Origin of the sequence: Curtobacterium sp. MCLR17_059, from assembly GCF_003234665.1 — a bacterium.
GTDB classification, from domain to species: Bacteria; Actinomycetota; Actinomycetes; order Actinomycetales; family Microbacteriaceae; genus Curtobacterium; species Curtobacterium flaccumfaciens.
Window position 1 is genome coordinate 171,018 of sequence record NZ_QKSU01000006.1, and the last position, 56,949, is coordinate 227,966.

Consider the following 56,949-nt stretch of genomic DNA (forward strand, 5'->3'; position numbering starts at 1 on the left):
AACCGGCCCGGAGCATGTGCTCGCGGAGGGTGCGCTTCTGTGCCGCTTCGTCGTGGTGGTCGAAGGGGATCTCCTGCTCGGAGCGGAAGCCGAGGACGAGGTCGGTGGTGGTGTCGTACGAGTTGACCAGCATCGTGACGCCCGGTGCGTTGGTGATCTGGGTCGTCTGCGGTTCGATGACGAGGTCGTCGAGGGTGGCGACGGAGAAGTACGTCCGCAGGAAGTGGCTGTACAGCGCTTCCTGCCCGAAGTGCAGTCGACGCACTGTGGAGTGGTTGCCGTCGCAGCCGAACACCATGGAGAAGTCCCGTTCGGTTCCGTCGCGGAAGGTGACGTGCACGCGCTCTTCGTCGGTCTCGTGCAGGGACGTGACCGAGTTGTTCCACAGCATCTCCACTTCGCCCTCGGTCGCGGCGGCGAGGATGTCGAGCAGGTCGTCGCGGTGGATCTCGTAGCCGTCGCCCGTCGATCCGGCCGAGGGAGGCACCGGATCCATTCGCGCGATGCGGTCTCCCTCCGGCGTCGTGAACTCCGTCACCCGCGGCGCGAGCGCCTTCGCCGAGATCTGCTCGAGCAGGCCCATCCGATCGACGATCGCGATGGTGTCGTCGCGGATGTCGACCGGGGTGCCGCCTCGCTTCAACCCGGGAGCGACCTCGACGATCGAGACGTCGTACCCGAGCCGACGCATCCACAGCGCGGTCGTGAGCCCAGCGAAACTCGCTCCTGCGATGAGGACCTGTTCCTGTGTCTGCGTGGTCATCGATCGTCCTCGTTCCTCGGTATCCACCGAACTTGTAGTGACTCTAAGTTCGGCCAACGTACCAGAACTTTGGGTCACTCAACGTTTCGTGTCAGACTCGGGGGATGGTGGAGTCGAGCGAGGGTGTTCCGTCGGGGCTGCGAGAGCGCAAGAAACGGGAGACCCGCGAGCGCCTGGGTGACGTTGCTGCACGGCTGTTCGCTGAGCACGGGTACGACGAGGTGTCGATGTCAGACGTGGCCCGAGCTGCAGGCGTCTCGGATCAGACCGTCTACAACTACTTCCCGACCAAACCCGATCTGGTGTTCGACCGAGCCGACGAGGTGCTCGAGAAGATCCGAGCTGCGGTTGCGGACCGAGGTGCGCAGCAGTCGCCCGCGGAAGCGATGCGCACCATCGTCCTCGAGGATGTTGATCGGTACGTCGCAGAGGACCCGGCCTTGGCGCGAGGGGAGTTCCCAGCGCAGTGCCGGCTCAGCGCGGTGCTCCGGCGACGGGCGCTGGAGTTCTACGACGAAGTCACGTCCGCGGTGGCAGCAGAACTGGCGGACACGGGTTTCGACTCGATGACCCGGCGTGCTCAGGCTGCCGCGCTCGTGGCCGTCGTGCAGCAGACCACCGAGGCCATCGGCGACGCGGTCCTCGCGGACGCCGACCGGGAATCGACCCGCAAGCGCTTGGTGGCCACGGCCGGAGCGGCGCTGGACCACCTGTCCACCTGGTGCACGTCGGCCTGATCCACGTCGAAGGACAGGGCGGGTGCGCGGAATGCATCCGATGCACCTGGTGGCCCTCTCATGGCGCGGGGCGTCGTACCGACCTACCGTCTACTTGTCAGACGATCGTCTGTCGAATAGGCCCTCTGGAAGGAACCTGCTCCATGCGTCACGCTCCTCGCCTCCGCCGGACCAACGCGCTGCTGATCACCGGCGGCGTCCTCACGGCGGCAGCGCTCGCTGTCGGGGCGGCCGGGCCCGTCTCCGCGGCCAACGCCGATGGCGCGGCGCCCGCCCAGTCCGTGGCCGCTGTGTCCTCGCCGTCCCGCGGTGACAGCTACGTGGCCCTCGGCGACTCGTACGCGGGCGGCTTCGGCGTCGCCCCCTACAGCTCGGGTCCGGCGGCCGGCTGCTTCCAGTCCACCACCGACTACCCGCACCAGGTCGCAGCATCCCTGGGACTCCAGCTCGACGATCGTGCCTGCGCCGGTGCCACCACCGGCAACATCTCCCGGGTCGCGCAGAAGACCGGAGCCGGAAGTGCCACCGCGCCCGTCCAGGCCGACGCGCTCTCCAAGGACACGGACGTCGTCACGGTGTCGATCGGCGGGAACGACCTGGGGTTCTCCGGCGTCATCGCGAACTGCGTCGCGCTGGACAAGGCCGGCCCGGTGTTCTCGGAGATCCACGGGAAGACCTACGACCACTGCAAGGACTACTACGCACCGGTCGTGCACGGCGTCACGCGGGATCGTCTCGCATCGCGCATCCGCACCGTCGTGGCACCGCGGCTCGCGTCGACGTTCCGCGTGATCGCGCAACGTGCTCCGCAGGCGAAGGTGTTCGTCGTCGGCTACCCGATGATCGCGCCGGGCTCGGCACAGTCCCCGAAGGGGTGCTTCTCGAGCCTCCTCGGTGACTCCGGACTCGAACCGCCGTTCCCGCAGAACGCGTTCCCCTTCACCGCGACCGACACCGCCTACTTCCACCGCACCCAGAACGCGCTCGACGGAGCGGTGAAGGCTGCGGCGAAGGCTCGTGGCTTCACCTACGTCTCGACGCTCCAGGGCTCTGCCGCGCACACGCCCTGTGCCGCGTCGGGCTCGGCATGGATGTCGGGACTCACCCTGACCGATCGCGGCACCGCCGCGAACAGCACGCCGCTGGCCGGGACGAAGTACAGCATCCTGTTCGGCGCACTCCACCCGAACGCCGCCGGCATCGCGTACCTGCGTGACCAGACCAAGGCCGCGATCGTCCGATCGCGCTGACGCACCAGCGCCTGTTCGTCGCGTCGTCGACGCGACCAGCAGGCGGACGGGAGGCCCGTTGCCAGCTGGCAACGGGCCTCCTGTCCGTCTCGTGTGGACCACCGGGCGTCAGTTCGCCAGCGCTCGACATGTTGTCGGACCGTGACCCGGCAGGGCGTCTCGTTGAGCCATGCTCGTCCTGTGCAGAAGCCACTGGTCCTCGCCGCCGCCGGACTCGCGCTGGTCGCGCTGCCGCTCCTGTCGGCGTGCAGCGAGCAGCCAGCTGACCCCATCGCGTCCGCCCGCACACTCGCCGATGCGCCCGAGTGGGTCAGCAACCCGAGCGGTACCGACTGCGGTGACGTGGAGCTCGAGGCCGACGGTGCGCTCCCTGCCGAGAGCCTGCGGTGTCTGCGGGACGCGAGCGAAGCGGGCGAGGTGGCCTCGCTCCAGTGGGTCCGGTGGACGACCGAGGGTGATCCGACCCCGTCCTTCGTCCGGACGGCTGGTGCAGGGGCCACGGTGGCGTCGACTGCGGCGTACGACACCTACGGCCAGGGTGGGTGGAGCGAGTACGGGTGCACGGACATCGCGGCGTTGCCGGGCTGCTCGGACGTGGGGGAGTAGGGGCGGTTCCGGTTGCGGATGGTCTTCGGAGACTGCTTTTCCTGAGTGAAGGCGTTCGCCGTGGGATGCTGATGCGGTGATCCTGCTGACCGAAGCCCTGCGAGGCGATTGGCTCGTGAAGCGAGCCGGTCGATGGGCGACCGTCGGCGGTGTCGCTGGCACGGGCTTCGAGGCGTACGCGCGGCTGCTGCACCCGGTGGATGCGCACCGTACTGACCCGAACACGGTCGACGAGTGGGGCAATCCCGTCGATGTTGAGCACACGCGTTGGCGGTGGGCTGAGGTTGCGCGCCGTAACGGCCGGGTGATGCATCCCCTGGTGCAGTGGTTCCGCATCAGCGATGACGAGCACACGAGGGACTGGTCGGATGGGTGGAGTGTCGGTCAGTCCGACGATGGGTGGTTCAACCCGGAGGACCTCGCGGTCCTGACCACGCACCTGCGGGCCGCGACGCGGAACCCGGACGACCTGGTCATCGGAGCATGGGAAGGCACCGGCAACCCGCCATGGGCCGAAGGAGGCCGGAACGCGCGCGCGCGGGCTCGCATGCAGATGCCGTGGCCCGGTCGGGACATGTGGTTGTTCAGCTCGAGCCTGCGCGAGCTTGCTGACCCATCGTGGGCGCAGCGCTCCGTCCCCGGATGGGGATGCAGTCGCCCCCAGCAGGAAGGGCCCTACACGTCGCTGATCTGGCCCGGGGATCACACCTGGGTCGTCGCTTCCGAGGAAGACTGGGACTCGACGATCGTCGCCGGCTCACGCGCACTCGTCGACAGCATCCTCGCGGACGATCACTTCGAGGCCTTCGAGGTGCACGAAGACGACGACCTGAGCTGGGACGGCGATCTCCTCAACCCCCGCCAACAGCCGACGTCAGAGCTCTGAGGCGACCAGACCCCGGTGGTGACGAGTCACCACACAACACGGTGCTCGGTGTCTTCGCGACTGAGTCCGAAGCGTCGAAGTTCAGCGACGAGGTAGAAGCACGATTCCCGCTGGGAGTCATCTACTCGCGCTTCGGGGCTGCGCCGGCGCGAACTCCGAATCGGCCTTGCTGGTTACCGCAAGATCGGTGAGGAACCGTCGTGTGGGCCGACGGTCCGGCAGTACGGTCCGGGAACAGCCTGACCCGAGGCTGCGAGAAGCCGACCCGAAGGCGACCCGATGGACAACTGCGACGAGCGACGGCCTGGCGCCCTCGCGTTCACGAAGCATCTCGGCGAGCAGTTCGGCGGTGATCTCCGGCGGACAAGAGCAGCTCCGGTCGCGCCACGAATCCGCGGCGCGGTGCAGGCGACTGCCGTGCGAGCGCACACCGCCGGCGGCTCGAACGGCGGACTCCGTCAGGTCGTTGCTGAGCCAGTCCCGTTGCGGTTCGAGATGGCGAGCACGGGGCTGTCCCTCACCGGCCTGGGGGTCGCGATCGGATGCGGAGTCGCGCGCACGATCGGCCCGCAGGTCCTGCCAGTCGCGAGGATCGTGGATCCCGAGGTGCGCGACGCGGAGCTCGACGAACGCGGCGGGTTCGAGGCACAGCTCGCCGAGGTGCTCACGGAGTCCTGGCCTCTCGTCGTCGAACTCGCTGCAGAGGAGCTAGCGGCGGACACCATCCTCATGCCCGTCGTCGGTGATCGTGTCCACTACAGCCGGGGTTCCGGGCACCTCATCGGGCTGCAGGGAGTCGTCGTCGTGTCCGATGACGGACAACCCCTGCCGCGCGGGCTGCGGTCCGTGCAGCTCGACGGTGAGGCGTGGCCGATCGTCGTCGCGGTGGCGTCCCTGGACCGGATCTAGCTGATGCTGCGAGCAGGTCCCGGCACGAGCACCACGATGCGCTCGTGCCGGGGCTGCCGTCAGACTGCCGGGTTGAGGAGGCGACCGGTGAACTCGCGCAGGGCCCGCACGGCCCGCTGCGACAGCGTCGCGTCGGGCACCATGCTCGTCGATCCGTGGAACGCTCCCGGCCACACGTGCAGTTCCGCCTGGACTCCTGCCGCCCACAGCGAGCTGGCGTAGGCGACGGTCTCGTCGCGGAACACCTCGGTGCTGCCGCAGTCGATGTACGCGGGTGGGAGCCCGGTGAGGTCGGTCGCGCGGCCCGGTGCGGCGTAGACGGAGACGTCCTCGCCACCCCGCCGGTCACCGAGGTAGGCGTCCCAGCCGAACCGTGTCATCTCCCGGTCGGCGACCCCGACACCGTCGAACTGCCGAGCCGACAGCGTCGCGTCGCGGTCGTCGAGCATGGGACTCACGAGCACCTGGCCGATGACGGAGGGCCCCTGTCGGTCGCGGGCCAGGAGGGCCGTGCCGGCGGCGAGACCGGCACCGGCGCTCTGCCCGACGAGGACGATGCGCTCCGGGTCGATGCCGAGTTCGTCGGCGTGCTCGGCTGCCCAGACGAGACCGGCGTAGCAGTCCTCGACCGGGTACGGGTCCGGGTGTTCCGGAGCCAGGCGGTAGTCCGGGCTGACCAGGACGACGTCGTGCACCAGCAGCCACTCGTCGTAGGAGTCGAGGTTGCCGAGGTGGTGGCCGAACATCATGCCGCCGCCGTGGATCGCGTAGGCCAGGGCAGACGTGCCGGTGCGGCCGGTGCGTTGGATCACGGCGAGGTCGATCGGGTCGCCGCGGTGCCCCGCGATCGTGATGCTGCTCCGCTCGAGGCCACGAGCACGCAGTCCTTCGTCGAGCTGCGCCTCCGTCATGTCCAGTTGTCGCATCTGCGGCAGCATCTGGGTCGTGAGGTGGAAGCGGCCTCGCGCGTCCATGGCCGTGAGGAAGGGCACGAACTCGGGATCGAACGGCGGGCGGGGGAGGGCGATGGTGTCAGGCACGGGAGGTCTCCTCGGTGATGGTGATCGGGTCGGGCTGTGCAGGCGTGGTGTTGGCAGGTTCGGACGAGGCCACGTCCTCTAGTTCGACGGCGGGCCGGGCTCGGAGCATGCCGACCACGACGAGCAGCGCTGCGACCGCGGCGAGACCGAGGCCGGCGACGGTGAGGGCGTCCTGGAAGCCCTCGAGCCGGGCGGTGGTCCAGGTGGTCGTGGTGATGCTCCCGGTGACGAAGGCGGCGACGATGGTCCCCGCCGCGGCGACGGCGGCACCGCCCGCGAGCTCGCTCGAGGTGTCGACGAGCGCCGCTCCGACGGAGGCGCGGTCCGCGGGCAGGCCCGTGAGGACGGACGCGCCGGCGACGACGCCGACGACCCGCATGCCGGCGGCGACGAGCACGAGCGCGACGAGCACCCACGGGTACCCGTGCCGGCTCAGGGCGCCGAAGACCGCGAGACCGGAGACGACCGAGACGGCGCTCATCCAGGCGGCGCGGCCCAGGCCGACCCGCTGCACGAACGGCCCGACGAAGCGGCCGCCGACGAGCAGCACGACCACCTGCGGCAGCGTCCCGACGGCGGCGAGGGCCGGCGGCCAGCCCCAGGCGAACTGCAGCTGCAGGGTCACGAGGTACGACAGTCCGGCGACGGCCAGACCCGACGCGGCCTTGAACGCGAGGCCGCTCGAGACGAGTGGTCGGGCGAGCAGGTGCAGGTCGATCAGCGGGTGCCGCGCGGTCCGCTCGCGGGCGACGAACCCCACAGCGCAGGTGACGGCGAGGGCGAGGACGGCCCACCCCCACCAGCCAGCGGCTCCGGACTCGACCAGGATCGTCGGCACCACGAGCGCTCCGGCCGTGGTCACGGTACCGAGCAGCGCTCCGACCACGTCGACCGGATGACGATGGAGCCCTGAATCCTCGTCGCGGGCGACACCGAGCCGGATGCCGACGAGTGCGAGGACCGCGATGGGCACGTCGGCCAGCAGCAGCACCTGCCACGGGGCGACGGCGAGCACGAACCCGCCGACGGTCGGCCCGATGGCCAGTCCCACGAGCCCGGCCGTCGAGATGACGGTGAGTGCCCGCACCCGGAGGCCTTCGTCGTCGAAGAGCCGGAACGCGAGCGCCATCGACCCGGGCGTCGTCATCGCCGCGGCGACGCCCATCGCGACGCGCACGGCGATCAGCTGCTCGGTCGACGTGACCACCGCCGTGGCGAGGCTCGCCAGGGCCAGCAGGACGAGCCCGGCGAGCATGACCCGGCGGCGTCCGATGCGGTCGGCGACGGCGCCGAACAGCAGCATCAGCCCTCCGAAGGCGACCGAGTAGGCACCCGAGACCCACTGCAGGCCCGTCGTCGACGAGCCCAGGTCGCGACCGATCGTCGGCAGGGCGACGTTGAGCACGGAGTTGTCGAGCATCTCGAACAGGAACACCGCGGACAGCCCAGCGAGGGCGATCCAGGCGTCGCGCAGACGAGGCGACGAGTCACCGCCGGGCGCGTGCCCGGTGGTGAGAGCGGGACTGGGGGACACGATGGCGCACTCCTTCGAGGGAAGAAGTGGCGACTCGTTCGATGCCGCGTGCTGGTGCGTCGCAGATCGCGGCGCCTTTTACCTCAGTGATCGAGACCATACACGGACTGCCCACTCGAGGAAAGTCCGCGGTCGACGTCCCGGTTGCTGCCGTCGCAGTTCGAGGTGGGAAGTGGCAGGACCTACCCTGGACGGATGCTCTCCCGCCGCGAAGCCGCCGTCCGGCTCGACATCCCCCTCGAGATGGCGACCCGCCACGGCATCCCGTCGCGCCTGAGCGAAGCGGAGCTCGACGCGATCGAGCAGGACCCGCCCGCCTGGCTCGTGCAGTCCCGGGCCAACCGCACCGGCACGAAGAAGGTCTGGACGCGCCTGGAGTGCGTGGTCTGCGGCTTCGACGAAGAGGCGCGCCCGAAGAAGTGGTGGCCCGAGTGGGACTACCTGATGTGCGACTACCACGCCCCGTACCAGGCGCCCGAGCCCACGGCCGGCCTGACGCGGCGTGAGGTCGAGGGCATCGGCAGCCGCTTCATCGCGCTCGTCGACGAGAAGCTCTGAGCAGCAGCACGATGCGCCTGCTGAGCGAGGCATCGCGGGGCGACTGGCTCGTCGCGCGTGCCGGACGCTGGGCGAGTGTCGGTGGCGTCGCGGGCACCGGGTTCGAGGCGTACGCACGCCTGTTGCACCCGGTCGGCGCGCATCGGGCGGACCTCGACACCACGGACGAGTGGGGCGACCACCCGGACGTCGAACACACCCGCTGGCGGTGGTCGGAGGTCGCGCGCCGCAACGACCGCGTGATGCACCCCCTGGTGCAGTGGCAACGCCTGACCGACGACGAGCAGACGACGTCGTGGGCCGACGGCTGGCGCGTGGACCAGTCGGACGACGGGTGGTTCGACCCGCAGGACCTCGCCGTCCTCACCCCGCACCTGCGGAGCGCGACGTCGACCCCCGGAGACCTGGTCGTCGGAGCGTGGGAGGGGACGGGCGGGCCGCCGTCCGCTGAACGCCGGCACCGGATCCGACGTGCGCGGGGCTTGATGGCCTGGCCCGCGCGGGACACCTGGCTCTTCAGTGCGACCCTGGACGAGCTCGTCGATCCGTCGTGGGCGCAGCGGGCGGTCCCGGGTTGGGAGAGCTTCGGGCTGCACGGCCAGGTGGCGCCGCACACGACGTTCATCTGGCCGGAGGACCACGCGTGGGTCGTCGCCGCCGAGGAGGACTGGGACTCGACGATCGTCGCCGGATCGCGCGCGCTCGTCGACCGCGTGCTCGACGACGGCCGGTTCGAGGCGTTCGAGGTCCGCGAGCCCGACGACCTGTCGTGGGACGGAGACCTGCTGAACCCACGCAGGTCTCCTCGCCCCGAGGGCTGAGCGGCCCCACCGCGTCGTCCGGAACCCGCCAGCTCGTCCGCGCTCGGACCGCTGGGATCGAGGGGTGAACACCACTTCGACCAGAGCCGCGACCTTCCACGGCCTCCACGACCACCGATCCCGGCCACTCGTCCTCGTCAACGTCTGGGACGCCGCGAGCGCCCGACTCGTCGAGGACGCCGGCGCGACCGCGATCGCCACGACCAGTGCGGGCGTCGCCTGGTCCCTCGGGCGACCGGACGGGAACACCCTGACCCGTGCGGAAGCGATGGACGCGGTCGCGCGGATCGCGGCTTCGGTGTCGGTGCCGATCACCGTCGACATCGAGTCCGGGTACGCCGACGACGCGGACGGCGTGGCGCGCACGGTGGACGCGGTGCTCGAAGCGGGCGCCGTCGGGATCAACATCGAGGACGGCAGGTTGCATCCGGATGCGCTCGCCGACCGGATCGGGGCGGCCCGGCGCGCGGCGGAACGAGCCGGGGTGCCCCTGTTCGTCAATGCACGGACCGACGTCCACCTCGCCGGTCTCGTCGATCCCGAACGGCTCCTGGCCGAGACGCTCGAGCGAGCTCGTCGCTACCGCGGAGCCGGCGCTGACGGCGTGTTCGTCCCCGGAGTCCGAGACGTCGAGACCATCCGTGCGCTGGTGGAGTCGATCGACGGCCCGGTGAACGTGATGGCCGGTCCGGGGTCGCCGACCGTGGCGGAACTCGCCCGGCTCGGGGTGGCCCGCATCAGTCTCGGTTCCGCCGTCGCGCAGGCCGCGTACGCCGTCGTTCGGCAGGCCACGGCCGAGCTGCGGACCACCGGCACCTACGACTCGCTGGCGGGCGGCGTGGACTACGCGGACCTGAACGCGCTCTTCTGAGCGGCGCGCGACGCCCTGAACGCGACCACACGGACGGACGGGAGGCCCGGTGCCAGCTGGCACCGGGCCTCCCGTCCGTCGTGGTGCGGACCTGCGGACGCTACTCGGTCGTCGAGACCCAGTCGATGAGCAGGTTGCCCTTCTCGCCCCAGTTGCCGACCTGGAACATGAAGCGGTGCGGGGTCGTCGGCACGTCGTGCGTGACGGTGCCCAGGACCTTGCCGTCGACGCTGTAGGTCACGGACTCACCGGGGACCCAGTCGACCTTGTAGGTGTGCCAGTCGCGCCACGAGACGCCGGTGCCGAGCTGGACGCGCTCGGCTTCCTTGCCCGGGGTCATCGAGTGGTGGAACACCGAGGGGCTTTCCTCGAAGTTGCCCTCGGGGAAGTCGATCTCGCCGTCGGCCCACACGTTCGACGTCGGCCACAGCATGAAGGCCGCGCCGTTGCCGTCGCCGCCGGTCGCCTTCGCGCGGACCGAGAACGAGCCGCCGACGTGGTCCCAGGCGCCGTCGGAGGAGCCGAAGGTGCCGGCCGCTCCGGCGCCGGTGCCGAGGGCGACGTCCATCACACCGTCGTGCACCGACACGGTCTTGCTCGGCGCGTAGATGCCCGAGGTGCCGTCGGGGTAGGGCTGCCACGACTGCGGGTACAGCGACTGGACGAGGCCGGTGACGGCGTCCTTGCTGAAGTCCTCGACGAACGGGGCGTCCGGTGCGATCGCGGACAGGTCCGCGGGGGAGGCCTCAGCCTCGGGTGCCGCTTCCGGCGCGACCTCGGACTCGGGCTCGGCCTCTGCATCGGGCGCGGGCTCGGCCACGGGGGCGGAGTCCTCGATCGGCGCGGAGTCCTGCTCGGGCTCCGTGTCCGGGGCCCACTCGTCGGTGGGGGCCGGGGTCTCCGTCTCGTCCGGGGCCGGCGTCGGGGTGGGGTTCACCGGTGCGTTGTGCCAGCGGCGCTCGCCGTCCCAGCCCCACCAGGTGCGGGCGGAGGCGGCGGTGGGGACGCCGAGGACCAGGGCGCCGGCGGTCGCGACCGCCAGGATCGCGCGGTGGCGGATCATCGGGTGCCCCCTCGGGTGACCGGGGGTGTGGGGGTGGTCCGTGGGGTCGTGTCGCGCGAGGGCGTGCACGTGCTTCGGGTCGAGATGTCGGGCTCCTCGTGGATGCTCGGGCGCAGGATGCGGGGAGGGACGGACGCACCAGCCGGCCGGATGCCGAGGGTTTCGTTGACACGTCCACGGACATCTTGCATCATTTGTGACCCGTTCGGGGGGCGTCACGGAAATCGACCGACGAACGCCCGGTGTCCGCCGCCCGAACGTGCACGATGCAACGCGCGGGGAGCTGACCGCTCAGGCCCGGGGGATCGGCTGCAACCGCTGCAGCTGCGTCACGTGCCCCGGCTCGAGCTCGTCGAGCGAGGCCACCCCGAGCAGCCGCATGGTCCGCTCGATCTGCTCGGACAGGATCTGGATCATCCGGTCCACCCCGGCCTCGCCGCCCGCCATCAGCCCGTACAGGTAGGCGCGGCCGACCATCGTGAACGTCGCGCCGAGTGCGACCGCGGCCACGATGTCGGCGCCGGACATGATGCCCGTGTCGAGGTGCACCTCGGTGTCCTTCCCGACCTCCTTCACCACGGAGGGCAGCAGGTGGAAGGGCACCGGGGCGCGGTCCAGCTGCCGGCCACCGTGGTTCGACAGCGTGATGCCGTCGACGCCCAGGTCGGCCAGGCGCTTGGCGTCCGCCAGGGACTGCACGCCCTTCACGACGATCTTGCCCTGCCACTGGTCACGGATCCAGGCGAGGTCCTCGTAGGTGACGGTCGGGTCGAACATGTGGTCGAGCAGCTCGCCGACGGTGCCGGACCAGCGGTCGAGTGACGCGAACGACAGCGGTTCGGTGGTCAGGAAGTCGAACCACCACCACGGCCGCGGGATCGCGTTCACCACGGTCCGGGCACTCAGCTGCGGCGGGATCGAGAACCCGTTCCGCTTGTCCCGCAGCCGTGCACCCGCGACGGGGACGTCCACGGTCACGAGCAGGGTGTCGAAGCCTGCCTGCTGGGCGCGGGAGACCAGCGCCATCGACTTCTCGCGGTCCTTCCACATGTACAGCTGGAACCAGTTGCGCCCGTGCGGGTTGGCGTCGCGGACGTCCTCGATCGCGGTGGTGCCCATCGTGGAGAGCGAGAACGGGATACCGGCACGTCCGGCGGCCCGGGCACCGGCCCGCTCGCCCTCGGTCTGCATCATCCGCGTGAAGCCCGTCGGCGCGATGCCGAACGGGTGCGACACCGGCGCCCCGAGCACCTGACGCGAGGTGTCCACCCTCGACACGTCCCGCAGGATCGCCGGGGTGAACTCGATGTCCTCGAACGCCTGCCGCGCGCGGGCCAGTGAGATCTCCGCCTCGGCCGCGCCCTCGGTGTAGTCGAACGCGGCCTTCGGGGTGCGGCGGGCGGCGATGTCCCGCAGGTCCCAGATGGTCAGGGCCTGTTCGAGGCGCTGACGCCGACCCGGCAGTGAGGGCTTCTTGAACTGCATGAGCGGCGCGAGGTCCCGCACCGTCGGCAGCTGCCGCTTGACCCGCGTGCGAGCTGCGGACGCGGACCCGGTCGCGGGCGCGGGTGCGCCGGTTGCGGGGTCGATCCGGTGCTGGTCGTCGGTCGTGGTCATGCGTGGCTCCTGACGGGGGATCGATCGGGATCGGCGCGCGACGACGCCGACGGGGTGTACCGCACGGGCTCGACGCTCCGTGCGACGATGCTGCGGAGTGCCTCCAGTGAAGCCCCTCCGAGGCCCGCGAGTCCAGCGGCGCGCGCTTGCACCAGCACGTTGCCGAGTGCGGTGGCCTCGACCGGTCCGGCCACGACCGGCAGGCCGGTGCGGTCCGCGGTCAGCTGGCAGAGCAGCCGGTTCTGCGAGCCGCCGCCCACGACGTGCACGACCCGGATGGTCTTGCCGGTCACGTCGGCGATGGTGCGCAGGGTCTCGGCGTACGCCGTCGCGAGGGACTCGAGGATGCTCCGGACGAACTCCGCCCGCGACGCGGGGGCGCTCAGCCCGTGCGCCGCGCACCACGCGGCGATCCGCGCCGGCATGTCGCCCGGCGCCGTGAACGACTCGTCCGCGGGGTCGAAGACGGGGACCGGGGCGGTGACGGCCGCGGCGGAGGCGAGCAGGGCCTCCAGGTCGACGTGGTCGCCACCGCGCTCCCAGGTGCGGACGCTCTCCGACAGCAACCACAGTCCGGACACGTTCTTCAGGAACCGGACGCGGCCGTCGACACCGCCCTCGTTCGTGCAGTTCGCGCGTCGTGCCGCGTCCGACAGGACGGGCGCGTCGAGCTCGACGCCGACGAGCGACCACGTGCCCGACGAGATGTAGGCGAAGTCCGGCTCCGTCGCGGGGACCGCGACGACGGCGCTCGCCGTGTCGTGCGAACCGACCAGCGTCACGTCGGCCTGCCCGCCGACGAGCGCGGCGACGGACGGCAGCAGGGGGCCGAGTCGGTCGCCCGGGTCGCGCAGCGTGGGCAGCAGCCCGGCCGGGAGGCCCGCAGCAGCCCGCACCGCCGGGTCCCACCCACGGGTGGTCGCGTTCAGGGCCCCGGTCGTCGAGGCGTTCGTGCGCTCGGCCGCCTCGACCCCCGTCAGCCAGTACCCGAGCAGGTCGGGGACGAGCAGCGCACGCTGCGCGAGCTGCAGCGACGGGTCGGCAGCCCACTGGAACAGGGTGTTGAACGGCAGGTGCTGCAGGCCGTTCCGGGCGTACAGCTCGGTGGCGGCCATCCGGTCGTGCACGGGGACGACACCGCCCAGGTGCCGGTCGTCGCGGTAGTGCGACGGCAGCCCGAGCAGTCGGCCGTCGCGGAGCAGGCCGTAGTCGACCGCCCACGAGTCGATGCCGATGCTGGCGATCGCGGGGTGCTCGGCGAACGCACGCCGCAGCCCCTCGGTCACCTGTCGGTACAGCTCGACGACGTCCCAGTGCAGGGTGTCGCGGCCGGTGTCGGCGTCGCCCTCGTGCAGGGTGACGGGGCCGTTCGGGAACCGTGCGACGTGGTCCATCCTGACCCCGTCCTGGTCGACGTGGCCGACGATCACCCGGCCGCTGGTCGCCCCGAGGTCGACCGCGGCGACGCTGCCGCTGGTGTGCATGCCGTGCTCCTGCTCGGTTCGTTGGTCGTCGCTCGTTGGTCGTCGGTCGTCGCTACCGCAGGAAGGCCGCGGCGACGCCGGCGTCGACGGGCACGTGCAGGCCGGTGGTGTGCGAGAAGTCGTCGGTGCAGATGGCGTAGACGGCGTTCGCGACGTTCTCGGGCACGACCTCGCGCTTCAGGATCGTGCGCTGCGCGTAGAACTTGCCGAGGTCCTGCTCCTCGATGCCGTACGTCTTGGCGCGGTTGGCGCCCCAGCCGCTCGCGAAGATGCCGGAGCCGCGCACGACGCCGTCGGGGTTGATGCCGTTGACGCGGACGCCGTGCTCCCCGAGCTCGGCCGCGAGCAGCCGCACCTGGTGGGCCTGGTCGGCCTTCGTGGCGGAGTACGCGATGTTGTTCGGCCCGGCGAACACCGAGTTCTTCGACGAGATGTAGACGATGTCGCCGCCCAGGCCCTGCTCGATGAGCACCTTCGCCGCGGCCTTCGACACCAGGAACGAACCCTTCGCCATCACGTCGTGCTGCAGGTCCCAGTCCTGCTCGGTGGTCTCGAGCAGGCTCTTGGACAGCGAAAGACCCGCGTTGTTCACGACGAGGTCGAGGCCGCCGAAGTGCAGCAGCGTCTGCTGGATCGCCTGGTCGATCGCGGCGGCGTCCGTCACGTTCGCGGCGACGCCGATCGCGCGGTCGCTGTTGCCGATCTCGGCGGCGGTCTCCTGTGCCTTCGCCAGGTCGAGGTCGGCGATGACGACGGCGGCGCCCTCGGCCGCCAGGCGCTTCGCGATCGCCTTGCCGATGCCCGACGCCGCCCCGGTGACGAGGGCGATACGCGTCGCGAGCTTCCTGGGTGCGGGCATCCGCTGCAGCTTCGCCTCTTCGAGGGCCCAGTACTCGATCCGGAACTTCTCGGCCTCGTCGATGGGGGCGTAGGTGCTGACGGACTCGGCACCGCGCATCACGTTGATGGCGTTGACGTAGAACTCACCGGCGACCCGGGCGGTCTGGGCGTCCTTGCCGTACGAGAACATCCCGACACCGGGCACCAGCACGATGAGCGGGTCGGCGCCGCGGATCGCGGGGGAGTCCGGCATCGCGTGCCGGTCGTAGTAGGCCTGGTAGTCCGCGCGGTACTGCTCGTGCAGTTGGTGCAGGCGTGCGGTCTGCTCCTCGACGGAGGCCGTTGCGGGCAGGTCGAGGATGAGCGGCTTGACCTTGGTGCGCAGGAAGTGGTCCGGGCAGCTCGTGCCGAGGGCCGCGAGTGCTTCGGCGCGCTCGCTCGCCAGGAACTCGAGCACGACGTCGCTGTCGGTGAAGTGCCCGACGACCGGCTTGTCGTGCCCGGCGATGCCGCGGATCGTCGGGGCGAGGGCGGCGGCGCGTGCGCGACGTTCGTCGGTCGGCAGTGCTTCGAACCCCGCTCGGAGGCCGCCGAACGGGTCCGCCGTGCCGTGCTCCGCGAGGTACTGCTCGGCGGTGTCGATGATCCAGCGGGAGTTCGCCTCGGCCTCGTCGCTCGTGTCTCCCCACGCGGTGATCCCGTGGCCGCCCAGGATCGTGCCGATCGCCTGCGGATGGTCACGCTTGACGCCTGCGATGTCGAGCCCGAGCTGGAACCCGGGCCGGCGCCACGGCACCCAGACGACCCGGTCGCCGAAGATCCGCTCGGTCAGGGCCGGACCGTCCGCCGCCGTGGCGATCGCGATGCCGGCGTCGGGGTGCAGGTGGTCGACGTGGGCGGCGTCGACGAGGGCGTGCATCGCGGTGTCGATCGACGGCGCAGCACCGCCCTTGCCGTGCAGCGTGTAGTCGAACGCGGCGACCATCTCGTCCTCGCGCTCGACCCCGGGGTAGACGTCCTGGAGGGCACGGACGCGATCGACGCGCAGGACCGCGAGGCCCGCCGGAGTGAGGGTGCCGAGGTCGCCCCCGGAGCCCTTCACCCAGAGCAGCTCGACCGGTTCGCCCGTGACGGGGTCGGTGTCGGTGCCCTTGGCGGAGGTGTTCCCGCCCGCGTAGTTCGTGATCCGCGGATCCGAGCCGAGCGCGTTCGAGCGCGCGACCAGCGCCCGGATCGTGGTGTCTGCGTCGGTGCCGTGCATTGCGGGGTCCACCCGTGCCTCCACTGTGTTCGTCATGTTCCTACGCGCCCCAGCCGGCCTGGACGCCGCCGACGCGGTCCTCGGCGATGGACTGCTGGTAGCCCGAATCCAGGTACGCGCGCATCGGGTTCGCCGGCAGCCCGCGGGACTCGCGCCACGCGGCGAGGTCCTTCCGGACGTCGGTCTGGTACGCGTCCATGAAGACCTCGTTCGCGCCGAGGACGTCGTGTGCCTCCTGCGCGGCGGTCAGTGCGACGCGGTCGAGGAGCAGCGCACGGGCCGTCATCTCCTGCACGTTGAGCACCGAGCGGATCTGGCCGGGGATCTTGTCCTCGATGTTGTGGCACTGGTCGAGCATGAACGCGACGTCGGGGTTGTCGTACCCGCCGCCGCGGATGACCTCGACCAGGATCCGGAACAGCTGGAACGGGTCCGCAGCGCCCACGATCAGGTCGTCGTCCGCGTAGAAGCGCGAGTTGAAGTCGAAGGAACCGAGCTTGCCGAGGCGCAGGAGCTGCATCACGATGAACTCGATGTTCGTGCCGGGGGCGTGGTGCCCGGTGTCGAGGCAGACCATCGCCTTCGGCCCGAGCGCCGCCGTCTGCACGTAGCTGGTGCCCCAGTCGGGGACGTCCGTGTGGTAGAACGACGGCTCGAAGAACTTGTACTCGAGCACGAGCCGCTGGTCGGCGCCGAGGCGGTCGTAGATCGTCGAGAGCGACTCGTGCAGGCGGTCCTGGCGGGAGCGCATGTCCTCCTGACCGGGGTAGTTCGAGCCCTCGGCAAGCCAGATCTTCAGGTCGCGGCTCCCGGTGGCGTCCATCACGTCGATGCAGCGCAGGTGGTGGTCGATCGCCTTCTGCCGGATCGTCTCGTCGACGTGGGTCAGGGCGCCGAACTTGTAGTCGTCGTCCTGGAACGTGTTCGAGTTGACGGTGCCGAGCGAGACCCCGTGCTCCTCGGCGTGGCGCTTGAGGTCGGCGAAGTCGTCCACCAGGTCCCACGGGATGTGCAGTGCGACGGTGGGCGCCAGGCCGGTGTACCGCTGCACCTGGGCGGCGTCGGCGATCTTCTCGTAGGGGTCGCGCGGGGTGCCCGGCGTGCTGAACACCTTGAAGCGGGTGCCGGAGTTGCCGAAGGCCCAGCTGGGCAGCTCGATCTGCTGTCGTGCCAGCTGGTCGGCGATGCCGGCGAAGCTCGGGGTCGATGTCATCGTGTCACTTCCTCGTGTGCGATTGAATCGTTTCATACAGTACGGCGCGCGGCGGTCTGCCGCAACCGTGGTGGGTGGGTGGTGCCGCGGGGTGGTGCCGCAAAACACCGGTGTTCACGTGGTGAACACGCGCGTTCGGGGGTTCGACGCGCGAACACCGGTGTTTTGCGGACCAGGGCCCTACGCGGCGGGGACGGCGGCCGGCGCGCGGAGGGCGTGCGTTCCGCCGCCGAGCCGCTGCTCGGGGGCACCCGGCAGGCGCACCACCGCGGTCACGCCCTCGGGCACGGTCGCCCGGACGCGCAACTCCCCGTCGACGAGCTCCCACCGCACCGCGACGTGCCCGTGCACGGTGTCGAGCGAGGTCTCCGCCCACGTCAGCCCACCGCCCGGCTGCGGCGCGATGAGCACCGACTCGTACCCCGGCGACAGCGGCGACAGGCCACCCACCACTCGGTGCATCCAGTCCGCCACGGCACCGAGTGCGTAGTGGTTGAACGAGGTCATCTCACCCGGGTTGATCGTGCCGTCCGGCAGCATCGAGTCCCACCGTTCCCACACCGTCGTCGCGCCCATCGTCACCGGGTACAGCCACGACGGGCACTCCGTCTGCAGCAGCAGCCGGTAGGCGTCCTCCAGGTGCCCCGTCTGCGTCAACGCGTCGGTGATGAACGGCGTTCCCGCGAAGCCCGTCGAGATCCGGTACCCGGACGCCTCGACCAGCTCGGTGAGACGCTCGCCGGCCACGGCCTGCTCCTGTTCGGACAGGATCCCGAACACGATCGCCAGCGTGTACACCGTGGTCGCGTCCGACAGGATCCGCCCGTCGTCCTGCAGGTAGTGGGTGCGGAACCCGGCCTGGAGGCGCGTGGCGAGTTCCCGGAACTCCGCTGCTTCCGCCTCGTGACCGCCCAACAACTCCGCCGCGTCCGCCACGATCGTCGCGGACCGGTAGGCGCAGATCGTCGCGACGACGCCCTTGTCGGCCTTCGCGTCGGCCGGGGCCTCGGGCGGGGCGTCCGGGTCGAGCCAGTCGCCGAACTGGAACACGGTGTCCCACAGGTCCTCCGGGGACAGGTGGTCACGGACCCGGCGCAGGTGTGCGGCCATCGAGTCGAACTGCTCCTCGAGCACCGCGGTGTCGCCGTACGCCTGGTACAGGGTCCACGGCACCCAGACGCCGGCGTCCGACCAGACGGCGGTCGCGTCGGGCTTGCCGAAGTCCTCGGCGGGGGAGTACTTCAGCACGTCCGGCACCACGAACGGGATGATCCCGTCGGCGTGCTGCTGCTCGAGCCAGACGTCCCGCAGCCAGTCGGCCAGGAACGTCCGGGTGTCGAACAGGTACGAGGCCGTCGGGGCGAACGCGGCGATGTCGCCCGTCCAACCGAGTCGCTCGTCGCGCTGCGGGCAGTCCGTCGGCACGCTCAGGAAGTTGCCCTGCATGCCCCGGACGACGTTGTCGTGGAAGGTGTTCAGCAGTTCGTGACTCGACGCGAACGTGCCGGTGCGGGTGAGGTCCGACCCGACCTGCACGGCGGTGACCGCTGCGCGGAGTTCGTCGTGGGTGCCCGGCCAGCCGTCGACCTGCGCGTACCGGAACCCGTGGAACGTGAACCGGGGTTCGAACGTCTCGGGCTCGTCGTCACCGCGCAGGGTGAAGTGGTCCGTCGCCTTCGCGGTACGCAGGGGGCGGGTGCCGAGCTCGTCGTGCTCGAGCACCTCGGCGTGCTGCAGGGTGAGCACGGTGCCGGCCGGGCCGGTCGCGGTGACCCGGAGCCACCCGACCAGGTTCACGCCGAAGTCGAGCAGGGTCGCTCCCGACGGGCTCGTCCAGATCGCCACCGGGGCGATCTCTGCCAGCGGGCGGACCGGCGGCACCGTGTCGGCGACGAGTTCGCGCTCGCCGATGTCGACCGTGTGCACCGTGCTCGTCCGTCCCTGGTGCCCGTCGACGCCGGGCACGGTGACCTCGCCGGGCGTCAGGAACGACCCGTCGCGGAGTCGGGCGTCGATGTCCTGCCCGTCGTAGAGCTGGTCCGCGGTGATCGCGCTCGACAGGGCCTGCCAGTCGGTGTCGGTCGTGACGTGCTGCTCGTGCCCGTCGTCGAAGGTGATCCGGAGTTCGGCGAACCCGGCGCGCTCGTCGGTGTACCAGCCGCCGCCGCCGCCCCAGGCCAGGCGTCCGGCTGCCCAGCCGTTCCCGACGACGAGCGCGAGCACGGCCGGCTGCCCGGGGACCGTGTCGGACAGGTGCTCGGTGACGTCGTGCGAGACGACGCGGATGCGCCACTCGTAGCTCGTCCACCCCGGTTCGAGCAGGTGGTCGGAGACGCGCTGCCCGCCGAGCCAGGCCTCGACGACGCCGAGGGCGCTGACGTCGAGGGTGGCGGCGGTGACGGCGCCGTGGCCGTCGTCGAGGGTGAACTCCCGACGCAGGATCGGAGCGCTGCCGAGGTCGGTGTCGGCCGCGATGAACGGTGCGGTCCAGGTGGTCATGTGGTGGTCCTTTCACGCGACCGGTCGTCGTCGACCGGTGCGCGGGTCGTGGGCCCGGCCGTCCGCCCGGGTGGGCGGTGTGGCGGAGGCGGGTCGCGCCTCCAGGCCGGGGTGGGCGGTCAGCCCTTGACGGCGCCGCTGGTCATGCCGGCGACGATCTGACGGTTGAAGAAGACGTAGAGGATCAGCGGCGGGATCGTGATGAGCAGCACGTCGGTGAACAGCAGGTTCAGCTGGCTGACCGACTGGCTCTGGAACGCGTAGAGCGTCTGCTGCACCGTCGCGTTCTCGGACCCCGGCAGGAAGTACAGCGGGTTGGTGAAGTCGTTGAACACCGTCACCGACTGCACGAGCACGACCGTGATGATCACCGGCTTGAGCAGTGGCAGCACCACCCCGAAGAACAGGCGGATCGGGCCGGCGCCGTCGAGCACGGCCGCCTCGTCGAGTTCCTTCGGGATCGTCGCGACGAACGCCCGGAACAGCAGGATGCAGAACGACAGGCCGAAGGTCGCCTCGATGAGGATCATCCCGCCCATGGTCTTGAACAGGTTCAGGCCCTGCAGCACCCAGATGGTCGGCACGATCGCCGGCGGCACGATGAGCCCCGCCAGCACGAAGAAGTTGATCAGGCCGTTCCACTTGCTCGGTCGCCGCTGCAGGACGTACCCCACCATCGCCGAGAACACGACCATGACGGTGACGCTGCCGACGGTGAGCAGGGCGCTGTTCCAGAACGCGCGCAGGATCCCGCCGTCGCCGCTCTGGAACACCGCCTGCAGGTTCTGCCACAGCTGCCAGTCGGTCGGCAGGCTGAAGCCGAGCTGGTTCGCCTCGGCCGGGTTCTTCGCCGCCTGGAGCAGGACGAAGACGAACGGCACCAGGAAGACGACGAAGCTGACGACGATGGCGATCGAGCCGATGATCCACCGGCGGGCGCGGCCCGGGTGGCGGGACCGCGTCGGGGTGCTGACGCGGGGGCTGGTGAGCGCGGTCACAGCTCGGCCTCCTTGCGGTTGAGGAGCCACGAGATCGGCACCATGATCGCGGTGACGACGACGAACAGGACCACGTTGCCGGCGGTGGACAGGCCGTAGAACCCGGCCTGGTACTGCTTGTAGATCACGCTCGCGATCACGTCGCTCGTGAACCCCGGCCCGCCGCCGGTCATCGCCCAGATCAGGTCGAACGACCGCAGGCCGCCGATGAGCGACAGGATGATGACCGTGCCCATCGCGGGGCGGGACAGCGGCAACGTGATGTTCCGGAAGATCGACCACGCGCTCGCGCCGTCGACCCGTGCCGCCTCGAAGTACTCCTGCGGGATCGCCACGATGCCGGCGATGAAGATGAGCGTCGCGATGCCGACGCCCTTCCAGACGTCCACTGCGGCGACGCTCCACAGGGCGAGCGCCGGGTCGGTCAGCCACCCGGGGGTGGGCAGGCCGACCGAACCCAGTACGCCGTTGATGATCCCGTGGAACGGGTCCATCAGCGCCTTGAACGTGATGCCGATGCCGATGGTCGACACGAGCACCGGGAAGAACACGACCGCCCGCAGGTAGCCGCGCCCCAGCACGGGCGACGTGAGGAGCAGGGCGAGGGCGAGTCCGAGGACCACCTTCGCCGCGCTCGTCACGAAGCCGTACTGGAAGGTGTGCACGAACCCGGAGACGAGCTGCGGGTCCTGGAAGAACCGGACGAAGTTGTCGAAGCCGATGAAGGTCTGGTCGAACAGCGTCCAGCGGGTGAGCGAGAAGTAGAACCCGGCGAAGGTCGGGACCGCGAAGAACACGACGTACAGCGCGATCGCGGGGATGAAGAACCACGCGGGGTAGAACGAGCGCATCCGCTTGCGCGCGGGTCCGGGGCGGTCGCCCTTGCGTGTCTGCGGCGGGGCCACCGCCGTCGTGAGGGTCGCGGTCACGCCGATCACCAGCCCTTGATGCCGAGCTGCTGTGCCTGCTGGACGACGTCGTCGTCGTACTGGTCGGCACCCTTGCTCGCGGTGGTGATGCCCGAGCCGACCTGCACGCAGATCTTCTCGAGGTTCGGGCCCTTGATCGGGGACAGGAACTCGAGCGCGGGGCTGGCCTTGCCGTCGTCCAGGTACTGCTGCAGGTCGTCGATCATCGGGGGCACGTCGTCCGGCAGCGAGCAGGTCGAGATGACGTAGGGGCCGGCGGGGGTGCCGGTGTCGTTCTGCACCTGGCAGCCCTCGGTGGAGTTCGCGAAGGCCACGAACTTCTTCGCCGCGGCCAGCTTGTCGCCCGTGGTCGTCTTCGGGATGTACAGGCCGTTCGGCTCCCAGATCGTCAGGTTCGTGTCCGCGGCGTCCTCGGCCGGCAGGGCGAACGCGCCGATGTCGTCGACGGCGTCGGGGGAGTCCTGCTGGATCGCCGAGATCGCGTTCGTGAGCATCGGGTACTGCGCGCCCGTGCCGTCGGCCAGCATCTTCAGGCCGTTCGCCTGCGTGGCCGAGGCGTAGTCCTCGTTGTAGAGGTCCTTGTCCTTGCCCTCGGCGAGGTGCTCGAACCCGGCGAGAGCGGGTTCGTCGGCGTAGGACTCCTTGTTGGCGGTGTAGTCGTCCGCCCACTTGTCGTCCTGCGCGGTGATGTTCGCGAAGTCGCCGAGGACGAACAGCTGGCTGGTCCAGGTGTCGCCGTAGGTCTGGATGATCGGGGCGACGTCGCCGGCGTCCTTGATCTTCTCGCTGTTGCTGATGAACTCGTCCCACGTGGTCGGGACCTTGAGGCCGAGGTCGTCGTAGACCTTCGTGTTGTAGAGCACCGCGCCGCCGAAGCTCGTGCCGAACGGGGCGCCGTACATGCCCTTGTCGGTGCTGACGACCTTGGTGAACTGCGGGTCGACGTCGCTCGCCCACTTCTCGTCGGACAGGTCCACCAGGGTGTTGTCCGGGTTGAGGGCCTGCATGAGCGAGCCGGAGTTGTAGTTGAAGACGTCGGCGGCCTCGCCGGTCGACAGCCGGGTCTTGATCAGGTTGTCGCCGTCGGTGCCCTGGGGGCGGGTGTCGAACTTGACGGTGATGTCGGGGTTGGCCTTCTCGAAGGCCTCGATGAGCGGCTTCGCGGTGGCCGCGGTGGCCGGGGCGTTGTCGGCCTGGTAGGTGATCTCGACCTTGCCGCCGCCTTCGTCGGCGGAGCCGCCGGACGAGCACGCTGCGAGCCCGCCGATCAGGACCGTTGCGCCGCCGATGGCGATCGCGCGCTTGGTCACGGAACGAACTGACATTCCTTACCTCCTCGTAAGGCCCGGGGCTGGGGTACCCCGGGTGAAACGGACCCGGATCCCGCGCCGTCGCGGGGTCCGGTTACTGCGTTTTAGAACGTTTCAATCAGGATGGAACCACGAGGATTGAAGCGTGTCAATCGCTGTGCCGATTTCGTTACGCGCAGCTCGTTCGCTCGCTCGTCCATTCGTCTGGTGCGAGGTTCCACGCTCGGTGACGGGCGCGCGGGCTCGCACGGAGTGCGCAACCTCGCACCGAGCCGACGCGCGGTGCTGCACCGTGCGGTGGTCGCGCCGCCCGCCGGCCAGGAGGCCCGTGCCGGCCCCGCCCCGCGCCTCCCGTCCGGCGCGCGGTCGCGTCACCGGCCCGCGTCGCCTCGTGCGCGCCGGCCCGGCCCGGCAGCCCGCTGCCTGCTGCCCGCTGCCCGCGGCCCACTGTCCGCGAAAGCGACAGTGTGCCGCTGAACGTTCGCGCCGATCTGTCGCTCTGGCGGACCGGACGCAGCGACGACCCGCAGAAGTGTCGCTTTCCCGGGTCGGTCCGCCGCCGGTCAGGCCTCGGTACGCCTCGGGTCGCTCGGCGTCGTGCCCGCGACGGCTGCGGCGGCGGCTGCTGCGGCCGCGCCCTCCCGACCGAGCGTGCTCTCGCGGGGTACCAGCTCGCTGCCGAGCACGACGGTCCGGTGCACGTGCATCGGGTCGGTGAGCTCCTCGAGCAGCAGTTCCACCGCCGCCGCACCCATCTCCGAGCCGTGCATCGTCACCGAGGTGAGCGGCACCGCACCACCCCACGCCACGGAGTTGTGGTCGCAGCCCGACACGGGGATGTCCTCGGGGACGCGGATCCCGGCGGCTCGGAGCTCGGAGACGACCGCCATCGCGAGCAGGTCGGTCACACCCAGCACCCCGTCGGGGCGTTCGTCCTCGGGCATCCGGGCGATGCGGAGCCCGGCGTCGGTGCCTCCGGGAGGGTCGATGTCCCCGGCGTCGACGTCGACGAGCTCGACCCCCGGGTGCGCCGCGACGGCCCGCAGTACCCCCGCCCGTCGGCGGTCGACGGGCTGCAGGTCCGGACGGGCGCTCACGAACCCGATGCGTCGGCAGCCGCGGTCGATCAGGTGCTCGGTCGCCAGGAACCCGGCCTGCTCGTTGTCCACGACCACCGCACACGCGTCGAGCTCGGTCGGTTCGTAGTTGACGTACACGACGGGTCGGCCGTGACGCCGCGCGACCTCGGCCTGGTCACGCGACTCCGTCATCGAGGCGAGCAGGATCCCCGACACCCGGGCGCTCTCGAGGTAGGCGAGGTGTTCGCCCTGCGCCTGCAGGTCGTCCTCGCTGCTGGCGATCAGCAGGGTGAAGCCGCGTTCCCGCGCGGCCAGCTGCGCGCCGTTGACCATGTCGCTGAACAGGGAGTTCCGCAGCGACATCACGACCAGACCGATCGCGCGTGTGCTGCCGGACACCAGCGCCCGGGCGTTCCGGTTCGGCGTGTACCCGAGCGCGTCGATCGCGTCCCGCACGCGTGCGGCGGTAGCGTCGGCGACCCGCTCGGGGTGGTTCAGGACGTTCGAGACCGTGGCGAGCGAGACCCCGGCCCGGGCTGCGACGTGGTGCACGCTCGGCGGACCGTCGCGCCGGGGGACATGCACCATGCTCCGATCGTAGGCGGCGGGGGAGCCGTGTCCGGACCGGGCCCTAGGCGTCGGCGACGGAAGACTGCCGCACCACGAGCTCCGGTGTGAACTCCACGTGCTCGAGGTCGATGTCCTGCCCCTGCTCGACCTGCTTCGTCAGGAGTTCGATCGCACGACGACCGAGGTCCTGCGCCGGCTGCCGCACCGACGTCAGCGGGACCACCGCGGACTCGGCGAACGCGATGTCGTCGTAGCCGACGATGGCGATCTGCTCGGGCACCGCGATGGTGCCGCGCATGATGAAGGCCTGTTCGAGCCCGACGGCGAGCAGGTCGTTGGCGGCGAAGACGGCGTCCGGGCGTTCGGCGGCCGGGCGGGCCTGGATCGCTTCGCCGATGCGGCGCCCTTCGAGCACGGACAGCGAGGTGGTCGGCAGGGCTTCGAGCCGGATGCCCGCGGCCTGGGCGGCGGCGAGTGCCCCGGCGTGCCGGTCGGCGACCTGGCGGATGCCGAACGGCCCGCCGACGAAGGCGATGTGGGTGCGGCCGATCGCCGCGAGGTGCTCGACCGCGATGCGGCCACCCGCGACGTCGTCGACGGAGACCGAGGCGAAGTGCTCGTCGTCGGCGCGACGGTCCACCAGCACCACGGCGGTGCCCTGGTCGCGCAGCCGCGCGAGCCGGGACAGGTCGTCGCCGGCGGGGGAGATCAGGAGTCCGGCGACCCGGCGTTCCTCGAACAGGTCGACGTAGGTGCGTTCGCGGTCGGTCGACTCGTCGGAGTTGCCGATCAGCACCGCGAGGCCGTTGTCCATCGCGGCGTCCTCGGCGCCCCGGGCGACGTCGGTGAAGAACGGGTTGCCGCCGTCGAGCACGATGAGCCCGACGGTGGAGCTGCGTCCGGCCCGGAGCTGCCGTGCGGAGTCGTTGCGGACGAACCCGAGCGTCGCGATCGCCGACTGCACGCGTTCCACCGTGCCGGGAGCGACCTTGTCGGGGCGGTTCAGCACGTTCGACACCGTGCCGAGGGACACGCCCGCGAGCGCTGCCACCTCTCGCACACTGACCGCCATGTGGCCATCCTGGCATCGGTGCGGTCCGCGCGGTCGGCCCGCGCCGTGATCTGTGGAAAACGCGGACGGGAGGCGTGGGGCGGGCCGGTACCGGGCCTCCCGTCCGTGGGGTGGTCGCGTCGACTTCCCGCGCACGGTGCGAGGCGCGCGGCCGGTGCGAGGTTCTGCACTCGGTGCGGGGTGGAAAGGCTCGCACCGAGTGCGCAACCTCGCACGGAGCGAGCGCCCGCGCACGGTGCGAGGCGCAGCCAGACGAACCCGCTCTTGCCAGCGCGCACACCGGAGCGCTATTGTCCTCGTCGTCCCGTTGAAACGATTCACTGACGAACACGCGAACGGAGGACCAATGGCGGTCCGCATCGGAGCCCGGAACACCACGGGCTGGAAGGCCACCGTCTCGGTGGCCATGTCGAACTACATCGAGTCGGGGTCGATCATCGCGATCGCCACGAGCCTGAGCCTGTGGCAGGCCGAGTTCCGGATCGGCGACCTCGAGGTCGGCCTGCTCGCGAGCCTGTCCGCGAACGCCTTCGGTGCCGCCCTCGGCGCGATCGTCGGCGGACCGCTGTGCGATCGGTACGGCCGGAAGTTCATCTACACGTACGACCTGCTCCTCTACATGCTCGGCATCCTGCTCGCGGTGTTCGCCGGCAGCTACGGCATGCTCCTGGTCGGCTTCATCCTGACCGGCATCGCCGTCGGTGCGGGTGTGCCGGCGAGCTGGACCTACATCGCCGAGCAGGCCCCTGCGGACAAGCGCGCGGCCCACGTCGGCACGGCACAGCTCGCGTGGTCGATCGGGCCGATGGTCGGGTTCGCCCTGGCGATCGCCGCGGCCCCGCTCGGCCTGCTCGGCAGCCGCCTCATCTTCGCCCACCTGTTCGTCGTCGCCGCCATCGTGTGGTGGCTCCGCCGCGGGCTGCCCGAGTCGGCGATCTGGAAGGACGAGCGCGCGGCCACCGGCACGGCGAACTTCTTCCACGGGATCACCCAGCTGTTCAGCCGCCGGAAGAACCTGACCGCGATGCTGTTCCTGTTCGGCGTCTACGCGCTCTGGAACACCGTCGCCGGGCAGGCCGGCATCTTCCAGCCACGGGTGTACGCGGCGACCGGGGTCACGAGCGTCACCGAGCAGTACGGACTGCAGATCCTGGTCTGGGGCTGCACCGTGGCCGCGACGTACTTCGGCTTCATGCGGTACGCCGACCGGGTCAGCCGCCGAGCGCTCTACGCCGCCGGGGCCGTGCTGGCGATCATCGCGTGGGCCGTCCTCATCTACGCGCCCGCCAACCTCGGCACCCTGCTGTTCTTCGCCGTGGCGTGGGGCATCTCGTCGGGCATCGGCGCGCAGGCGTTCTACGGCCTCTGGACGAGCGAGCTCTTCGCCACCCGGTACCGCGCCAGCGCCCAGGGCGTGCTGTTCCTGGCCGCCCGCGTCATGGTCGGCCTGTTGAGCATCTGGTTCCCGCTGCTGCTGTCGGACATCGGGCTGCGGGCCCTCGGCGGCCTGATCCTGGGCCTCCTCGCGCTGTCGTTCCTGGTCGGCACGATCTGGGCACCGCGGACGCAGGGCAAGACCCTCGAGGCGATCGAGGCCGAGCGCTACGGCACCGTCACCACGGTCACCGGGACGGTCCGCACCGCCGACGAGCGCACCGTCCACGACGCCGAGCAGCGTCGCCGCGAACAGGCCGGCCGGTGACCCGCGTCTGCTTCCGGCTGCAGGTGCAGGTCGAGCTGCTCGACGCCTACCGCGAGCGGCACGCCGCCGTGTGGCCGGCGATGCTCCGGGCGATCGCGGCGGCGGGGCGGCGGAACTACTCGCTGTTCCTCGACGACGACGGACTGCTCATCGGGTACTACGAGACGGACTCGGTGGCCGATGCGGACGCCGCGCTCGCCGCGTCCGAGGTGGCCACGGCGTGGGAGGCGCACATGCAGGACCTCTTCGCCGGGGCCACCGGGCGCGCCGACCAGACGGCGCGGGTGCTGCCCGAGGTGTTCAACCTCGAGGACCAGCTCGCGGCCGCGCCGGACTGACGGGGGCCGTGGCTACCGTGGACGCATGCAGCCGCCAGCAGCCGGGACCCTCCGCATCCTCCACCTCTCCGACACCCACCTGACCGGCGACGGAGCCCTGCACCAGGGCGTGGTCGACACCACGGCCGCGCTCGAACGGCTGCTCGCCCACGTCGACGAGGTGCCCGGCATCGGGCTGGTGGTGGTCTCGGGCGACGTCTCCGAGGACGGCAGCCCGGAGTCCTACGCGACCGTGCGGGACCGCGTCGGCGGCTGGGCGGAGCGGCACGGTGCGGCCGTCGTCGTGGTCCCCGGCAACCACGACCTGCGCGAGGGCTTCCGGCAGGTCCTGGCGAACGGGCACGTCCTGGGCCAGGGCGGCACGGCGCTGATGCACACGCTGGAGTACCTGCCGCCGACGGTGCCCGTCTCTGGGCAGTCGGTCGTCGCCGGGCGCCGGATCGTGACCGTCGACACGAGCGTCCCGGGTGCCGGGTACGGCGAGCTCAGCGACACGGCGCTCGAGCACCTGCGCACGGCCCTCGCCGAAGACGCCCACAGCGGCCCGGACGACGCCCCGCACGGCACCGTCGTCGTCCTGCACCACCCACCGCTGCCCGCCCCGACCGAGCTGCACGAGGCCCTCCGCCTGCAGAACCCCGAGGCGCTCGCCGACGTCATCCGTGGTTCCGACGTGCGGGTCGTCCTCGCCGGTCACTACCACCACCACTTCGCCGGGTCGCTCGCCGGCGTCCCGGTCCTCGTCGCCCCCGGTGTCGCGAACGACACCGACGTGGTCGGCCCGTACGACGAGGAATCCGCCGTCGTCGACAGCGGCGCACTCGTCGTCGACGTCGCCGCGGACGGCTCGGTCTGGTCGACACCGGTCCGCGTGCCACGGGGCGACGCCGACCCGCGGGCGTTCCGCCTCGACCCCGAGACGGTCCGCGCCGTCATCGTGGCCGCCGGCAAGCACTGAGCCCGGTCCCCACGCGCGGTGGACGCGCGTGACGACGGACGGGAGGCCCGTGGCGGCGCCGCCACGGGCCTCCAGTCCGTCGTCTGGTCACGTCCACAGCCGCGGTACCCCACGTCTTCGGGTTGCGTGCGGGAACACCGAGTAGCACGGACGCACACCTGGAGCGAAGGAGCACCCATGCGAGTCGGCAGTGCAGTGCAGTACGACCGGTACGGCGACTTCGACGTCGTCGAGCTCGTCCCCCAGCAGAAGCCCGAGGCCGGACCGGGCGAGATCGTCGTCGAGATCGTGGCCGCGGGCCTGAACCACATCGAGCGGTTCCTGCGTGAGGGGAAGCTCCGCGACCACGTCGACCTCGAGTTCCCCGCCCACCAGGGCGTCGACTTCGCCGGCATCGTGCGCGCGCGGGGCGACGGCGTGAAGGACCTCCGCATCGGCGACGAGGTGATGGGGCACGCGCCGACCGGCGGCGCCCACGCCACGTGGATCGCGGTGCCGCGCGGCGCCGTCATCAAGAAGCCGGAGCACGTCGGGTGGGAGGTCGCCGGCGGCCTGTACCTGGCGGGCTGCACCGCGGTGTCGGTCGTCCGGTCGCTCCGGCTCGGACCGCAGGACACCGTCGTGATCTCGGCCGCAGCCGGTGGCGTCGGACACATCGAGTGCCAGCTGGCGCACGACGCCGGCGCGACCGTGATCGCCCTCGGCAGCCCTCGCAACCACGACTACCTGCGGCAGATCGGCACGCTGCCCGTCGCCTACGGTGAGGGTGAGGAAGACCGCATCCGCGACATCGCCGACGGTCGGCCGATCACCGCGTTCATCGACAACCACGGCGAGAGCAACGCCGAGCTGCTGGCCGAACGGCTCGGCGTCGGCCAGGAGCGGTTCGTGTCGTCCGAGGAGCGCCGGGACATCGAGGTCCGGTTCCTCCGCGCACCCGCCGAGGACGAGGAGACCCGCGAGCTGCTCACCCTGCTGGCGAAGGCCGTGCAGGACCGTCGCGTGCAGGTGCTGATCTCGGGCTTCTACCCGTTCGAGTACATCGTCGAGGCGTACGAGGACCTGGCCGAGATGAAGTCCCGCGGCAAGGTCGTGATCGGGATGCAGACGGTGGAGACCGGGGCGCGGCTCGACTGGTACCGCTCCGAGAAGGCCCGTGACCTGCGCGACCGGTACGCGGATGCGCGGGGGACCGACACGGAGACGATGGCCGGCGGATCGGCGTCGCCCGCGAGCTGAGCGAGCGGAGCGAGCTGCCCGTCGCAGGGGCCCGACACCTTCGTGTCGGGCCCCTGCCGCGTCAGCTCAGGATGTCCTTCGAGGCGAACCGGCTGTACGCCAGCGCCCCGAACACCACGACGTACCCGAGCTGCAGCACCGCGTTCGACCCGAACGAGTCGAACGAGATCGGGTCGCGCAGCAGGTCGCCGAACCCGAGCCACTGGTGCGAGAACAGGAACGGGTGCAGCCAGTCGAGCTGGGGGAGCTGGTCGAGCACCTGCGACGCCCCGGCGAGCACGACCGTCGCGGCCATCGCGCCGACCGGCACGTTCGTCAGCGTCGACGTGAACATGCCGATCGCCACGAGCCCGAGCATCGACATCGCGACGTACAGCGCGAGCAGCAGGGCGCGGCCGGCGTACGACCAGCCGCCGACCTGGGTGCCGGACAGCAGTGTGACGGGGCCGATCGGGAACAGCACGGCGCCGATCGCCGCGCCGACCAGCACCACCAGCAGCGTGGCGGCCAGGCAGAACGCGACGGCACCGGCGAACTTCACCAGGATGAACCGCACGCGGCCCGTCGGCGCGACGAGCAGGTAGCGGATCGTGCCGTGGCTGGCCTCGCCCGCGACGGTGTCCCCGGCGACCACGCCGACGGTCAGCGGCAGGAACAGCGGGATCGACACGGTCAGTGCGGTGAACGCGACGAACAGGCCGTTGTTGGTGATGTCGCCGAGGAACGCCGGCCCGCCGTCGTCGCCGTCGGTGGTGAGCTTCACGGCGACCGCGATCAGGATCGGCACGAGCGCGAGTGCCCCGAGCATCGCCCAGGTGCGGCGACGCCGGAACACCAGCGCGAGTTCGGAACCGAGCAGTGCGAACGGGCGCTGCCGGCGGCGGACGGGCAGGTCGCGCACGGCCGCGTCAGGCTGCGACATCGAACCCCTCTCCGGTGAGTGCGACGAACAGGTCCTCGAGGGTGCCGCCGCCCACCGTCAGGCCGCGCACCCGGACGTCGGCGCGCACGAGCTCCGCGGTGATCGTCTCGGGCAGCAGCGCGTTCGGCAGGTCGGCCACCAGCACGTCGGCCCCGCCGTCGTGCCGCGGGGTGAGCCCGAGCCGGGTGAGGACGGTACCGGCCTGCCCGACGTCGGGCGTCCGCACGGTCACGGTCCGGGCCCCTGCTGCGCGCAGCTCGTCGAGGGGGCCCTGCGCGACGATCTTGCCCGTCCGCATGACGGCTGCGTGCGTGCAGACCTGCTCGATCTCGGCCAGCAGGTGGCTGGACACGAACACCGTGGTGCCGTCGTCGGCCAGGGAGCGGATGAGGTTGCGGACCTCGCGGGTGCCCTGCGGGTCGAGGCCGTTCGTCGGCTCGTCGAGCACCAGCAGGTCGCGCGGGGACAGCAGGGCGTTCGCGAGACCGAGTCGCTGCTTCATGCCGAGGGAGTACGCGTGCGCCTTCTTGTCGGCCGCGTGGGTCAGCCCGACGCGGTCGAGGGCACCGGCCACGCGGGCCTTGCGGGTGCGCGGGTCCGACGTGGGGTCGGCGGCGTCGAAGCGCTGCAGGTTCGCCCGGCCGGACAGGTACGGATAGAAGGCCGGCCCCTCGACGAGTGCACCGACGCGGGGCAGGACGTCGTGCAGCGCCTTCGGCATCGGTTCGCCGAGCAGCTCGATGGTGCCGCCGCTCGCGCTCGAGAGCCCGAGCAGCATCCGGATCGTGGTGGTCTTGCCGGAACCGTTCGGCCCGAGGAACCCGAACACCGCGCCGCGCGGCACCGCCAGGTCGATCCCGTCGACCGCACGCTGCTTGCGGAACACCTTCTGGAGGCCCGTGGTGCGGATCGCCAGGTCGGGTGCCGGCCCGGCCGTGCTCACCTGGTGGTCGTCCGCGCTCACTTCGCGGCGTCGACCAGGGAGGCGACCGGCACGGCACCCGCGAGCACGCGGCCGTCGTCGGTCAGGTAGACCGAGACGAGCGACGTCTGCACGGCACGGCCGCCGTCGACGGGCTTCGTCAGCTGGTCGAGCAGGCCGGAGGCCTCGCCCTCGAGCCCGGACCGGTCGACCGTGCCGGCGGGGAGCTCGGCGATGGTGCTCCAGCCCGTGCCCGTGAAGGTCGGCTCGTCACCGCTCGGGGTGCCACGGTGGTCGCCGTGCTCGCCCTTCGCGTGGGATCCGGCGTCGGACAGGTCCTTCTCGGTGACCTTGGCGTTCGACGGCGGGGTGAAGTCGAAGAGCCGGGCCGCCGGGGCGCCGTAGTCGAGGCTCGTGAACCCGACCTGCACCGCGGGGTCGTCCGCGCCGGCGGCCTGGACGCTCGCGCGGAGCGGGAGTCCGGTCTGCTGGTCGACGGCCAGCCGGACGGCTCCGACGAGGGTGTCGGACGACTTCGGCGTCAGGGTGATCTGCCAGGCGTCGTGTCCGGCGACGCTGACCTCGGTCGGCTTCGACACGGTGGTGGTCGGGGTGATCGCGTCGATGGCCTGCTTCGCGATGTCCGCCGGGGTGGTCGTGCCGCCCCGCGGGTCCTCCGCGGTGTCGCTCGGCAGCGTCACGTGCGTGGCCGTGCGCTCCTTCGAGTCCCAGGTCCAGACGTCCGAGCCGTTGCGGACGACGTCCTGCTCGGCGAGCTGCTGCGTCAGCTGGACGCGCTGCTTGTCGGGGCCGTCGACGTAGACACGGGCGGTGTGCGACGCGGTGAGCAGCCCGAGCACGTCGGAGGCGTCGCCCTCGAGCGAGGAGCCGCCGGACCCGGTGGGCAGTTCGGGGAGCCCGAGTGCGCTCGTCTGCGAGAGCTTGCCCGAGTACTGGGCGTCCGACGACTTCGCGATGCTGGCGATGACGTCCGACGCGCTGGGGTTCGTCCCCGCGATCGGGTCGTTCGCGGCGTTCGCGATCATCGGGGCGGCAACGGCGCCGGCGACGACGACCGGTGCGATGACGGCTGGCAGCCAGGCTGACTTCTTCATCGGGTTCCCCTCGTGGAGCATTGGAGTCGTCGGTACCGTACGTCCGGCCCCCGACAGGCAGCTGGGCGTCGCTCGTAGACTCGTGGCGCGACCGGCGGCGGTCGTGTGGCGGCGAAGGAGGCGGCATGCGAGCGGTGCTCGGTCTGGACATCGGGACGTCGAGCACGAAGGCGTTGCTGGCCCGGTTCGACGGCACCGTGCTCGCCGAGGTGAGCCGTCGCCACGAGGTCGACCGCCCCGAGCAGGGCCTGGTCGAGATGGACTCCGACGTCTGGTGGGAGGAGTTCACCACCCTCACCCGCTCCCTGCTCGACCGCGTGCCCGACGTCGAGGTGCAGGCGGTCGGCGTGAGCGGCATCGGACCGTGCGCGCTGCTGACCGACGTCGACGGTGCGCCGCTCGGTCCGGCGATCCTGTACGGCATCGACACCCGCACGGCGGAGATGCTCGACGACGTCACGGCCGAGCTCGGCGGCGAGGGCGCGATCCGGGCCCGCTGCGGGTCCGCCCTGAGCACCCAGGCCGCCGGCGTGAAGCTCGCCTGGCTCGCCCGGCACGAACCCGACGTCTGGGCGCGGGCCGCCCGGTTCACGATGCCGTCGTCCCGCGTGGTCGAGCGGCTGACGGGCGAGTACGTCCTCGACCACCACTCGGCCAGTCAGACGACACCCCTCTACGACGTGCACGCGAACCGGTGGATCCCGGAGTGGTGCGACCGGCTGGCACCCGGTCTCGAGATGCCGCGCCTGCTGTGGTCGGGCGACCAGGCGGGCGTCGTGACGCCCGAGGCGGCCGCTGCCACGGGCCTCCCGGCCGGCATCCCCGTGACGGCCGGGACCATCGACGCCTGGGCGGAGGGCGTGAGCGTCGGTGAGTCCGTGCCGGGCCGGATGTTCCTGCAGTACGGCACCACGATGTTCATGATCGTGCCGACGGCCGAACCCACGGCGGTGCCGGGGATGTGGACGACCGTCGGCACGCACCCGGGCCAGCCGAGCGTGTCCGGGGGGATGGCGACCTCCGGGGCGATCACGGACTGGCTGCGACGGCTGGTCGACGGCGAGTGGTCGACCATGCTCGAGGAAGCGCGGTGCTCCGGCATCGGGGCGAACGGGCTGCTGATGCTGCCGTACTTCGCGGGGGAGCGGACGCCGATCGCCGACCCCGACGCCCGCGGAGTGCTCGCGGGACTGACGGTCCGGCACACGCGCGGGGACATCTACCGGGCGACGCTCGAGGCGACGGCGTACGCGGTGCGGCACCACCTCGAGGCCCTGCGCGACGCCGGGGTCGAGGTCCGCGAACTCGTCGGGGCCGGCGGCGGGCTGCTCGGACGGCTGTGGCCCACGATCGTGTCGGACGTCACCGGGCTGCGGCAGACGGTGCCGAGCGTGACGATCGGTGCGTGCTTCGGCTCGGCGTACCTGGCTGCCGAGCTCGTCGCGGGGCCGGGCGACACCGTGGACATCGGTGCGTGGAACCCGCCGGCGACGGTGATCGAACCGGACCCTGCAGCGACCGCGGCGTACGAGGCCGGCTACCGGGACTACCGCGAGCTGTACGAGGCGACGAAGGCCGTCGTGCACCGCTTGGCCGCGCGCGGCTGATCGGCGGCGCTCGGCGGAACACCGGTGTTCGCGTGCCGAACACCCGAACGGGCGTGTTCAGCGTGCGAACACCGGTGTCGTGCGGGACCCTGCCTACGCCTGCGCGTCGACGCCGGCGGGCGCGCTGCCGTCGTACTCGCAGATGGCGTTGACCTTCTCGGCGCTGGCACTGGAACGGTCGAACTCGTAGCCGAGCCACTCCTTCGCCAGACGGCGGGCGAGCTCGACGCCGACGACGCGCTGCCCCATGCAGAGCACCTGGGCGTCGTTCGACAGGATCGACCGTTCCACGCTGTACGAGTCGTGCGCGGTGACGGCACGGATGCCCGGCACCTTGTTGGCGCTGATCGCCACACCGAGGCCGGTGCCGCAGATCAGGATCGCCCGGTCGGCTTCGCCGTTCGCCACCAGGCGCGCGGCGTCCACGGCGACGTGCGGGTAGGCGGTGTGGCCGTCCGCGTCGACGCCGACGTCGGTGACGTCCGACACCCGGTCGTCGGCGAGCAGGTCGGCCTTGATGATCTCCTTGTAGTCGAACCCGGCGTCGTCGGACCCGATCACGAGACGGTACGTCATGCGTGTGTTCCTTCCTTGTCAGCACGGGCGGCGAGGACCTCGCCGATCCGCGTGAGGATCATCCCCATCGAGGTGGCACCCGCGTCGGGTGTCCCCAGGCTCTTCTCGGCCAGCGGCCTGGCCCGTCCGACCCTCGGCGTGAGGTCGGCGGTGGCCTCGGCCTGCTCGACCGCGACCCGCGCCGCGGTCTCCCACGCTGCCACGAGCGGTGCGCCGGTGTCGACGGCCCGGCGCAGTTCGTCCACGAACGGCAGCAGCGCGTCGAGCAGCGTCTTGTCCCCGCGGGACGCCCCGCCCAGGTGGACGATCGAGTCGGCGAAGGCCTGCGCCGCGTCGACGACGTCGGACGCCTGGTACGACTCGCGGTCGTCGCCGAGGGAGCGGCCGAACGCCTCGAGTGCGGCGCCCCACAGGACACCGGAGGTGCCGCCCGCGAACGCGGCCCACGCGTCACCGGCGCGTCCGAGGACGAAGGCGACCCCCGCCTCCGGGCCGAGCCCGTCGACCGCCTTGCGCGCCGCACCGATCCCCTTGACCATTCCGCGGCCGTGGTCGCCGTCCCCGGCGACCGCGTCGATGCGGCCGAGCGTCTCCTCGTGCTCGCGCAGGAGCGCGTCCATCGCCTCGACGGCGGCTCGCACCGTCTGCGCGGCATGCCGGGAGGCATCGGTCGCCTCCGGCACGACCGTCGCCTCGTCCTCGGCGGCGTCCACCGCGTCGGCCGGCACGAGCGCCGCGACCGGCGCCGCCACCTTGCGGTACGCGGGCGTGTAGGCGTCGGCGCGCCAGAGCCGTTCGAGTTCGTCGTCGAGCCACTGCAGCGTCAGCGAGCAGCCGCCCATGTCGAGGCTCGTGACGAGTTCGCCGACCTCGGGTTCGACGACCTGGAGCCCGGCTTCCTGCAGCAGCGGCAGCACCCGGCCCCAGAGCAGGAAGAGCTCCTCGTACTTGGTGTCACCGAGCCCGTTGAGGATCGGGGCGACCCGGGAGCCGGCGGCTGCGGGGCGGTCGGTGAGCAGCCGTTCGGCGAGCAGGGACGCCAGGTCCGTCGCCCGGAGCAGCGGGACGTCCTGGATGCCCGGCTCGCCGTGGATGCCGAGCCCCAGGCCGAGGTGGCCGTCGGGGACGGTGAACAGCGGTTCGGTCGCACCGGGCATGGTGCAGCCGGAGAACGCGACGCCGATGGTGCGGGTCGCGGCGTTCGACGCCCGGCCGATCCGTTCGACCTCGTCGAGGTCGGCTCCCTCGGCAGCGGCGGCGCCCATCGCCTTGAAGACGGAGAAGTCACCGGCGATGCCGCGGCGCTTCGTCTCGTCGTCGGCACTGGCGACGTCGTCGGTGACCACGACGATGCGGGTGTCGATGCCCTCGGCACGCAGCCGCTCGGCCGCGAGCCCGAAGTTCATGGTGTCACCGGCGTAGTTGCCGAACGACAGCACGACACCGCGGCCCTGGTCGGCGGCCTTGGCGACCGAGTAGACCTGCGCGGTCGACGGCGAGGTGAAGACGTTGCCGACGACGGCGCCGGTGGCGAAGCCCGGGCCGACGACGCCGCAGAACGCGGGGTAGTGGCCGGAGCCGCCCCCGACGACGACGGCGACCTGCGGTGCGGCCCCCTCGGTGGGCAGGGTGACGACGCCGCCGTGGACGCCGCGGACCCGGTCGGCGTAGAGCGCGAGCCAGCCGCTCAGCTGGTCTTCGGCGAACTCGTCCGGGTCGTCGTGGATCGTGGTCATGGTGCGGGTCCTCCGGGGATGGTGGTGGGTGGTGCACCGGGCGACGACGGGACGGCCGTCGTCGCCCGGAACTCAGTGTCCTCGGTCGCCCTGCGGGACCTTGAGGAAGTGGATCATCACGAAGGCGCAGGCGTACAGGCCGACGAACGTCCACGTGGCGGCCTGGCCGCCGCCGCCCAGGGCGAAGACCGCGGCGACGACGCCGGTGCCGAGGAACGCGGCACCGCCGGCGGCCGTGGTGTACATCGCCATCGCGGCGCCCTTGTGCTCGGGGGCGAGCGCCGGCATGATCGCGCCCATCGGCACGAACCCGGCGAGCAGACAGCCGAACACGCACCCGGCGACGACGGAGAGCACGTAGCCCCAGTCCGAACCGGCGGGGACGAGCTGCGGCACGTACCACCAGGCGATGAGCCCGAGGGCGGAGCCGACGATGCCGAACCACTTGACGGTGCGCTGCCAGCCGATCTTGTCGCCGACCCAGCCGAACAGGGCGTTGACCAGGATGTTCGTCGCGTAGACGCAGACGGTCATGAGCAGCCAGCGGCTCTGGCCCCAGCCGCGCTCGTTCGCGATGACCGCGGGAAGCACGACGAACATGCCGAACTCCGGCGCGGTGTTGATCAGGCGGACGAGGAAGCCCATCAGGATCTTCGGTCGCGTGACCGTCAGGCGGATGCCGCTCGTCAGCACCTGCCAGGCGCTCTCGCCGGCGGGGGCGATGCGCGTGAACCCGTTCGGCAGCCGGACGCCGAACAGCATGATGAGGAACCCGATCACGACGAGACCGATCGAGGCGACCATCGCGCCGGTCTCACCGACCGTTCCGCCGCCGAACACCGGGATGGCACCGATCGCGAACAGCGAGCCGAGGGTCGGCAGGCCACCCGTGAAGGCGACGTAGAACCAGCCGACCGCCGAGCCGTTCCGTTCGACCGGGGTGGTGATGTTCACCCAGACCAGGAACGCGAAGGCGAACAGCGGGTAGCCGAACCCGCGCAACGCGTAGGTGACGGCGGCGAACGGGACACTGCCGGCGCCGAGTGCCAGCAGGAACAGGACCTCGAACACGACCCAGACGGCGAAGCCGAGGATCATCACGCGGCGCGGGCCGACCAGGTCGGACAGAGCCCCCGAGATGTAGCTGCCGATCAGTGCGGCCAGGCTGTAGAACGTGACGATCGTCGCCACGGTGGCCTCGGGGCTGCCGAGGACCGCCACCATGTGCGGCGTGATGAAGTTCGACTCGACGCCGTTCCCGGTCATGAAGACCAGGACGGCGACGAACCCGAGGGCGAGCGGACGGGGGATGCCCATCCGGTCCAGGCGGCCCTCGGTGCGGGGCGCGGTCGTGCGGGCGCCGGTGGCGCGGGCTGTCGTCGCTGACATGCTCGTTCTCTCCCTGCTGGCGGAGTCGGTCAGGCCTGAGCGGCCTGTGCGGCCGTGGTGGGGGCGGTCAGGGACGGGATGATCGACACCTTGACGCTGGCACCGGCGGAGTCGCCGACCAGGTCGAGGGCCTCCTGGAACTGCTCGAGCGGGAACTGGTGCGTGCAGATCTCCGACATCGGCAGGGTCTCGGCCTCGAGCAGCTTGATCGCCGCCGGCCAGGTGTGCGGGCCGAGGTGGGCGCCGCGCACGTCGAGTTCCTTGTCGTCCGAGATGATCGACCAGTCCACGGACACGTCGTCCTTGAACACCGAGTACTCGACGAAGGTCCCGAGCTTGCGGAGCAGGTTCAGTCCCTGCGGCACCGCGGACGGGTGCCCGGTGGCCTCGATGTAGACGTCGGCGCCGTAGCCGTCGGTGAGCTCCTTGACCCGGGCGACCGCGTCCTCCTGGGCGATGTTGATCGTGAGGTCGGCGCCGACCTTGCGAGCCAGCTCGAGCTTCGCCTCGACCACGTCGAGCGCGATGATCCGGAGCGGGTTCTTCTGCCGCGCACCGGCGATGGCGGAGAGGCCGATCGGGCCGGCACCGGCGATCACCACGGTGTCGCCGAACTTGATGTCCCCGCGCTCGACTGCGTGGAAGGCGCAGGACAACGGCTCGGAGAACGCGGCGACCTGGCCGGGCAGCGCCTTCGACACCGGGTGGGTCAGCGCCTTCGCCGGCACGAGCACGTACTCGGCCATCGCGCCGTCGTAGCCCTTGAAGCCGAACATGTCGTGCACGTTGCACATCCAGTACGCGCCCTCGAGGCAGTAGCGGCACTCCCAGCACGGCACGATCTGCTCGCAGGCGATCCGGTCGCCCACGTCGACGCCGCGCTTGGCCAGGGCGGCGTCGTCACCGGCGACGATCGTGCCGACGAACTCGTGTCCGGGGATGCGGTCCCGCTCTGCCCAGGCCGCACGGTTCTCGTCGCCCCAGAACTTCGCGGCGCCGTGGTAGCACTTCAGGTCGCTCGCGCAGATGCCGACGGCGTCGGTGCGGAGCAGGAGTTCCCCGGGGCCGGGCGTCGGGACGGGACGCTCCTCGAGCCGGTAGTCACCGGGGCCGTGAACGACGACGGCGCGCATCGTCGTGGGGATCGTGGTGGGGGCGGTCGTGGCCGCGTTCTCGGTCGTCGTCGACATGAGCTGTTCCTCCGTTGGGTGGCTTCGGCGATGACTGTACACCTTCCAGAACGTTTGTCCAGAACACAATTTCTGGTAGGTTCGGCACCGAACGCAAGGGAGCGAACATGACGACGGACTTCGCCGCGGCCCTCCGACCGGGCCCCGACACGATCGACCTGACCAACGACTTCAGCGGCCGTACGGCGGTGGTGACCGGCGGGGCGTCGGGCATCGGCAACGCCATTGCCCGGGCCCTGGCTGCACGGGGTGCCCGTGTCGCCGTCGTCGACGTCCGTGCGGACGGCGCCACGTCGGCCGCGGCCGACCTGCCCACGTCCGCCGCGCCCGTGACGGCCGGGCCGGACGCCGCCGCCGACGGGGCGGGCACGGCCACGGGCCTCCACGCCGGGTTCGCCTGTGACGTGACCGATGCCGACTCCGTGACCCGCACCGTGGCGGACGTCGTCCGGCCCTTCGGTGGCGTCGACGTGCTGGTGAACTGCGCCGGCATCGCCGCGCTCGCCCCGGCGGAAGACCTGGCAGCCGACACCTGGGCGGCGACCATCGACGTCAACCTGACCGGCACGTTCCGTGTGGCGCAGGCCGTCGGCCGGCACATGCTCGACGCCGGGTACGGGCGGATCGTGAACATCGCGTCGCAGGCGGCCCACGTCGGCATCGACGGGCACGCCGCCTACTGCGCCTCGAAGGCCGGCGTCATCGGTCTGACGAACGTGCTCGCACTCGAGTGGGGCGGACGCGGCGTCACCGTGAACACCGTGTCGCCGACCGTCGTCCTCACCGACCTCGGCCGTGCGGCCTGGGCGAACGAGAACGGCATCCGGCACCAGGACGAGATCCCCACCGGCCGCTTCGCGACCCCCGACGAGATCGCCGCGGCCGTGCTCTTCCTGGCAGGGGAGTCGAGCGCCATGGTGAACGGTGCGGACCTCCGGGTGGACGGCGGGTTCACGATCCGCTGAGCCCTGCTCGGACTACGATCGCGGTGTCCGATCGAGTCGAAGGGTCCTGCTCCATGTCGTCCGAGAGCACCGCTGGCCCCGGCCCCGATGCGTCGCGCACCCGGTTCCCGCTGGACACCGTCTACCAGGCGGCGCGGATGTACTACCTCGAGGACGCCACCCAGGTCGAGATCGCCTCGCGCCTCGGGGTCTCGCGGCCGACCGTCTCGCGGCTCGTCGCCGAGGCCCGCAAGGCCGGACTCGTCCGCATCGAGGTCGTCGACCCGTTCCAGGACGAGACCGTGGCGCTCGCCGAACGGCTGCAGGTCGTGCTCGGGCTCCGCGCGGTGCACCTCGCCGCGGTCACCCACGCGGCCACGCTCGGCGCCGACCTCGCCGCACCGCTGGCCGCCGCGGTCGAGGGCATGGGGCTCGTCCCCGGTGACGCCGTCCTGATGTCGTCCGGCCGCACCGTGTACGACGTCGCACGGTCCGGCATGCCGACCATGCCCGGCGTGCAGCTCGTCCCGACCGTGGGCGGGCAGGCCGACCCGATGCCGTGGTTCCAGACGAACGAGATCACCCGGACGGCCGCGGAGCACTCCGGCGCGATCCCGGCGTTCCTGTTCGCCCAGGCGCTGCCGTCCCCGGCGATGCGGTCCACCCTCGACGAGGACCCGGCGTTCCAGCACGTCGTCGGGCTGTGGAGCCGGGCGAAGGGCGCGATCCTCGGCATCGGTGCACCGACCCACACGCGCGACGCCCTGGCCCGGGGCATCCCGGTCGAGGACGCGGCGTTCGACCGTGCCGCCGGCGACGTCTGCCTGAACTTCTACGCCGCGGACGGCTCGCCGATCGAGTTCCCCGGCAGTGACCGGATGGTGCGGACCTCGCGCGAGATCCTGTCGACCGTGCCGCACGCGGTCGGGGTCGCCGTGGGCAGCGCCAAGGTCACGAGCATCGTGGCCGCGGTGCGGGGTGGGCTGGTCAACGAGCTGGTGACCGACGCCGCGACGGCGCGCGCCGTGCTCGACGCACTCGCCTGAGCGCTCCGGCTCGGCGCCCGATCCTTCCCATCACGCGTGCGATGGATGGTGCTTTCGGGCATACCTGGTCGATTCTTCGTGGCAGGTACGCCCGGTTTCGGTAGGTACGCCCGGTTCCGGCAGGTACGCCCGGTTCCGGTAGGGACGCCCGGATCCGGGGGTGACCGCAGGCGGCCTGGAGGCGCGGGGCGGGGCCGCACCGCGCCTCCAGGCCGGTGGTCCCCACGTCTAGAGCGCGCGCCGCACGTCCCACAGGTGGTGCACCGGGTCGTGCGCGTAGTAGGTGGCGAGCGTCGCGACGGTGAAGGCGCTGCCGTCGGACCGGAGCCCGGTGCGCCCGAGCACCTCGTCGGGGACGGCGGCGAAGGCCCGGGCCGCGCGGTCCGCCGAATCCCGCAGTTCCCGAGCGACGACCGCGGGGTCCTGCTCGCCGTAACGGTCCTCGACGGCGGTGGCGTCCTGGTCCCAGTTCGGGAACGTCGGGGCGTCCTCGGTGAGCATCAGCTCGAGGCGCTCCGCCATCTTCCGGTGCACGTCCCGCACGTGGGCGCCGTACTCGAGCGGGGACCACGTGTGGTCGTCCGGGCGGTTGCGCACGTCGTCGCGCCCGAGGACATCGGGCCACCCGGCGGTGTTCTCGTCGATGATGCCCGGCACGTCGCGGACGGTCACCGCGCTGCCGTCGTAGCCGCACTCGGGACACGCGGACTCGATGACCCACGTCCAGTTCTTCGTCTCGGGTTCGATCGCCATGGGCCGATGTTACGGCCTCGTTACTCAGCTTCCGGGTTCGCCGGACTGGTGCGGATCGGCGGCGACCCCCGTTCGGGTGACACGCCGTTCCCTGAGAATCACCGGCCAATGACATTTCGGTTGCTCGGTAACGTCGCTCGCTGTTCTGGGCCGGTTCCCGACGGCCCACCGATCTTCTCGAGGAGCAAGGCATGGGTTCCGACCCCAGCAGTACCAACACCCGACCACACCGACGGCTGCGCGAGAGCGACGTCACCGTGGTCGACAAGAGCATGATGCGACGAGCCGTCAGCGGCATGGTCGTCGGCAACACCATGGAGTGGTACGACGTCGGTGTGTACGGCTACCTGGCCGTGACGATGGGGAAGGTCTTCCTGCCGACGGCCGAACCCTCGGTGCAGATCCTGTTCAGCCTCGGGGTGTTCGCGGCGACCTACATCGCACGGCCCCTGGGCGGCATCGTGTTCGGACGCCTCGGTGACAAGATCGGCCGGCAGAAGGTGCTCGCGACGACGCTGATCATGATGGCGGCGTCGACGTTCCTGATCGGGGCGCTCCCCGCGTACGCGACGATCGGCGTGTTCGGCCCGATCCTGCTCGTCGTGCTGAAGCTCGCGCAGGGCTTCTCGACCGGTGGTGAGTACGCCGGGGCGACGACCTTCGTCACCGAGTACGCCCCGGACCGCCGTCGCGGCTTCTTCGCGAGCATCCTGGACTTCGGCAGCTACCTGGGCTTCGCGCTCGGTGCCACGGTGGTGTCGGTGCTGCAGCTCACCCTCGGCGAAGAAGCGATGACCGCCTACGGCTGGCGGTTCCCGTTCCTCGCCGCCGGTGTGATCGGCGTCGTGGCCATCTACTTCCGGCTGCGCATCGAGGAGTCGCCGGTGTTCCAGGCGACCCAGGCCGCGCAGGAGGCCGCGACCGAGTCCCGTGCGTCCTTCGACGGTGAGCGTCCGGCCAACGTCGTCGCGATGGTCCGTCAGCACTGGCGTCCGATCGTCATCGCGATCATGCTCGTCGCCGCGTCGAACACCGTGGGCTACGCCCTGACCTCGTACATGCCGACGTACCTGACCGACTCGCTCGGGTACTCCGCCATCGACGGCACGCTGCTGACGATCCCGGTGCTCCTGCTGCTCGCGGTGATGCTCCCGCTGACCGGCAAGCTCTCCGACCGCCTCGGCCGCCGCGTCGTGATGTGGATCGGTGCCGCCACCACGGTCGTGCTCGTCGTGCCGGCCTTCATGCTGATCGGGCACGGGGCGCAGTGGTCGACGCTCGCCGGCCTCGGGCTGCTCGCGCTCATGACCGCGCTGTGGGTGTCGAACCAGGCTGCGTCGCTGCCGGCGCTGTTCCCGACCTCGACGCGGTACGGCGGCATGGGGTTCGCCTACAACATCGCGATCGCGGTGTTCGGCGGGACCACGCCCCTGATCGTGCAGGCGCTGCTCACCGCGACGGGTGACGAGCTCGCGCCGGCGTACTTCCTGATGGCGATGAGCGTCGTCGGAGCGATCGGTGTCTTCTGCATGAAGGAGTCCTCGCAGCGCCCGCTGCCCGGGTCGATGCCGGCCGTGGAGACCGAGGACGAGGCGAAGGAGCTCGTGCTCACGCAGGACACGAACCCGCACCTGGACCTCGGTGACCTGCCGTTCGCGGCGCAGGACGCGGCGGCTGCTGCTGCGCGGGAGGCTGCTGCGCGGGAGGCGTCGCCGGTGCGGTGACGCTGCGGTTCTCGACGTGACCACGGACGGGAGGCGCGGTGCGGGTCCGACCCGCACCGCACCGCGCCTCCCGTCCGTGCGTGCGCACACTGCGACGATCGACGCGCGTTCTGTCGCAACATGCGCACGGAGCGGATGTGTGCGCATGAGGCGACGATGCACGCGTCGATCGACTCGTGCTCTGTCGCAAGACGAGTGCGCAGCCGCCCGCGCACGCGCCCCACGTCACTCGTGCCGGTGCTCCGACGCCGGGTCCACCGCGGGCCACACCGGGAACGGGTCCGGCCAGCCGCGCCACACGTCCGGCCCGGCGAGCAGCTCCGACGGCGTGAGCAGCGCGCCGTCGAGCGCCCGCTCGATCGCCCGGACGTCGAGCTGCTCGCCGACGAACCACAGTGCCTGCCCGATCGGAGCGTCGGCGTCCCACGACGGGTTCGCGGTGGGGTCGAGCGCGAGCATCGACCCGAAGCTCGACCACGAGCCGACGTGGTCCGGCCGGGAGGCCAGGCGGAAGAACCCCCGCGACCGCAGCACGCGGCCGTTCACCCCGGCGGACAGGTCGTCGGCGATGACGGAAGACAGTCGTCCGGGGTGGAACGGCAGCGGCTCCCGGTAGCGCATCGAGACCAGGGCATCGCGGGCTTCGCGCCCGGTGTCCGCACCGCTCGACAGTGCCCGCATCCAGCCGGCACCGGTGGCGAGCACCCGCGCTGCTCCACCGTTCGAGGCCGGCAGGTCGGCGGCGCTCCGGATCGCGGGCAGGGCGACGATCACGGCCTGGGGTGCCATCCGGTGCAGCAGCGAGACGAGCGCTCGTCGCCGACGCCCGGACAGCGGTTCGATGCGGTCGAGGGCGATCACCGTCGCGTACTCGACGAGTGCGGCCATCCGGTCCGCGGCCACGAAGGCGTCGTCGACGTCCGACCACAGCAGGTGCGCGACGTCGTCGGCCCGCAGCACCCCGACGACGTGCCGCAGCACCCGGTCGTCGCCGGTCTCGGACCGTGCCGCGTTGGCGAGCAGCATGCCGACCGCTCGGGCATCGGCTCCCGGGTGCAGGGTGACGACGAGCCCGTGGCCCGCGTCGGGTCCGCAGACCCGGTCGAGCTGGTCGGCCCGGTCGGCCACGGCGCGGGCAGTGGCGAAGGCACTCCCGGCGACGTGCATCCGGTGTCCGTCCGAGATCCGGGCGGCGACGCGGTCGGCGTCGACCTGGTGCAGGGCGGTGACGAGGGTGATGGCAGCAGCACGCATGTCCGCTACTGTAACTGAAAACCGTTATCAACAAGGAGGCTCGTCGTGAAGGTCCGCAACTCCCTCAAGGCCCTGAAGAAGATCCCCGGCTCGCAGGTGGTCCGACGCCGGGGTCGCGTCTACGTCATCAACAAGAAGAACCCCCGCTGGAACACCCGGCAGGGCTGACGTCAGCGGCGGTCCGTAGGGTGGCGGCATGCGACTGCTGCTCATCCGCCACGGCCAGACCCCCGCGAACGTGCACGGCATCCTCGATGCCGTGGTGCCCGGACCGGGGCTGACCGAGCTCGGGCAGCAGCAGGCCGACGCCCTGCCCGCAGCACTCGCTGACCGGGGGATCGAGCGACTGTTCGTGTCGTCGATGGTCCGCACGCAGATCACCGCGGCGCCCCTGGCGACCTCGCTCGGCCTCGAGCCCGTGGTACTGCCGGGCCTGCGCGAGATCGAGGCGGGCGACACCCAAGGCAAGAGCGACAAGGTGTCCGTGCAGACCTACATCTCCACCGTGCACGGCTGGTCCGGCGGCGACCGGACGACCCGGATGCCCGGTGCCGAAAGCGGCACCGAGTTCTTCGAGCGCTACGACGACGCCGTCCGGCAGATCGAGGCCACCGGGGTCGCGGTCGCCGCTGCCGTCAGTCACGGTGCCGCGATCCGCACGTGGGCGAGCGCAGCTGCGCAGAACACCCCGGACCACTTCGGCACGAAGCGTCACCTGGAGAACACCGGCATCGTCGAGCTCGAGGGCTCGTTCGCCGACGGCTGGCGCCTGGTCGACTGGGAAGGCGAGCCGGTCGGCGGCGACCAGCTCATCGACCGCACGGCGCGCGACCCCACCGGTGAGCGTTTCTGACGCGACCAGCGGTCGTCGACGCGACCAACGGCTCGCGAACGCGACCACGAACGGACGGGAGGCCCGGTACCAGCTGGTACCGGGCCTCCCGTCTGCGGTCGGTCGCGTCGACTACGCGAGCTGCGACGCCGACGCGGACGTCAGCGGCACGATCACGCCGTGCGACTCACGCAGCACGTCGAGCGTGCGCTGGACCTCGTCCGCGCGCTCCTCGGTCGTCCAGCCGAGCGCACCGGCGAGCACGTCGGCCAGCTCGTCGAGCAGGTCGATCGTGACCCCGCCGACGAACGCCAGGTTCGTGCGGCGCAGGACGACGTCGACCAGGTGGACGGCCTGCTCGTGGCGGGCGAAGTACGCGACCTCGGCGCGGGTGAGCGACGGGTCGGACTCGAGCGGCTCGACCGGGCCGTCGGTCAGGACGTCCACGACCTCGGCGGCACGGGTGCCGTAGCGCTCGAGCAGCCCCTCGACCAGGGACTCGTCCAGGCCGTCGCGGTGCGACTTGATCCACAGGGCGCGCTGGGCGTCCGTGGTCGGGAACTCCTTGCCACCGCCGATCGGCATGCCCGTGGTGTCGACCTTGCGGCTCATGCCGAGCTTGGTCGTCGCCTCGGTGGACAGGTGTGCAGCGAGGGCACGGAAGGTCGTCCACTTGCCACCGACGAGCGACAGCACGGTCGACTTCGGCAGCCCGGCGATCTGGGTGTCCACGATCCGGTAGTCACGGGACACGAAGCCGGGGGCGGTGTCCTCGTGGCGGGGGAGCGGACGGATACCGGAGTAGCTGTAGACGATGTGGTCGCGGGTGACGTCGATCTGCGGGAACACGTGCTTGACGAGCCCGAAGAAGTAGTCGATCTCCTCGTCGGTCGTCGTGACCGGCTTCGAGGGGTCGGCGTCGATGTCGGTCGTGCCGATGAGCACCCGGCCCTTGAGCGGATAGATGAGGACGATGCGGCCGTCGTCGTTCTCGAAGAACAGCTCGCGGCCCTTGGTGGCCTCGAGCAGCTCGTCGTTGTGGACGACGATGTGCGAGCCCTTCGTGCCGCCCATGAACTTCGTCTCGCCGCCGAACGCCTCGTTCGTCAGGTCGGTCCAGGGGCCGGAGGCGTTGATCACGACGTCGGCCGTGAAGACGAACTCGTCGCCGGTCTCGCGGTCGCGCAGCAGGACGCCGCCGTCGCGGGTGCCGGCTGCCTCGACGTAGTTGACGGCGCGTGCCTTGTCGGCTCCGGCGGCCAGGCCGTCCTTCAGGACGTCGAGGGCCAGGCGCTCGGGCTCGTGCACGCTCGCGTCGTAGTAGGTACCCGTGTACTTCAGGTCCTTGTTGAGGGCGGGCATGTCCTCGAGCGCGGCCTTCTTGGTGCGGAAGACGTGCTTCGGGACGGAGCCGCCGTCACGCGAGAAGGAGTCGTAGATCGTCATGCCGATCTTGATGAGCATCGCGCCGCGCTCCTTGGTGGAGCGCTGCTTGTGCGTCAGCATGCGCAGCGGGGCGTTCATGATGCCGGAGAACGTCGAGAAGATCGGCATGGTCGTCTGCAGCGGCTTGACGTAGTGCGGGGCGATGCGGATCAGGCCGTTGCGCTCCTGCACGCTCTCGCGCACCAGGCGGAACTCGCCGTTCTCCAGGTAGCGGATACCGCCGTGGATCATGTGGCTCGAGGCCGCGGAGGCACCGGAGGCGTAGTCGCCACGCTCGACCAGGGCGACGTCGACGCCCTGGAGCGCCAGGTCGCGGAACGTCGCGATGCCGTTGATGCCGCCGCCGACGACGAGGACCTGCGCGTTCGGGCGCTCGGTGAGGGCGGTCACCGTGTTCCGGGGCTGTGTCTTCTTCGACATGGTTCGTCGCTTCCTTCGTCTGTTCGTGGGGTCAGGATCGATCGTGCGCTCGTTCGACAGGGCGGGCAACTTGCGTGCACGAACGTGCAGCACACGTGTCGTCCCGGCCCGACACGGCGGTCAGGAGGCGCGGCAGGGGTTGCAGAGGCCCTGCACGTCCGTGCATGGTTGCGTTCGACAGATCGGAGCACCATGAGCGATGCGGCTCAGCCCATGCGCACGCAGCAGGCGCTGCGCGCCGCCCACCTGTACTACCTGCAGGACCTGACGATGGACGCGATCGCCGACGAACTCGGCACCTCGCGCTCGTCGGTGTCGCGGCTGCTCAAGTACGCCAGGGACACCGGGCTCGTCGACATCCAGATCCGGTCGCCCCTGGACCAGGCCGCTGCGCTGAGCCGGAGCATCCGCTCCCGCTTCGGGGTGCACGCGCACGTCGTCCCGGTGCCGGACCACACGAGCGACGTCGACCGGCTCGAGCGGGTCGCGCTGTCCGCCGCCCGGATCCTGACGCAGTACGTCGAGTCGAACATGGTCATCGGGATCTCGTGGGGCTCGACCGTGAGTGCGGTCAGCCGCTACCTGGTGCCGAAGACCACCCACGGCTCGACGATCGTGCAGATCAACGGCGCCGCGAACACCCGCACCACCGGCATCGTCTACGCGTCCGAGATCCTGCGCCGGTTCGGCGAGGCCTACGGCGCGTTCGTCCAGCAGTTCCCGGTGCCGGCGTTCTTCGACGACCCCGCGACGAAGGAGGCCCTGTTCCGGGAGCGATCGATCCGCCGCGTGCTCGACCTGCACGAGCGGATGGACCTCGTCGTGTTCGGTGTCGGTGCCCCGCAGGCCCCGGTGCCCTCGCACGTGTACTCCGGCGGGTACCTCGACCCCGAGGACCGCGACGAGCTCACGCAGGCGGGGGTCGTCGGGGACGTCTCGACGGTGTTCTACCGGGCCGACGGCTCGTGGAAGGACATCGGGGTGAACGCCCGGGCCGGCGCTCCGGACCTCGACACGATCAAGCGCGCGCCGCGGCGGGTCTGCGTCGTCGCCGGGCGGTCGAAGGCGGCGTCGCTGCGGGGCGCGCTGGCCGCCGGGCTCATCACGGACCTGATCCTGGACGAGAGCGTGGGGCAGGCGATCCTGCAGCCCTGAGTCAGGACCTGACGCAGTTTGTCGGTGGTCCGTCGTAGGTTCTCGACCATGGTGCTTTCTCTCGAACAGCCCGGTCAGCGGTACTTCCGGCGGATGGTCGGCAGCGACGTCGACCAGGCGCTCGCGTTCTTCACGGGCGACTACGACTTCCGTGCACCACTGGTCCGTCGCACCCACGAGAACGCCCACTGGGACTTCGCCGGCGTCGGTGACGAGCGGATGTCCCTGCGCTCGTCACGGTTCATGGTCGACCTGCGGAGCGAGAGCCAGGTCGACGACGAGTTCCTGGTCGCCTGGATGCGGAGCGGCTCGAGCCGGATCACCACGGGTGGCGAGACGTACGAGCTCGAGGCCGGGGTGCCCGTCGTGCTGCCCTTCGCCGAGCCGTACGCGCTGCACCACCGCGACATCGCCCTGAACCTGGTGCACCTGGACCGCGACTTCGTCCGTGCCGTGGCCGGTGACGACGACTTCGCCTTCGAGCCGATGCGCCGTCCGACGGCCGACGGCATCGCGCTGTGGCGGTCGGTGGTGCGGAAGTACTCGGCCACGTGGCTCGACGTCGACCGGTCGATGAGTCCGATGGTGCAGCACGACATCGCCGAGGCCTTCGCGACCGCGGCGATCCGGGCGTTCCCGCAGCGCAACAAGTGGCGTGCGACGGTGTCCGGCAGCGGCCCGGAGCACGACCGCCTGCGCCGGGCGCTCGAGTTCGTGCACGAGCACGCGCGCGAAGCGATCGGTACCCCGGACATCGCCGCGGCGGCGGGGCTCAGCCCGCGCGGGCTGCAGCAGTCCCTCCGTCGGCACCTCGACCAGACTCCGGGGGAACTCCTGCGCGGCGTGCGACTCGACGGTGCCCGGACCGACCTGGTCGGCAGTGGCCTGGACGAGACGACGGTGGCCGAGATCGCGCGGACGTGGGGCTTCGGGCACCTCGGGCGCTTCTCGGCGACCTACCGCAGCCGTTTCGGGGAGCTGCCGAGCGAGTCGCTGCGCGGGCACTGACCGACTGCTGCTGCGGACCGCTCCGCCGAATCTGATGACACGGATCGCGCTGCGGCTGTCCGGATGTTCGGCTGAGCGCTGCTGTGGGCGAATCCGGTGCTCAATGGACGGGACGAACGCACCGCCCACGAAGGAGTCAGCATGCGCATCGGCGTCCCCAGCGAGATCAAGAACAACGAGTACCGCGTCGCGGCCACGCCCGCCGGTGTCGCCGAGCTCGGGTCGCACGGCCACCAGGTGTTGGTGCAGGCCGGGGCCGGGTCCGGTTCGGCCTTCACCGACGACGAGTACCGCACCGCCGGCGCCACGATCGTCGACACCGCGGCCGAGGTGTGGGAGCACGCCGAGCTGATCCTCAAGGTGAAGGAGCCGGTCGCGTCGGAGTACCCGATGATCCGGCCGGGCCAGGTGCTCTTCACCTACCTGCACCTCGCCGCCGACCGACCGCTGACCGACGCGCTCATCGACTCGGGTGCGACGGCGATCGCCTACGAGACCGTGCAGCTGCCGGACCGCTCGCTGCCCCTGCTGTCGCCGATGTCCGAGGTCGCCGGGCGACTCTCCGCCCAGGTCGGCGCGTTCCACCTGATGCGCACCAACGGTGGGCGCGGGCTGCTGCTCGGCGGGGTCCCCGGCACGCCGAAGGGCCGCGTGGTCGTCATCGGCGGCGGCGTCGCGGGGGAGCACGCCGCGACGATGGCGCTCGGCATGGGCGCCGACGTCACGGTGTTCGACATCAGCCTGCCGCGGCTCCGGGCCCTGGACGCCCGGTTCGACGGCCGCGTCACGACCCTGCGCTCGTCGGCGCACGCCATCGCCGAGGCCCTGCGCGACGCCGACCTGGTGATCGGCTCCGTGCTCATCCCCGGGGCGTCCGCGCCGAAGCTCGTCACCGACGCGATGGTCGCCGACATGCGGCCGGGCTCGGTGCTGGTCGACATCGCGATCGACCAGGGCGGCTGCTTCGAGGGCTCCCACCCGACCACCCACGACGACCCCACGTTCGCCGTGCACGACACCGTGTACTACTGCGTGGCGAACATGCCCGGGGCCGTCCCGCGCACGAGCACGATCTCGCTGACGAACGCCACGCTGCCGTACGCCGTCGCGATCGCCGACCGTGGCTGGGAGGCCGCGCTCGAGGCCGACCCCGCACTCGCCGCCGGCCTGAACGTGCACGACGGCCGGGTCACGAACGCCGCGGTCGCCGCCGCCCACGGCCTGGTGACGTCCGTGCGCTGAGGCCGGGGGCGTCGGGCTGTCCGGCCGCCCACTTCGCGAAAGCGACAGTTCCCCGCCGAACATCGGCGGGGAACTGTCGCTTTCGCGGCCCGGACGGGTGCGAGGCCGCGGGAGCTGTCGCTTTCGCGGGCCTGACGCGCAGGTAGCCGCGCGTCAGGCCGCCACCGGGGCCGCCGCCCGACCGGCACGGCGTCCGACCCAGCCGGCGCGGGCACGCACCACCACGGTCACGACGACCACGGCCGCCGCAGCCACCACGGCCGCGACCGCCGTCGGCACCGAGACGAGCGGCCCCTCGAACCGGGCCACGGCGACCCACGCCAGACCCCACGCGACCGAGGCCATGGGCGCCAGGCGTCCCCGGCCCCACAGCGCGATGAGGACCCCGACGAGCCCGGCCACCGCGGCGACGACCACGCCCCACGGGTCCTGCCCGAGTCCGAAGCCCCGGAAGCCCGCCGCTGTCAGCACCGCAGCGGTGTTCGCGGCCGTCGCGACGCAGACCCACCCGAGGTACAGCCCGAACGTGCCGTCGGTGAGGATCGCCTCGACGACGCCGCGGGACGGGGTCCGGCGCAGGATCGTGAACGTCCAGATCAGCACGACGAGCAGGGCGACGATGATCGGCTCGCTCGCCCACAGGAACCCGAACTGCACCGACAGGATCCACGCGGCGTTGAGCAGCAGGGAGAGCACCGCCGGCACCACCAGCCGCTCGTGCCGCTCGTCGTTCGCGGTGCGGAAGAGCTGCAGGACCGCGTAGCCGATGAGACCGGCGTAGACGACACTCCAGATCGAGAAGGCCGGGCCGTCCGGGGCGATCGTGGTCGAGGACGCCGACAGGGCGCCACCGGCGGCGTCCTGGATGGGCGTGCCACCGGCAGCGCCCGACCCCACGTACGCGCCGATGACGGCGACGACCGCGCTCACGGCCACCGCGATGCGCTTCCAGATCCTCTTCATGACAGTCCCTTTCGTCAGCATGCTGATGACCTGCACCGTAGGCGGCCGGTGGCGGCGGTCGTGCAGCGCACGTTCAGGCAGGACGCGGGGCGTGTGGCGGGGCCGCCACGGGCCTCCAGGCCGGAGACCGGCCACCCTGCGTACGGTGGGCGCGTGAGCGTCGAACTGAACACCGTCTACATCGACCGGATCGCACCGATCGCGAGTCCGTCCCTCGACGACACCTTCCGGATGCTCGACGAGCAGGGCGCCAGCGCGTGCATCGTCCTGCACCAGCCCGACGCCGAGGAACTCGGCGACGTCGCGGTCGCCCTCGGCCTGCACGAACTCGCCGTCGAGGACTCCGCCGAGGGGCACCAGCGACCGAAGCTCGAGCGCTACGGCTCGACGCTGTTCGTGGTGCTCAAGCCGGCGCTGTACAACGACCAGCAGGAAGAGGTGGCGTTCGGCGAGGTGCACGCCTTCGTCGGTGAGACCTTCTTCCTCGCTGTCGTGAAGGCCGATCCCCGCGGCAAGCAGACCGTTCCCAAGGCGCTGCAGCGGTTGAGCGGCAAGCCGGGGCTGGTGACCGTCGGCCCGCAGGCGCAGCTCTGGGCGCTCATGGACTCCATCGTCGACGGCTACGTGCCGGTGATCGACGGACTCGAGGAGGACATCAACCAGATCGAGGACCAGCTGTTCTCGGGTGAGGCCGGGGTGTCCCGGCGCGTGTACGAGCTGTTCGGCGAGGTCGTCGACTTCCAGCGTGCCGCGCGTCCACTCGTCTACATGATCGAGAACCTGCACCGCGGCGCGGAGAAGTACCACCTGCCGATCGAGATGCAGCGGCGGTTCCGCGACGTCCTCGACCACGCGATCCGGGTGGTGGAGCGCCTCGACACGTTCCGGCAGCTGCTGCAGAACGCCCTGACCGTCGATTCGACCCTGGCGGCGCAGAAGCAGAACGACGACACGAAGAAGATCTCCGGCTGGGCGGCGATCCTGTTCGCACCGACCCTCATCGCCGCGATCTACGGGATGAACTTCACGCACATGCCCGAACTCGGTTGGACGTGGGGGTACCCGCTGTCGATCGTCGCGATGGTCCTGTTCGCCGCGATCCTGTACGTGGTGTTCAAGGTCAAGCGCTGGTTCTGAGCCGCAACCGGAGCCGCGCCACAGCCTGGGCTGCGGCGCAACCGGAGCCGCGCCGCAGCAGGATTTGCAGCGGACGGCTCCGGACCGGAAAGCTCTGACGTGCAACGACGCCGACTGGAGCCCGCATGCCGCACGAACTCGTCCACCTGACCGCCGGTGGCGTCTCGCTCGTCCTGGACTGCCGCGACGACGCGCTCCCCGCCGTCGTGCACTGGGGAGCGGCACTCGGACCGCTCCACACCGACGCGCTGACTGCCCTCGCCGACGCCGACGTCACCCCGGTGTCCCCGAACGAGATGGACGACCCGGTCCGCCTGTCGGTGCTGCCCGAGCCACACCGGGGCTGGAGCGGTCGTCCAGGGCTCGCCGGGCACCGTGACGGCGCCGACTGGTCGCCGGCGTTCACCGTGACGTCGCTCGCGGTCACCGACTCCGCGGTCACCGCCGACGCCGAGGACACCACCGCCGGGCTCACCGTCCGGGTCACCATCGAGATGCTCGGCTCCGGGCTCGTGCGGGCCCGCGCGGGCGTGACGAACACCGCCGACGGCGCCTACACCGTCGACGACCTGACGCTCGCGATGCCGATCCCGTCGGGAGCGCGCGAGGTCCTGGACTTCGCCGGCCGCTGGGGCAAGGAGCGGACCCCGCAGCGCCGCGAACTCGTCGTGGGGACCCACCAGCGCGAGGGACGGAAGGGGCGTACCGGCACCGACGCCGCGACCGTGCTGACGGTGGGGGAGCCGGGCTTCGGCTTCGCACACGGCCGGGTCTGGGGCGTCCACACCGCCTGGAGCGGCAACCACCGGCACCACGCCGAACGGCTCGCCACCGGCCGCCAGGTCATCGGCGGCGGCGAACTCCTGCTGCCCGGCGAGGTCCGGCTCGACACCGGTGGCACGTACGAGGGGCCGTGGGTGTACTTCGCCCACGGGGACGGCCTCGACGACCAGGCCCGACGGTTCCACCGCTGGCTCCGCAGCCGCCCGCAGCACCCGACGACGCCCCGCCCGATGACGATCAACGTGTGGGAGGCCGTGTACTTCGACCACGACCTGGCCCGCCTCGTCGACCTCGCCGAGCGTGCTGCGGCCCTCGGCGTCGAACGCTACGTGCTCGACGACGGCTGGTTCCGTGGCCGCCGCGACGACCACGCCGGCCTCGGTGACTGGTACGTCGACGAGGACGTCTGGCCAGACGGTCTCGGACCGCTGGTCGACCGCGTCCGTGCGCTCGGCATGGAGTTCGGCCTGTGGTTCGAACCCGAGATGGTGAACGAGGACAGCGACCTCGCCCGTGCCCACCCGGAGTGGATACTGCAGGCCGACGGTCGGCTGCCCGCGCGTTCCCGCGACCAGCAGGTGCTGAACCTGGCGATCCCCGAGGCCTTCGACCACGTGCTCGAACGGATGACGGCGATCATCGGCGAGTACGCGGTCGACGCCGTGAAGTGGGACCACAACCGCGACCTCGTCGAGGCGGGGTTCCCGGGCGGCGGCGCGGCGGTCCACGAGCAGACCCTCGCCGCGTACCGGTTGATGGCGACGCTCGGCGAGCGGTTCCCGTCCCTGGAGATCGAGTCGTGCTCGTCGGGTGGCGGTCGGGTCGACCTCGGCGTCATCGAGCACACCGCGCGGGTGTGGGTGTCGGACGACATCGACCCGCTGGAGCGCCAGCAGATGCACCGGTGGACGCAGCAGCTCCTGCCGCCGGAGCTGCTCGGGTCGCACATCGCGAGCGGCCGGAACCACACGACCGGTCGCGTCCACGACCTCGCCTTCCGTGCCGGCACCGCCCTGGTCGGCCACCTCGGCATCGAGTGGGACCTGGCCGGCGCGACCGCCGACGAGTCCGCTGCACTGACCGAGTGGATCGCGCTGTACCGCGAGCTCCGCCCGCTCCTGCACGGCGGTGACCTGGTGCGCTCGGACGAGGTCGACGACGCACGGCTCGTGTACGGCACGGTCGCGCCGGACCGGCAACGTGCCGTCTTCTTCCTCGCCAGCATCGGCCGCTCCGAGGTCTCCGCCACCGGCCGGGTCACCTTCCGCGACCTCGACCCCGACACGTCGTACCGCGTCGACCCGGTGGTCATCGGCGACGGCCACGACCTGGTGCGACCGGACTGGTGGTCCGGCCCGCGGGTGTTCAGCGGCCGGGTGCTCGGCACCGTCGGCCTGCAGCCGCCGCTCATGCCGGCCGACTGCGTGGTGCCGTTCCGGGTGACGGCCGTCTGACGGCGGGTGGTCGGGGCTCCCGGCCTGGAGGCCCGTCCCGCGTCCGGCGGGCCCGTTGCGGTCCGTCATCGGGTGCGTCCAGCCCGTTAGGCTTCCGGTCATGCCGCACTCCGGACACGCGACCCCGGTCTGGGCCCTCAAGCTCGCCGTCGTCACCGCCCTGGTGGGCGTCTCCGGCGGCATCGCCGGCATCGCGGTCTGGCTCGCGCTCCAGCTCATCCAGTTCGTCGCCTTCGGGTACGGGTTCGGCGGGCACCTCGAGGCCGCCGACGCATCGTCGGGTCTGAACCGGTTCCTCGCGCTCACGGCGGCCGGGGTCCTGACCGGGTTCGCCTGGTGGGCGCTCCGTCGGTGGGGGCGCTCGATCGTCTCGGTCACCGCGGCCGTCGACGGCAAGCGGATGCCGGCCCTGGCGACGCTCGCGAACGCCGGCATCCAGATCCTGGCCGTGGGGCTCGGCGCGTCCATCGGCAAAGAGGTGGCGCCGCGTGAGGTCGGGGCCTGGCTCGCCCAGCTCGTCACCCGTCGTGCGGGACTGACCGCGCGCGAGACGAAGATCCTCGTCGCCTGCGGTGCTGCGGCCGGCCTCGCCGCCGTGTACGACGTACCCCTCGGTGGTGCGCTGTTCGCGGTCGAGGTCCTGCTCGGGGAGATCAGCTTCGCGACCGCCCTGCCCGCCTTCGCCACGAGTGCGGTCGCCGCCATCACCGCCCGGCTCGTGATCCCGGACGAGGTGCTGTACCACGTGCCCGCGATGCACCTGTCGCCGTCGCTGCTCGTCTGGGCGATCGTCGTCGGGCCCGTGCTGGGGCTCGCCGGGGTCGGGTTCGTCAAGCTGACCAACCGGCTGCAGGGCATCGCGCCGAAGGGCTGGCACCTGCTCGTCGTGCTGCCGGTGGTCTTCGCGATGGTGGGGCTCATCGCGATCCCGTTCCCGGAGATCCTCGGCAACGGGCGGGCGCTCGGCCTCGTCGCGATGAACACCACGCTCGACGACGCCTCGTTCGCCGGCCTCTCACCGATCGTCCTGCTGCTGTTGCTCGGTGTCCTGCGGACCGTGACCACCTCGGCGACCATCGGAGCGGGTGCGGTCGGTGGCACGCTGACCCCCTCGATCGCGATCGGTTCCGCGATCGGCGGTGGGCTGGGCGGTGCGTGGCTGCTGCTGTGGCCGGCCGACGGCC

The 56,949-nt window shown here is 71.2% G+C and carries 49 protein-coding genes (2 of these 49 running past the window's edge); 24 read left to right on the forward strand and 25 right to left on the reverse strand.

All coding sequences use genetic code 11. From position 1 onward, the window contains the following. Positions 1-763: the 5' portion of an FAD-dependent monooxygenase gene (locus DEJ12_RS10435; protein ID WP_111029950.1), read on the reverse strand. Its footprint begins 365 nt before the window's first position; only the first 763 of its 1,128 coding nucleotides appear in the window; its start codon is at positions 761-763; its stop codon lies off the left edge, out of view. Between the two features lie 104 nt (positions 764-867). On the opposite strand from DEJ12_RS10435, the gene DEJ12_RS10440 reads away from it, so the two are divergent. The 5 genes from DEJ12_RS10440 (at position 868) to DEJ12_RS17840 (ending at position 5,151) form a co-directional block, all read left to right on the forward strand. After that, positions 868-1,500 (forward strand): TetR/AcrR family transcriptional regulator, encoded by a 633-nt coding sequence (locus DEJ12_RS10440; RefSeq protein ID WP_111029951.1) that lies wholly within the window; start codon positions 868-870, stop codon positions 1,498-1,500. Between the two features lie 143 nt (positions 1,501-1,643). After that, positions 1,644-2,750, forward strand: coding sequence for an SGNH/GDSL hydrolase family protein (locus DEJ12_RS10445; protein WP_111029952.1), 1,107 nt, complete (start codon positions 1,644-1,646; stop codon positions 2,748-2,750). A 180-nt stretch (positions 2,751-2,930) separates the two neighbouring features. Then, a complete protein-coding gene (locus DEJ12_RS10450) occupies positions 2,931-3,356 on the forward strand; it encodes a hypothetical protein (RefSeq protein ID WP_111029953.1) in 426 nt (141 codons plus the stop codon). Between the two features lie 76 nt (positions 3,357-3,432). Then, positions 3,433-4,242, forward strand: coding sequence for a hypothetical protein (locus DEJ12_RS18030; RefSeq protein WP_111105242.1), 810 nt, complete (start codon positions 3,433-3,435; stop codon positions 4,240-4,242). A 606-nt stretch (positions 4,243-4,848) separates the two neighbouring features. Then, a complete protein-coding gene (locus tag DEJ12_RS17840) occupies positions 4,849-5,151 on the forward strand; it encodes a hypothetical protein (RefSeq protein ID WP_146245595.1) in 303 nt (100 codons plus the stop codon). Between the two features lie 59 nt (positions 5,152-5,210). Here the strand turns inward: DEJ12_RS17840 and DEJ12_RS10465 are convergent, their stop codons facing one another. After that, positions 5,211-6,191 (reverse strand): alpha/beta hydrolase, encoded by a 981-nt coding sequence (locus DEJ12_RS10465; RefSeq protein WP_111029955.1) that lies wholly within the window; start codon positions 6,189-6,191, stop codon positions 5,211-5,213. Then, positions 6,184-7,725, reverse strand: coding sequence for an MFS transporter (locus tag DEJ12_RS10470; protein WP_309147047.1), 1,542 nt, complete (start codon positions 7,723-7,725; stop codon positions 6,184-6,186). Before DEJ12_RS10470 ends, DEJ12_RS10465 begins: the two co-directional genes overlap by 8 nt. 195 nt (positions 7,726-7,920) lie before the next feature. Here DEJ12_RS10470 and DEJ12_RS10475 point away from each other — a divergent pair, with 195 nt between their 5' ends. From DEJ12_RS10475 to DEJ12_RS10485, 3 genes are all read left to right on the forward strand, one after another. Beyond that, positions 7,921-8,283 carry a hypothetical protein gene (locus DEJ12_RS10475; RefSeq protein ID WP_111022117.1) on the forward strand — a complete coding sequence of 121 codons (363 nt, stop codon included), beginning with the start codon at positions 7,921-7,923 and terminating at the stop codon, positions 8,281-8,283. A gap of 11 nt (positions 8,284-8,294) precedes the next feature. After that, positions 8,295-9,104, forward strand: coding sequence for a hypothetical protein (locus DEJ12_RS10480; protein ID WP_111029956.1), 810 nt, complete (start codon positions 8,295-8,297; stop codon positions 9,102-9,104). A 64-nt stretch (positions 9,105-9,168) separates the two neighbouring features. Then, the gene (locus DEJ12_RS10485) at positions 9,169-9,975 is read left to right on the forward strand and encodes an isocitrate lyase/phosphoenolpyruvate mutase family protein (RefSeq protein ID WP_111029957.1); all 807 of its coding nucleotides are present in this window, start codon (positions 9,169-9,171) and stop codon (positions 9,973-9,975) included. Positions 9,976-10,075: 100 nt separating this feature from the next. On the opposite strand, the gene DEJ12_RS18225 is transcribed toward DEJ12_RS10485, so the two are convergent. The 11 genes from DEJ12_RS18225 to DEJ12_RS10540 form a co-directional block, all read right to left on the reverse strand. Then, positions 10,076-11,038 carry a family 16 glycosylhydrolase gene (locus DEJ12_RS18225; protein WP_258370609.1) on the reverse strand — a complete coding sequence of 321 codons (963 nt, stop codon included), beginning with the start codon at positions 11,036-11,038 and terminating at the stop codon, positions 10,076-10,078. 291 nt (positions 11,039-11,329) lie between these two features. After that, positions 11,330-12,655 (reverse strand): alpha-hydroxy acid oxidase, encoded by a 1,326-nt coding sequence (locus tag DEJ12_RS10495; RefSeq protein WP_181433153.1) that lies wholly within the window; start codon positions 12,653-12,655, stop codon positions 11,330-11,332. Next, on the reverse strand, positions 12,652-14,139 hold the full coding sequence (locus DEJ12_RS10500; protein WP_111029958.1) for a rhamnulokinase family protein: 1,488 nt from the start codon (positions 14,137-14,139) through the stop codon (positions 12,652-12,654). The genes DEJ12_RS10495 and DEJ12_RS10500 overlap by 4 nt, the downstream gene beginning before the upstream one ends. A 52-nt stretch (positions 14,140-14,191) precedes the next feature. After that, complete coding sequence (locus DEJ12_RS10505) at positions 14,192-16,240, reverse strand: bifunctional aldolase/short-chain dehydrogenase (RefSeq protein ID WP_111029959.1); 2,049 nt, start codon at positions 16,238-16,240, stop codon at positions 14,192-14,194. A 40-nt stretch (positions 16,241-16,280) separates the two neighbouring features. Beyond that, positions 16,281-17,453 (reverse strand): L-rhamnose isomerase, encoded by a 1,173-nt coding sequence (gene rhaI / locus DEJ12_RS10510; protein ID WP_111029960.1) that lies wholly within the window; start codon positions 17,451-17,453, stop codon positions 16,281-16,283. Between the two features lie 180 nt (positions 17,454-17,633). Continuing rightward, positions 17,634-19,952 carry a family 78 glycoside hydrolase catalytic domain gene (locus DEJ12_RS10515; protein WP_111029961.1) on the reverse strand — a complete coding sequence of 773 codons (2,319 nt, stop codon included), beginning with the start codon at positions 19,950-19,952 and terminating at the stop codon, positions 17,634-17,636. A 119-nt stretch (positions 19,953-20,071) separates the two neighbouring features. Continuing rightward, positions 20,072-20,950 (reverse strand): carbohydrate ABC transporter permease, encoded by an 879-nt coding sequence (locus tag DEJ12_RS10520; protein ID WP_111029962.1) that lies wholly within the window; start codon positions 20,948-20,950, stop codon positions 20,072-20,074. After that, positions 20,947-21,879, reverse strand: coding sequence for a carbohydrate ABC transporter permease (locus DEJ12_RS10525; protein WP_258370610.1), 933 nt, complete (start codon positions 21,877-21,879; stop codon positions 20,947-20,949). The genes DEJ12_RS10520 and DEJ12_RS10525 overlap by 4 nt, the downstream gene beginning before the upstream one ends. 5 nt (positions 21,880-21,884) lie before the next feature. After that, positions 21,885-23,204 (reverse strand): ABC transporter substrate-binding protein, encoded by a 1,320-nt coding sequence (locus DEJ12_RS10530; RefSeq protein ID WP_111029963.1) that lies wholly within the window; start codon positions 23,202-23,204, stop codon positions 21,885-21,887. 548 nt (positions 23,205-23,752) lie between these two features. Beyond that, a complete protein-coding gene (locus DEJ12_RS10535) occupies positions 23,753-24,856 on the reverse strand; it encodes a LacI family DNA-binding transcriptional regulator (RefSeq protein ID WP_111029964.1) in 1,104 nt (367 codons plus the stop codon). Between the two features lie 43 nt (positions 24,857-24,899). Beyond that, positions 24,900-25,910, reverse strand: a complete 1,011-nt coding sequence (locus tag DEJ12_RS10540; RefSeq protein WP_111029965.1) for a LacI family DNA-binding transcriptional regulator — start codon at positions 25,908-25,910, stop codon at positions 24,900-24,902. Between the two features lie 346 nt (positions 25,911-26,256). Here DEJ12_RS10540 and DEJ12_RS10545 point away from each other — a divergent pair, with 346 nt between their 5' ends. The 4 genes from DEJ12_RS10545 (at position 26,257) to DEJ12_RS10560 (ending at position 30,147) form a co-directional block, all read left to right on the forward strand. Beyond that, positions 26,257-27,612, forward strand: coding sequence for an MFS transporter (locus tag DEJ12_RS10545; RefSeq protein ID WP_214540720.1), 1,356 nt, complete (start codon positions 26,257-26,259; stop codon positions 27,610-27,612). Further along, positions 27,609-27,950 (forward strand): L-rhamnose mutarotase, encoded by a 342-nt coding sequence (locus tag DEJ12_RS10550; RefSeq protein WP_071247715.1) that lies wholly within the window; start codon positions 27,609-27,611, stop codon positions 27,948-27,950. The genes DEJ12_RS10545 and DEJ12_RS10550 overlap by 4 nt, the downstream gene beginning before the upstream one ends. A 25-nt stretch (positions 27,951-27,975) precedes the next feature. After that, a complete protein-coding gene (locus tag DEJ12_RS10555; RefSeq protein WP_111029966.1) occupies positions 27,976-28,908 on the forward strand; it encodes a metallophosphoesterase in 933 nt (310 codons plus the stop codon). 177 nt (positions 28,909-29,085) lie between these two features. Beyond that, positions 29,086-30,147, forward strand: coding sequence for an NADP-dependent oxidoreductase (locus DEJ12_RS10560; RefSeq protein WP_051596869.1), 1,062 nt, complete (start codon positions 29,086-29,088; stop codon positions 30,145-30,147). 61 nt (positions 30,148-30,208) lie between these two features. Here DEJ12_RS10560 and DEJ12_RS10565 read toward each other — a convergent pair whose 3' ends face one another. Genes DEJ12_RS10565 through DEJ12_RS10575 form a run of 3 tightly spaced genes read right to left on the reverse strand, consistent with a single transcriptional unit; the run spans position 30,209 to position 33,106 of the window. Continuing rightward, entirely contained in the window at positions 30,209-31,069 is an 861-nt protein-coding gene (locus DEJ12_RS10565; protein ID WP_027466217.1) for an ABC transporter permease, read from the reverse strand. Next, positions 31,056-32,033, reverse strand: a complete 978-nt coding sequence (locus DEJ12_RS10570) for an ABC transporter ATP-binding protein (protein WP_111029967.1) — start codon at positions 32,031-32,033, stop codon at positions 31,056-31,058. Before DEJ12_RS10570 ends, DEJ12_RS10565 begins: the two co-directional genes overlap by 14 nt. Beyond that, a complete protein-coding gene (locus DEJ12_RS10575; protein ID WP_146245596.1) occupies positions 32,030-33,106 on the reverse strand; it encodes an outer membrane lipoprotein carrier protein LolA in 1,077 nt (358 codons plus the stop codon). The genes DEJ12_RS10570 and DEJ12_RS10575 overlap by 4 nt, the downstream gene beginning before the upstream one ends. A 125-nt stretch (positions 33,107-33,231) precedes the next feature. Here DEJ12_RS10575 and DEJ12_RS10580 point away from each other — a divergent pair, with 125 nt between their 5' ends. Further along, entirely contained in the window at positions 33,232-34,713 is a 1,482-nt protein-coding gene (locus tag DEJ12_RS10580) for an FGGY-family carbohydrate kinase (RefSeq protein WP_111029969.1), read from the forward strand. Between the two features lie 93 nt (positions 34,714-34,806). On the opposite strand, the gene DEJ12_RS10585 is transcribed toward DEJ12_RS10580, so the two are convergent. From DEJ12_RS10585 to DEJ12_RS10600, 4 genes are all read right to left on the reverse strand, one after another. Beyond that, positions 34,807-35,289, reverse strand: a complete 483-nt coding sequence (locus DEJ12_RS10585; protein WP_111029970.1) for a ribose-5-phosphate isomerase — start codon at positions 35,287-35,289, stop codon at positions 34,807-34,809. Continuing rightward, entirely contained in the window at positions 35,286-37,025 is a 1,740-nt protein-coding gene (locus tag DEJ12_RS10590) for a dihydroxyacetone kinase family protein (protein ID WP_111029971.1), read from the reverse strand. Before DEJ12_RS10590 ends, DEJ12_RS10585 begins: the two co-directional genes overlap by 4 nt. 72 nt (positions 37,026-37,097) lie before the next feature. Continuing rightward, on the reverse strand, positions 37,098-38,414 hold the full coding sequence (locus tag DEJ12_RS10595) for an MFS transporter (RefSeq protein ID WP_209082617.1): 1,317 nt from the start codon (positions 38,412-38,414) through the stop codon (positions 37,098-37,100). A gap of 29 nt (positions 38,415-38,443) precedes the next feature. Further along, on the reverse strand, positions 38,444-39,604 hold the full coding sequence (locus tag DEJ12_RS10600; RefSeq protein ID WP_111029972.1) for a zinc-binding dehydrogenase: 1,161 nt from the start codon (positions 39,602-39,604) through the stop codon (positions 38,444-38,446). A 107-nt stretch (positions 39,605-39,711) separates the two neighbouring features. Here DEJ12_RS10600 and DEJ12_RS10605 point away from each other — a divergent pair, with 107 nt between their 5' ends. Both DEJ12_RS10605 and DEJ12_RS10610 read left to right on the forward strand, forming a co-directional pair. Then, complete coding sequence (locus DEJ12_RS10605) at positions 39,712-40,569, forward strand: GolD/DthD family dehydrogenase (RefSeq protein WP_111029973.1); 858 nt, start codon at positions 39,712-39,714, stop codon at positions 40,567-40,569. A gap of 53 nt (positions 40,570-40,622) precedes the next feature. Then, positions 40,623-41,594 (forward strand): sugar-binding transcriptional regulator, encoded by a 972-nt coding sequence (locus DEJ12_RS10610; protein WP_027466226.1) that lies wholly within the window; start codon positions 40,623-40,625, stop codon positions 41,592-41,594. A gap of 228 nt (positions 41,595-41,822) precedes the next feature. On the opposite strand, the gene DEJ12_RS10615 is transcribed toward DEJ12_RS10610, so the two are convergent. Continuing rightward, positions 41,823-42,347, reverse strand: a complete 525-nt coding sequence (locus DEJ12_RS10615) for a DinB family protein (RefSeq protein ID WP_111029974.1) — start codon at positions 42,345-42,347, stop codon at positions 41,823-41,825. Positions 42,348-42,538: 191 nt separating this feature from the next. Here DEJ12_RS10615 and DEJ12_RS10620 point away from each other — a divergent pair, with 191 nt between their 5' ends. Next, complete coding sequence (locus DEJ12_RS10620) at positions 42,539-44,071, forward strand: MFS transporter (RefSeq protein ID WP_111029975.1); 1,533 nt, start codon at positions 42,539-42,541, stop codon at positions 44,069-44,071. Positions 44,072-44,296: 225 nt separating this feature from the next. Here DEJ12_RS10620 and DEJ12_RS10625 read toward each other — a convergent pair whose 3' ends face one another. Continuing rightward, complete coding sequence (locus DEJ12_RS10625; RefSeq protein ID WP_071405048.1) at positions 44,297-45,325, reverse strand: GTP-binding protein; 1,029 nt, start codon at positions 45,323-45,325, stop codon at positions 44,297-44,299. Between the two features lie 45 nt (positions 45,326-45,370). Here DEJ12_RS10625 and ykgO point away from each other — a divergent pair, with 45 nt between their 5' ends. Beyond that, positions 45,371-45,493: a type B 50S ribosomal protein L36 gene (gene ykgO / locus DEJ12_RS10630; protein ID WP_017888460.1), complete on the forward strand. Its 123-nt coding sequence runs from the start codon at positions 45,371-45,373 to the stop codon at positions 45,491-45,493. A 28-nt stretch (positions 45,494-45,521) separates the two neighbouring features. Next, on the forward strand, positions 45,522-46,178 hold the full coding sequence (locus tag DEJ12_RS10635) for a histidine phosphatase family protein (RefSeq protein ID WP_111029976.1): 657 nt from the start codon (positions 45,522-45,524) through the stop codon (positions 46,176-46,178). A gap of 111 nt (positions 46,179-46,289) precedes the next feature. Here the strand turns inward: DEJ12_RS10635 and DEJ12_RS10640 are convergent, their stop codons facing one another. Further along, positions 46,290-48,023 (reverse strand): glycerol-3-phosphate dehydrogenase/oxidase, encoded by a 1,734-nt coding sequence (locus DEJ12_RS10640; protein WP_042538186.1) that lies wholly within the window; start codon positions 48,021-48,023, stop codon positions 46,290-46,292. 192 nt (positions 48,024-48,215) lie between these two features. On the opposite strand from DEJ12_RS10640, the gene DEJ12_RS10645 reads away from it, so the two are divergent. From DEJ12_RS10645 to ald, 3 genes are all read left to right on the forward strand, one after another. Continuing rightward, on the forward strand, positions 48,216-49,178 hold the full coding sequence (locus DEJ12_RS10645) for a sugar-binding transcriptional regulator (RefSeq protein ID WP_027466231.1): 963 nt from the start codon (positions 48,216-48,218) through the stop codon (positions 49,176-49,178). A 48-nt stretch (positions 49,179-49,226) separates the two neighbouring features. Then, entirely contained in the window at positions 49,227-50,186 is a 960-nt protein-coding gene (locus tag DEJ12_RS10650; RefSeq protein ID WP_111029977.1) for an AraC family transcriptional regulator, read from the forward strand. Positions 50,187-50,327: 141 nt separating this feature from the next. Then, entirely contained in the window at positions 50,328-51,428 is a 1,101-nt protein-coding gene (gene ald, locus DEJ12_RS10655) for an alanine dehydrogenase (RefSeq protein ID WP_111029978.1), read from the forward strand. Between the two features lie 153 nt (positions 51,429-51,581). Here the strand turns inward: ald and DEJ12_RS10660 are convergent, their stop codons facing one another. Beyond that, positions 51,582-52,391 (reverse strand): tryptophan-rich sensory protein, encoded by an 810-nt coding sequence (locus tag DEJ12_RS10660; protein ID WP_111029979.1) that lies wholly within the window; start codon positions 52,389-52,391, stop codon positions 51,582-51,584. Positions 52,392-52,544: 153 nt separating this feature from the next. Between DEJ12_RS10660 and DEJ12_RS10665 the strand changes: the two genes are divergently transcribed. The 3 genes from DEJ12_RS10665 to DEJ12_RS10675 all read left to right on the forward strand — a co-directional run. Continuing rightward, positions 52,545-53,528, forward strand: coding sequence for a magnesium and cobalt transport protein CorA (locus DEJ12_RS10665; RefSeq protein WP_111029980.1), 984 nt, complete (start codon positions 52,545-52,547; stop codon positions 53,526-53,528). A 125-nt stretch (positions 53,529-53,653) separates the two neighbouring features. Then, a complete protein-coding gene (locus tag DEJ12_RS10670) occupies positions 53,654-55,765 on the forward strand; it encodes an alpha-galactosidase (RefSeq protein ID WP_111029981.1) in 2,112 nt (703 codons plus the stop codon). A 100-nt stretch (positions 55,766-55,865) separates the two neighbouring features. Then, positions 55,866-56,949: the 5' portion of a chloride channel protein gene (locus tag DEJ12_RS10675; protein WP_071405054.1), read on the forward strand. Its footprint extends 200 nt past the window's final position; the window shows 1,084 of its 1,284 coding nt (coding positions 1-1,084); it begins with the start codon at positions 55,866-55,868; its stop codon lies off the right edge, out of view.

Bases quoted from the DNA above. Each gene is read 5' to 3' on its own strand.
- DEJ12_RS10495 (WP_181433153.1), bottom strand. From the start codon at position 12,655: ATGACCACGACCGACGACCAGCACCGGATCGACCCCGCAACCGGCGCA.
- DEJ12_RS10515 (WP_111029961.1), bottom strand. From the start codon at position 19,952: ATGACCACCTGGACCGCACCGTTCATCGCGGCCGACACCGACCTCGGC.
- DEJ12_RS10475 (WP_111022117.1), top strand. From the start codon at position 7,921: ATGCTCTCCCGCCGCGAAGCCGCCGTCCGGCTCGACATCCCCCTCGAG.
- DEJ12_RS10440 (WP_111029951.1), top strand. From the start codon at position 868: ATGGTGGAGTCGAGCGAGGGTGTTCCGTCGGGGCTGCGAGAGCGCAAG.
- DEJ12_RS10660 (WP_111029979.1), bottom strand. From the start codon at position 52,391: ATGAAGAGGATCTGGAAGCGCATCGCGGTGGCCGTGAGCGCGGTCGTC.
- DEJ12_RS10605 (WP_111029973.1), top strand. From the start codon at position 39,712: ATGACGACGGACTTCGCCGCGGCCCTCCGACCGGGCCCCGACACGATC.
- DEJ12_RS10625 (WP_071405048.1), bottom strand. From the start codon at position 45,325: ATGCGTGCTGCTGCCATCACCCTCGTCACCGCCCTGCACCAGGTCGAC.
- DEJ12_RS10530 (WP_111029963.1), bottom strand. From the start codon at position 23,204: ATGTCAGTTCGTTCCGTGACCAAGCGCGCGATCGCCATCGGCGGCGCA.
- DEJ12_RS18225 (WP_258370609.1), bottom strand. From the start codon at position 11,038: ATGATCCGCCACCGCGCGATCCTGGCGGTCGCGACCGCCGGCGCCCTG.
- DEJ12_RS10505 (WP_111029959.1), bottom strand. From the start codon at position 16,240: ATGCACGGCACCGACGCAGACACCACGATCCGGGCGCTGGTCGCGCGC.
- DEJ12_RS10610 (WP_027466226.1), top strand. From the start codon at position 40,623: ATGTCGTCCGAGAGCACCGCTGGCCCCGGCCCCGATGCGTCGCGCACC.
- DEJ12_RS10580 (WP_111029969.1), top strand. From the start codon at position 33,232: ATGCGAGCGGTGCTCGGTCTGGACATCGGGACGTCGAGCACGAAGGCG.
- DEJ12_RS10670 (WP_111029981.1), top strand. From the start codon at position 53,654: ATGCCGCACGAACTCGTCCACCTGACCGCCGGTGGCGTCTCGCTCGTC.
- DEJ12_RS10620 (WP_111029975.1), top strand. From the start codon at position 42,539: ATGGGTTCCGACCCCAGCAGTACCAACACCCGACCACACCGACGGCTG.
- DEJ12_RS10555 (WP_111029966.1), top strand. From the start codon at position 27,976: ATGCAGCCGCCAGCAGCCGGGACCCTCCGCATCCTCCACCTCTCCGAC.
- DEJ12_RS10560 (WP_051596869.1), top strand. From the start codon at position 29,086: ATGCGAGTCGGCAGTGCAGTGCAGTACGACCGGTACGGCGACTTCGAC.
- DEJ12_RS10640 (WP_042538186.1), bottom strand. From the start codon at position 48,023: ATGTCGAAGAAGACACAGCCCCGGAACACGGTGACCGCCCTCACCGAG.
- DEJ12_RS10535 (WP_111029964.1), bottom strand. From the start codon at position 24,856: ATGGTGCATGTCCCCCGGCGCGACGGTCCGCCGAGCGTGCACCACGTC.
- DEJ12_RS10635 (WP_111029976.1), top strand. From the start codon at position 45,522: ATGCGACTGCTGCTCATCCGCCACGGCCAGACCCCCGCGAACGTGCAC.
- ald (WP_111029978.1), top strand. From the start codon at position 50,328: ATGCGCATCGGCGTCCCCAGCGAGATCAAGAACAACGAGTACCGCGTC.
- DEJ12_RS10595 (WP_209082617.1), bottom strand. From the start codon at position 38,414: ATGTCAGCGACGACAGCCCGCGCCACCGGCGCCCGCACGACCGCGCCC.
- DEJ12_RS10585 (WP_111029970.1), bottom strand. From the start codon at position 35,289: ATGACGTACCGTCTCGTGATCGGGTCCGACGACGCCGGGTTCGACTAC.
- DEJ12_RS10590 (WP_111029971.1), bottom strand. From the start codon at position 37,025: ATGACCACGATCCACGACGACCCGGACGAGTTCGCCGAAGACCAGCTG.
- rhaI (WP_111029960.1), bottom strand. From the start codon at position 17,453: ATGACATCGACCCCGAGCTTCGCCGGCATCGCCGACCAGCTGGCACGA.
- DEJ12_RS10480 (WP_111029956.1), top strand. From the start codon at position 8,295: ATGCGCCTGCTGAGCGAGGCATCGCGGGGCGACTGGCTCGTCGCGCGT.
- DEJ12_RS10650 (WP_111029977.1), top strand. From the start codon at position 49,227: ATGGTGCTTTCTCTCGAACAGCCCGGTCAGCGGTACTTCCGGCGGATG.
- DEJ12_RS10575 (WP_146245596.1), bottom strand. From the start codon at position 33,106: ATGAAGAAGTCAGCCTGGCTGCCAGCCGTCATCGCACCGGTCGTCGTC.
- DEJ12_RS10615 (WP_111029974.1), bottom strand. From the start codon at position 42,347: ATGGCGATCGAACCCGAGACGAAGAACTGGACGTGGGTCATCGAGTCC.
- DEJ12_RS10540 (WP_111029965.1), bottom strand. From the start codon at position 25,910: ATGGCGGTCAGTGTGCGAGAGGTGGCAGCGCTCGCGGGCGTGTCCCTC.
- DEJ12_RS10600 (WP_111029972.1), bottom strand. From the start codon at position 39,604: ATGTCGACGACGACCGAGAACGCGGCCACGACCGCCCCCACCACGATC.
- DEJ12_RS10645 (WP_027466231.1), top strand. From the start codon at position 48,216: ATGAGCGATGCGGCTCAGCCCATGCGCACGCAGCAGGCGCTGCGCGCC.
- DEJ12_RS10445 (WP_111029952.1), top strand. From the start codon at position 1,644: ATGCGTCACGCTCCTCGCCTCCGCCGGACCAACGCGCTGCTGATCACC.
- DEJ12_RS10565 (WP_027466217.1), bottom strand. From the start codon at position 31,069: ATGTCGCAGCCTGACGCGGCCGTGCGCGACCTGCCCGTCCGCCGCCGG.
- DEJ12_RS10545 (WP_214540720.1), top strand. From the start codon at position 26,257: ATGGCGGTCCGCATCGGAGCCCGGAACACCACGGGCTGGAAGGCCACC.
- DEJ12_RS10500 (WP_111029958.1), bottom strand. From the start codon at position 14,139: ATGCACACCAGCGGCAGCGTCGCCGCGGTCGACCTCGGGGCGACCAGC.